The following is a 57,263-nucleotide window of genomic DNA, read 5'->3' as shown; positions in this document are numbered from 1 at the left end:
ATGTTGATGCAGGCCGCGTGGTCAAAGGCATCAACTTCGAGGGACTGCGCGACGCCGGGGACCCGGTGGAGCTTGCCCACCGGTATGACAAGGCCGGCGCCGACGAACTGACCTTCCTGGATGTCACGGCATCCTCGGGCAACCGGGACAACGTGTTCGACGTCGTCTCCCGCACCGCCGAGGAAGTGTTCATCCCGCTGACCGTCGGCGGGGGAGTGCGCGGCATCGCGGACGTGGACAAGCTGCTGCGCTCCGGCGCGGACAAGGCGTCCATCAACTCCGCCGCCGTGGCCCGCCCGGACGTCATCGACGAAATCACCCGCCACTTCGGCTCCCAGGTGCTGGTGCTCTCCGTGGACGCGAGGCGGACGCACGACGGCGCCACGCCGTCGGGCTTTGAAATCACCACCCACGGCGGGCGCCGGGGAACCGGGATCGACGCCGTCGCCTGGGCCCGCGAAGCAGCGGACCGCGGCGTGGGGGAGATCCTGCTGAACTCCATCGACGCAGACGGCACCCGCGAGGGTTTTGACATCGAGATGATCCAGGCCGTCCGGGCTGCCGTGAAGGTTCCGCTGATCGCCTCCGGCGGAGCCGGCAAGCCGGAGCACTTCCCGGCCGCCGTGATTGCCGGCGCTGACGCCGTCCTGGCCGCTTCGGTGTTCCACTTCGGCCCGGATGACGCCATCCAGCAGGTCAAGCAGGCCATCCGCGACGCCGGGTATCCGGTCCGCTAACCCAGACTTCCCGGGGCTGCCGCCAACTGGGCGGCGGCCTTCGGGAGGCTGCCAAGCCTTGTTCGGAAATCTTCTGCGCCGTCTATGGCTGATCCGGAAATAAAAGACGGCGCAGCGGACTTGTGCCCTAAGTGCCCTACGGCACTTTCCCCCAGAGTTTTGGAGAAGTATGACTACCGCACGTGCTTACGCTGCCACCTCGCCCACCGATGATCTGGTTCCCACAACCATTGAACGGCGCGATGTCGGCTCCCATGATGTCCGCATTGATATCGCTTACGCCGGTGTCTGCCACTCGGACATCCACACTGTCCGCGGAGAATGGGGCCAGATCAAGTACCCGCAGGTGGTGGGCCACGAGATTGTGGGCACCGTCGCCGAAATTGGCTCCGAGGTAACCCGCCACAAGGTAGGCGACCGCGTTGGTGTTGGCTGCATGGTCAACTCCTGCCGCGAGTGCGAGAACTGCAAGGCCGGAATGGAGAATTACTGCCTCAAGGGCAACACCGGAACCTACACCGCGGTGGACCGCGACGGGACCATCACCCAGGGCGGGTACTCCACGTCCATCGTCGTCGTTGAGGACTTTGTCCTGAGCGTGCCGGAGAGCATCCCCTACGAGGCTGCCGCCCCGCTGCTGTGCGCCGGCATCACCACCTACTCACCCCTGGCACACTGGAACGCCGGCCCGGGTAAGAAGGTTGCTGTGGTTGGCATGGGCGGACTCGGCCACATGGCCGTGAAGATTGCCGCGGCCATGGGTGCCGAGGTGACTGTGCTGTCGCAGTCGCTGAACAAGCAGGATGACGGCCTGCGGTTCGGCGCCGAGCACTACTACGCCACAAGCGACGCCGGCACCTTCGAAAAGCTGGCCAACACGTTCGACCTGATCATCAACACGGTCAGCGCACCGGTGGACATGCAGCAGTACCTGTCGCTGCTCCGTCTGGACGGCACCATCGTGAACGTAGGTGCCCCGCCCGAACCGCTGCCGATCTCCGTGTTTGCCCTCATGGGAAACCGCCGCTCCTTTGCTTCCTCGGGCATCGGCAGCATCGCTGAAACCCAGGAGATGCTCGACTTCTGCGCCGAGCACAACATTGCTCCGGAGATTGAACTGATCGACGCCGCAGAGATCAACACGGCTTACGAGCGCGTGCTGAAGTCTGACGTGCGTTACCGCTTCGTTATCGATGCGGCAACCATCTAAGGTTCAGCCCGAGTATCCTCAGGGCGCTCCGCCGTTTGGCGGGGCGCCCTTTTGCGTGCCCGCCGTTTGGCGGCGCGCGAAGCAAACCCGCATGGAGGCACCCGATCCGATCACCCACCCCCGAGGGTGGCATCAGCACTGCCAGCTAGATCCCGATGTCGGCGCTTTCCAGCAGTGCGACGGCGTCCGGCTGGCCCTCGAACATCACCAGGGCCTGCTTGGTGCGGCCATGGGCGTGCATCAGCAGTTCACTCGGTTCACCGATGATGGCCACCGAGACGGGAGCGCGCTTGGCGACGTGACGGGGCCCGTCCGGGCGGACCAGCACAATGCCGAGGTCCACGCCGCGGTACAGCAGGGCTGCACGCTTGATCAGTTCCGCCCACAGCGCATCCGAATAGCCTTCATCCAGGGCACGCGGAGCCCAGCGGTCTCCGGCGCGGCGCACGTCTTCGGTATGGATGAAGTACTCCACGAGGTTGGCGCTGTTGTCCACGGCCTTCAGATGCATGGGGGACAGGCGCGGGGGGCCGGCGCGGAAAGCACGGACCAGTTTCGCGTACCCCTCCGTGGTGGAGGACTTGGCCGCCGTTTCCTCCATGGCCCTGTCCGTCTTGGCGGCGAAGGGCTTCAGAAAGAACCCCAGGGCTGCGGCAGGCTTGTGCTCCCTTAAATACAGATGGGCGGCCAGGTCCTTGGTCTGCCAGCCTTCGCACAAAGTGGGCGCTTGAGGACCGGCCGCAAGCAACGTTTCGGCCAGGACTTCACGGGAAGGTTGTACGTATCGCATCACTGCTGAAACTAGCACGTTAAGCGCTTTTTGGCGCGGGCGACGGGCCCGGAGAGTGGGCTGCGGCCAAACACACTAGAATCGATGTGATGTCTCCTCAAAACTCTTCCTCCGAATTCCCGCCGGCACCCGGTCTGGACCCTGCAATCAGCGCCGCCCTGAAGCGCGATGACGCGGGTCTGGTGGCCGCCGTCGTTCAGCAGCATGACACCGGCGAGGTCCTGATGCTCGGCTGGATGGATGACGAAGCGCTGCACCGCACCCTGACCACGGGCCGGGTGACCTTCTGGTCCCGCTCACGGCAGGAATACTGGCGCAAGGGCGATACCTCCGGGCACGTCCAGTGGGTCAAATCAGTGGCCCTGGACTGCGACGGCGATGCCCTTCTGGTCCGGGTGGACCAGGTGGGGGCCGCGTGCCACACCGGAACGCACACCTGCTTTGACGGCCGGGAGCTTCCCGTTCTGGCCGCAACCGACGCCGCCAGCTGACCCGGAAAGAAACCAGACACATGCAGGATCTAGGAGTTATCCGTCCCGGCCTCGAGGAATTCCGGGCCCTTGCCGCTGAGCACCGCGTGGTTCCGGTGCACCTAAGCGTGCTGGCCGATGCCCACACGCCCATCGGCATCTACCGCAAGCTCACCGCCGGCGCCCCGGGAACCTTCCTGATGGAATCCGCCGCCGCGGGCGGCGTCTGGTCCCGTTACTCGTTTATCGGTGCCGCCTCCCGCGCCACGCTGACCACGCACGACGGCGGGACCCACTGGCTGGGCGAGCCGCCGGCCGGCGTGCCGCTGGACGGGAACCCGGTGGAAGCCGTGGCCCGCACCATCGAGCTGCTGCAGACCGAGCGGCTGGACGGCGTGCCGCCGTTCACCTCAGGCCTGGTGGGTTTTGTGGGCTGGGAAACCGTAAGGCACTGGGAGAAACTGCCGAACCCTCCCGCTGATGACCTGGACCTGCCGGAACTGGCCATGAACCTGGTCTCGGACATGGCCATCCATGACAACTCCAACGGCACCGTGATGCTGGTGGCCAACGCCATCAACATGGACGGCTCCGACGAGCGGGTGGACGAAGCCTGGCATGACGCCGTGGCCCGCGTGAACTCCATGCTGCAGCGGCTGGCTGAACCCACCCCGCAGCCGGTCTCCGTGCTGCACGGCGGCACCGTGGACACCTCCACGCTCACCGACGGCGTCAAGGAATCCTGGCCCAAACCCGATTACACCAAGGCGGTGCAGCGGGGCAAGGAAGCCATTGTGGACGGTGAAGTGTTCCAGGTGGTCATTTCCCGCCGCTTCGAGCTGGACTGCACCGCGGACCCGCTGGACGTCTACCGGGTGCTGCGCAACACCAACCCCAGCCCCTACATGTACCTGTTTAACTTCGAGGACTCCCGCGGCAACCCGTTTGCCGTCGTCGGTTCCTCGCCCGAGGCACTGGTGACCGTTACCGGCAGCGAAGTCATCACGCATCCCATCGCCGGATCCCGCCCACGCGGCAAAGGAACCGACGCGGACCGTGCCCTGGCCGATGAACTGCTGGCGGACGAAAAGGAACGCGCCGAACACCTCATGCTGGTGGATCTGGCCCGCAACGACCTCTCCAAGGTATGCGTCCCCGGCTCCGTGGACGTCACCCAGTTCATGGAGGTGGAACGGTTCAGCCACATCATGCACCTGGTCTCCACCGTCGTCGGCGAACTCTCACCGCAGCGCAGCGCCTATGACGTCCTGGCCGCGACATTCCCGGCCGGAACCCTCTCCGGAGCGCCCAAGCCCCGCGCACTGCGCCTGCTGGATGAGCTGGAACCACACCGCCGCGGCATCTACGGCGGCGTGGTGGGCTACCTTGACTTCGCCGGTGACATGGACATGGCCATTGCCATCCGCTCCGCGCTGCTGCGCGGCGGCAAGGCCTATGTCCAGGCCGGCGGCGGCATCGTTGCGGACTCCGATTTGGAAGCCGAAGCCCAGGAAACCGTGAACAAGGCAGCCGCACCTCTGCGCGCGGCCCTGATCGCCCGGAGCCTGGAAACCGTTGCCGCATCACCCGTTTTCTCCACCCCCCAATCCGCAGAGCAGGAAGTACCGCAGTGAGCACACCCACCAAACGGTGGCAGCGCAAGGGAACCGTCATCATGGCGGCGGTGCTCTTCGGCATCGCAGCCTTTGCCACCACCACGCGCACCTGGCTGAACGTCCAACTGCCCGCAACGGCCGTCCAGACCCCTGACCTGGCCGTTTCCGGATCCGACGCCGCCACGGCGGTGACCGCCTTCGCCGTCGTGGCCATTACCGCAGGGCTGGCGGCCTCCATCGCCGGTCCGGTGGCCCGCTGGATCGTCAGCGTGATCCTGATGGTCGCCGGTGTCGGTGTGGCCGCCGCCAGCTGGACCGTGATCAGCGACCCCGCGCAGGGAGCTGCCGGAGCCATCGGCCAGGCCATCGGTGTCAGCGGGGCCGCCGGCACCGAGGTCACCCTGACGGTCATGCCGTGGGCGGCGCTCGTGTCAGGAGTCCTCATTGCCCTTACCGGCGCCTGGCTGGCCGCAGCCAGCCGCAGCTGGACGTCGTCACGCCGGTACGCACCGGTAGCGGCCGCCGGTACGGCAACCGCCGCTTCCGGATCCGAAAGCACGACGCCGGGAACCGGTTCGCCCGCCGCAGACACCAACGGCGGGGGGCCGGAACCGGTTGATGACATCGACAGCTGGGACCGGCTCTCCCGCGGGGATGACCCCACGAATTACCGCTGAACCAAAACCCCGACGGACCGGCACCGGCCGGATCCGGCAAAGCACCGCAACACGTGAACGAGTTTCCGCCAGTCAATGGCAGAATGGAAACTGATTCGTACAGAGGAGATTTACCATGAGCTCAAACGCCACCCGCAGCAACGTTGACACCAAGCCCGAGAATGAAGCCCAGCGCCACGCCAGCATCCATGATGAAACCATTGGCCACGGCAACACCCCCGCGGCCTGGACCTGTGTCCTGATCATGATCGTCGGCGCCGGCATCTCCAGCGTGGGCTTCATCATCGCCAGCGTGCTGTGGTTCTGCATCGGCCTGGGCGTCATGGCCCTGGGCCTGGTGGTCGGCTTCATCATGAAGAAGGCCGGCTACGGTGTAGGCGGCTCGAAGCTCTCCAACAGCGGCCACTAAATAATGAGCGTCCTGGACGACATCATTGCCGGCGTCGCCGAGGACCTTGACGCCCGCCGGCAAGCTGTTCCGCTGGAACAGATGCGGGAGCGCGCCCGTGCGGCGGCTCCCGCACTGGACGCCTTTGCGGCGCTGGGCGGCGACTCGGACACCCGGGATGATCTCCGGGTCATCGCCGAGGTTAAAAGGAGCAGCCCCTCCAAGGGTGCCCTCGCTGACATCGCCGACCCCGCCTCGCTGGCAGCACACTATGAACGCGGCGGCGCCGCAGTCATCAGTGTGCTCACTGAACAGCGCCGTTTCGGCGGGTCCCTGGCCGATTTCGATGCCGTCCGTGCGGCGGTGCGGATTCCGCTGCTGCGCAAGGACTTCACCGTTGACGAGTACCAAATCTGGGAAGCCCGGGCACACGGCGCCGATCTGGTGCTGCTCATCGTGGCCGCCCTGGACGATGCACAGCTGAAGGATTTCCTGGCTCTCACCCACGAGCTGGGCATGAACGCCCTGGTGGAGACGCATACCCGGCAGGAAGTTGAACGCGCCGTTGCCGTTGGGGCCAGGATCATTGGTGTTAACGTACGCAATCTGAAAACCCTGGACGTTGACCGTTCTGTCTTCGCGCCGCTGGCCGGCAGCATCCCCGCCGGAGCGCTCGTGATCGCCGAATCCGGAGTCCGGGACGCCGCCGACGTGGAGCAGTACGCTGCGGACGGCGCCAACGCCGTCCTGGTGGGCGAGGCCCTGGTGCGGCACAACGATCCGGCGGCCACCATCGCCCACTTCACCCAGACCGGCCGCAAGGCCATCGCCGCCCGGCAGCTGCACGGCAAGGACTGACGGCAGGCCGACGGCGCAACATAATCCCTGTCCGGGCGGTCCGCCGTCCGGACCAAAGCAGGACAGGAACCAGCCCCATGACCGGGAATCCGGACCAGACCGGCTCAGCACACGCTGACGCCGCGTCACCAGTCACTTCCACTGACACCGCACCTGCGGACGAGGCGCAGCGCGCCGCGGCCGGATCCGTCACGGAAGAGGTGGCTGAAGCGTTCCTGAACGTTCATGGTTCGCTGCGCCACGCCTCCGGCCCGTACTTCGGAGAGTACGGCGGCCGCTGGATGCCGGAATCCCTGATTGCCGCGCTGGACGAGCTGGAAGACACCTTCGAGAAGGCCAAGGCTGACCCGGAGTTCCGCGCCCAGATTGCTGAACTGAACAAGAACTACTCCGGCCGGCCGTCACTGCTCACTGAAGCAAAGCGTTTCGCCGAGCACGCCGGCGGCGTCCGGTTGTTCCTGAAGCGCGAAGACCTGAACCATACCGGCTCGCACAAGATCAACAACGTCCTGGGCCAGGCACTGCTGGCCAAGCGAATGGGCAAGACCCGCATCATCGCTGAGACCGGCGCCGGCCAGCACGGCGTGGCCAGCGCCACCGCCGCGGCCCTGCTCGGCCTGGAGTGCGTGGTGTACATGGGCGCCGAGGACTGCCGCAGGCAGGCCCTGAACGTGGCGCGGATGGAGCTGCTTGGCGCCACCGTCATCCCGGTCAGCCACGGCTCGGCTACGCTCAAGGACGCCATCAACGAGGCGCTGCGCGACTGGGTTGCCAACGTGGACAACACCCACTACCTGCTCGGCACTGCTGCCGGAGCCCATCCGTTCCCTGCCATGGTGCGGTTCTTCCACGAAGTTATTGGCGAAGAAGCCCGCGCCCAGATCCTGGAACAGACCGGCCGGCTGCCTGACGCCGTCTGCGCCTGCATCGGCGGCGGCTCCAACGCCATCGGCATTTTCCACGGTTTCCTGGATGACCCGGAAGTGAAGATTTACGGGTTTGAAGCCGGCGGCGACGGCGTCGAAACCGGCCGCCACGCCGCCACCATCACCCTGGGCCGCCCCGGAGTGCTGCACGGTGCCCGGTCCTACCTGATGCAGGATGAAGACGGCCAGACTGTGGAATCCCACTCCATCTCCGCCGGCCTGGACTACCCCGGTGTAGGCCCGGAACACTCCTACCTCTCCGACATCGGCCGGGTCTCCTATGAGCCCATCACCGACAGCGAAGCGATGGACGCTTTCCAGCTGCTCTGCCGCACCGAAGGCATCATCCCCGCGATCGAATCCGCTCACGCACTGGCCGGAGCCATCAAGGTGGGTCAGCGCCTGGCGGCCGGCGGCGGCGACGTGTCCGAAAAGATCGTGCTCGTGAACCTCTCCGGCCGCGGAGACAAGGACGTGGCCACCGCCGCTGAATGGTTCAACCTGCTGGATGACACATCAGCCGAAGCAGAAATCGGCAAAGAAGGGGAACAGCTGTGAGCACCGCAGTCGACAACACCTCCGGCGCGGGAACGGCTGCCCTCAGCAAGTCCGCCGCTGCGATTGACCGGGCCGCCGCTGACGGCCGCTCAGCGCTGATTGGTTACCTGCCCGCAGGCTACCCCGGCGTGCAGGAAACCATCGACGCCGGCATTGCCCTGGCGCGCAACGGCGCGGACCTGATTGAAATCGGTATTCCGTACTCCGATCCGGTCATGGACGGCCACGTCATTCAGGCCGCCACCACAGAAGCGCTGGCCTCCGGTTTCCGCGTCAGCCAGGTGTTCGACGTCGTTGCCGGCATCACCGCTGCCACCGACGCCGCCGTGCTGGTCATGACGTACTGGAACCCCGTGGTCCGTTTGGGCGTGGAGGAGTTTTCCCGCCGGCTGGCCGAAGCCGGGGGAGCCGGGCTGATCACCCCGGACCTCATCCCGGATGAAGCGTCGGAATGGATGGCTGCATCGGATAAGTACGGACTGGACCGGGTGTTCCTGGTGGCGCCCTCGTCCACCCCCGAGCGTATGAAGAGCACCGTCGCTGCGAGCCGCGGCTTCGTTTACGCGGTGTCCATCATGGGCGTGACCGGTGCGCGCACCTCAGTGAGCACGGCCGCCAGGGACGTTGTCTCCGCAGCCCGCGCCGCCGGCGCAGAGCGTGTTTGTGTGGGCCTTGGCGTCTCCAACTCCGGTCATGTCCGTGAAATCGGCGCGTACGCGGACGGCGTGATCGTGGGCACCGCACTGGTTGCCGCACTGCGCGACGGCGGTGTCCCCGCCGTGGCGGACCTGGCCCGTGAACTCAGCACCGGAACCCGAAAGAACAGCTAATGCACCTGACGTCCGTGGTCGCCCCGGCCAGCATTCCCAGCCCGCCCGCGGACTTCAGCAGCTTCTCGCTGGGGCCGCTGACCATCCACACCTATGCCCTCTGTATCCTGGCCGGCATCATCCTGGCCCTGTGGATGACATCGGTGCGCTGGAAGCGCCGCGGGCTCCCCGAAGAAGCCGTGTGGGACATTGCCATCTGGGCAATCCCCTTCGGCATCATCGGCGGGCGCCTGTACCACGTCGTCTCCTCGCCGGCCGCCTATTTTGGCGCGAACGGCGACCTCTCCCTGATTCCGCAGATCTGGCGCGGCGGGCTGGGCATCTGGGGTGCGGTGGCCCTTGGTGCCGTGGGTGCCTGGATCGGCTGCCGCCGCGCCGGCATTAAACTGTCCACCTTTGCCGACGTCGGCGTCCCCGGCCTGCTGCTGGCCCAGGCCGTAGGCCGCTGGGGCAACTGGTTCAACCAGGAGCTCTTCGGCAGTCCCACTGACGTGCCGTGGGGCCTGGAAATCGACGCTAACAATCCAAACTTCCCGGACGGGACAGCGCCGGGAACCCTGTTCCATCCCACCTTCCTCTATGAGTCGCTCTGGTGCCTCGCCGGCGTGGTGCTGCTGCTTGCCCTGGACAAGAAGTTCCGGCTGCGCGGCGGCCGCCTGTTCTGGATCTACGCTGCGTACTACACCCTGGGCCGGCTGTGGATCGAGATCCTGCGGATCGACGACGCTGAAATGATTACGGTCTTCGGCGTCACACAACGCCTGAACGTATGGACCAGCATCGCGCTGCTGATCTTCTCCGTGGCGATGTTTGTTTTCCTGACAATCCGCGCCAAAAAAGGGCAGGAAGGCTCCCTGTACCTTTCCGGCCGGGAACCGGAACCCGCTGTCGCGGAAAGTGAGGCCGGTAACAAGACGGAAACAGAATCTTCAAATTCCGGATCCCGAGCATCAGCGCAACAGACGCGTGCTAATCTCGCAGAGACAAAAAACGAGGACACAGATTCTCGCAAGCCCGGGACACCGGGTACTGCCAACTAGCACCGGCCCGGGCCACCCTCGCGGCGGGTGCTCCTGCCACATCGCCGTGGCCGCCCGGACAGGGCCGCGGGAACCACACCGCAGGTCTGTCCGTGAACATCAAGACACCGCGGAACGTCTCACCGTCCGCCGTGGGGCCAGCGTCGTCCCCTCCCACCGCTCAATCAGGGGGAAGGACTTACCTCTCATGACTGAACCGTTTCCGCCCGGCGGCACAGGCACACCTGTAGTCTCGCCGTTCACCCGCTTCGCGAACTTTCCGGCTGACTCCGGTCTCTACCGCGCCGAGAATGAAAAGGACGCCTGCGGCCTGGCCGTAATAGCCACCCTGCGCGGCGAGCCCGGGCACGACATCGTCGATGCGGCCCTGACTGCCCTGCGCAACCTGGAACACCGCGGTGCCGTAGGGGCTGATGAAGGCACCGGCGACGGTGCCGGCCTGCTGACCCAGGTCCCCGATGAGTTCTTCCGCGCCGTGGCCGGTTTCACGCTTCCGGCGCCCGGAACCTACGCTGCCGGCACCGCCTTCCTTCCCTCCGAAGCCAGGGAACAGGAGACCGCCCGCGCCGGCGTCGAGGCCATGGCCGAGTCCGAGGGCCTGACGGTCCTCGGCTGGCGCGAGGTGCCCGTGGTGGCTGACCTCGTGGGCGCCATGTCCCGCGCCTGCATGCCGCACTTCGAACAGGTGTTCCTGGCACCGGCCGACGGCGACGCCTCCGACCTGGACGCCCGCGCCTTCCGCGTCCGCAAACGTTCGCAGAACAAGTTCGGCGTTTACTTCCCCTCGCTGTCCTCCAAGACCATGGTCTACAAGGGCATGCTGACCACCGCACAGCTTGAACCGTTCTATCCCGATCTGTCGGATCCGCGCTTCAAGACCAAACTGGGTATTGTCCACTCCAGGTTCTCCACCAACACCTTCCCGTCCTGGCCGCTGGCCCAGCCGTTCCGCACCATCGCGCACAACGGCGAGATCAACACGGTCAAGGGCAACCGCAACTGGATGCGCGCCCGCCAGTCCCAGCTGAAGAGCCCGCTGCTGGGGGAGACCCCGGAAGAGCTGTTCCCCATCTGCACTCCCGGTGCATCGGATTCGGCGTCTTTTGACGAGGTTGCCGAGCTGCTGATGCTGTCCGGCCGGCCCATCACGCACGCCATCATGATGATGATCCCCGAGGCCTGGGAAAACCATGCCACCATGGATCCGGCCCGCCGTGCCTTTTACCAGTACCACTCAATGCTCATGGAACCGTGGGACGGCCCGGCAGCGGTGTCCTTCACGGACGGCAACCAGGTGGGGGCGGTCCTGGACCGCAACGGCCTGCGCCCGGCACGCTACTGGGTGACCGAGGACGGACTGGTGGTGCTCGCCTCCGAGGTGGGCGTCGTGGACATCGATCCGGCCAAGGTGGTCCGCAAGGGCCGCGTCTCCCCGGGCAAGATGTTCCTGGTGGATACCGGCGCAGGCCGCCTGATCGAGGACGCCGAAATCAAGGCGGAAATGGCAGCGGCCAATCCGTGGGCGGAATGGGTCAGGGAAAACCAGGTTTCCCTGGAAGAGCTTCCCGAACGTGAACACGTGCTGCACACGAAGGCGTCCATCAACCGGCGCCAGCGCACCTTCGGCTACACGCAGGAGGAACTGCGCATCCTGCTCGGTCCGATGGCCCGCACCGGCGCCGAGCCCCTGGGCGCCATGGGTTCGGACACGCCCATTGCCGTGCTTTCCCAGCGCCCGCGGCTGCTCTTTGACTACTTTGTGCAGTCCTTCGCGCAGGTCACCAACCCGCCGCTGGACTCCATCCGCGAGGAACTGGTCACCTCCATGCGCGCCTCCATCGGACCGGTGGGGAACCTGCTGGCCCCCGGCCAGGTCCGCACCCACCAGGTGGCCCTGAACTTCCCCGTCATTAACAATGACCAGTTGGCGAAGATCGCCAAGCTGACCAACGCCGACGGCGAAAAGATCGCGCTCAAGGTCCGCGGACTGTACCGGCCGCAGGGCGGCGAGTCCGAACTGCGCGCCCGGATCCTGGAAATCTGCGAAAAAGTCTCCGGCGCCGTGAACCGCGGCGTCGAGTACATCGTGCTGTCGGACCGGGACTCCAGTGCCCAGTGGGCTCCCATCCCGTCCCTGCTGCTGCTCTCCGCCGTGCACAACCATCTGCTCAAGAGCGCCAACCGCACCAAGATCTCGCTGCTGGTCGAAGCGGGCGATGTCCGCGAAGTCCACCATGTGGCAGTGCTCATGGGCTACGGCGCCTCCGCGGTCAACCCGTACCTGGCCATGGAGAGCTGCGAGGAACTGGTCCGCAACGGCGACATCACGGGGGTCACCCGGGAAGAAGCCGTGGCCAACCTGATCAAGGGCCTGGGCAAGGGCGTCCTGAAGATCATGTCCAAAATGGGCATCTCCACCGTTGCTTCCTACTGCGGCGCCCAGACCTTCGAAGCCCTGGGTCTGGGACAGGAAATGGTGGACGAGTTCTTCCACGGCACGCAGACCCAGCTCGGCGGCGTCGGCCTGGACGTCATTGCCGCCGAGGCAGCCGCCCGGCACGCCAGCGCCTACCCCGACGACGAAATCGAGGATCCGCACCGTCCGCTGGAGAACGGCGGCGAATACCAGTGGCGCCGCGAGGGTCCGCCGCACCTGTTCAATCCGGAAACCGTCTTCCGGCTCCAGCACGCCACCCGGGAACGCCGTTATGACATCTTCAAGGCGTACACCCAGGGCGTGGATGACCAGTCGAAGAACCTGATGACGCTGCGCGGCCTGCTGGAATTCCGCACGGGGGAGCGGCCTGCCGTTCCGCTGGAGGAAGTTGAGTCCGTCGCCAGCATCGTCAAGCGCTTTTCCACCGGCGCCATGAGCTACGGCTCCATCTCACAGGAAGCCCATGAGACCCTGGCGATTGCCATGAACCGTCTGGGCGGCAAGTCGAACACCGGCGAGGGCGGCGAGGATCCGGAGCGGCTGCTCGATCCGGAGCGGCGCTCCGCCATCAAGCAGGTGGCCTCCGGCCGTTTCGGCGTCACCAGCCTGTACCTCACCAACGCCGAGGACATCCAGATCAAGATGGCCCAGGGCGCCAAACCCGGTGAAGGCGGCCAGCTGATGGCCCAGAAGGTGTACCCGTGGGTGGCCCGCACCCGGCACTCCACACCCGGTGTCGGCCTGATTTCGCCGCCCCCGCACCACGACATCTACTCCATCGAAGACCTCGCTCAGCTGATTTATGACCTCAAGCGTTCCAACCCGAGCGCACGGGTCCACGTCAAGCTTGTCTCCGAAGCCGGCATTGGCACGGTGGCGGCGGGTGTGACCAAGGCCAAGGCCGACGTCGTTCTCGTTTCCGGGCACGACGGCGGAACCGGAGCCTCGCCGCTGAACTCGCTCAAGCACGCCGGTGCGCCCTGGGAACTGGGCCTTGCCGAAACACAGCAGACCCTGATGCTCAACGGCCTGCGCGACCGCGTGGTGGTGCAGGTGGACGGCCAGCTCAAGACCGGGCGCGACGTAGTGATTGCCGCGCTGCTCGGCGGTGAGGAGTTCGGTTTCGCAACCGCACCGCTGGTGGTCTCCGGCTGCATCATGATGCGGGTCTGCCACCTGGACACCTGTCCGGTGGGTGTGGCCACCCAAAACCCCGAACTGCGGGCACGGTTCTCCGGCAAGCCCGAATTTGTGGTCAACTTCTTCGAGTTCCTGGCTGAGGAAGTGCGTGAAATCCTGGCCGAACTGGGCTTCCGTTCCCTTGAGGAAGCGATTGGGCACACCGAGCTGCTGGACACCAAGGCCGCGGTGGACCACTGGAAGGCCGACGGACTGGACCTGGAGCCGGTCCTGCGCGGCGCCGACGTCGTCGAGCCGGGAGCACCGATGCGCAACATGGTCAAGCAGAACCATGACCTGGACGCGCATTTCGACAACAAGCTGATCGAAATGAGTGCCGATGCCCTGACCAACCGTAATCCGGTGCGTATCACGCTGGACGTGGTCAACACCGACCGGTCTGTGGGCACCATGCTGGGGCACACCGTCACCAAGACCTTTGGCACCGATACGCTGGCCACCGACACCATCGACGTGACCCTCACCGGCCAGGCAGGGCAGTCGCTCGGTGCCTTCCTGCCGGCCGGCATCACGCTGCGCCTGCTCGGCGACTCGAACGACTACGTCGGCAAGGGGCTGTCCGGCGGACGGATTATCGTCCGGCCGGACCGCGTCAACGTTTTTGACGCGGCCGTCAACGTCATTGCCGGCAACGTCATCGGCTACGGTGCCACCAGCGGCGAAATGTTCCTGCGCGGGCAGGTGGGAGAACGCTTCCTGGTGCGCAACTCAGGCGCCACGGCCGTCGTGGAAGGCATTGGCGACCACGGCTGCGAATACATGACGGGGGGACAGGCGCTGATCCTGGGACCCACGGGACGGAACTTCGGTGCCGGCATGTCCGGCGGCACCGCCTACCTGCTGGACATCCGGCCGGAGCGGATCAACAAGGATTCGCTGGAAAAGGGCGAACTGCGCCTGGAGCCGCTGGACGCCGAGGACGCTGACATTGTCCGCGGTCTGCTGGTCCGGCATGTGGAAGAAACCGAATCGGCACTGGCAGCGGCCCTGCTGGAGGACTTCACCGGCACGGCGGCCCGAATGACCAAGGTGCTGCCGCGTGACTTCGCTGCCGTGCTCGACGCCCGCGCTTCCGCCGCCGAAGCGGGACTTGATCCCGACGGCGCCGAAGCCTGGACCAAAATCTTGGAGGTAACCGGTGGCTGACCCACGCGGATTCTTGAAAGTACGCGACCGCGAAACGCAGCCGCGACGGCCTGTTCCCGTTCGCATCATGGACTGGAAAGAGGTGTACGAAGCCCAGGAGAAGGGCGTTCTGAAGGCTCAGGCCGGACGCTGCATGGACTGCGGCATTCCGTTCTGCCATCAGGGCTGCCCGTTGGGGAACCTCATTCCGGAGTGGAATGACCTGATGTGGCGGGACAAGGGCCGGGAAGCCATTGAACGGCTGCACGCCACCAACAACTTCCCTGAGTTCACCGGCCGGCTGTGCCCGGCACCGTGCGAATCCTCCTGCGTGCTGGGCATCAACCAGCCGGCGGTGACGATCAAGCAGGTTGAGGTCTCGATCATTGACCAGGCCTTCGATGAGAACTGGGTGACCCCGCACGCACCCGAACGTCTCACGGACAAGACCATCGCCGTCGTTGGCTCGGGGCCCGCGGGACTGGCGGCCGCCCAGCAGCTTACCCGTGCCGGGCACACCGTTGCCGTGTACGAGCGTGATGACAAGATTGGCGGCCTGCTGCGCTACGGGATTCCCGACTTCAAGATGGAAAAACTGCAGATCGACCGCCGTCTGGACCAGATGCGGGCCGAGGGCACGCGGTTCCGCACCGGCGTTGAAGTGGGCCGCGACATCAGCTGGGAACAGCTGCGCCGGCGGTATGACGCCGTGGTGGTGGCTACCGGAGCCACCGTGCCGCGCGACCTGCCCATCCCCGGGCGTGAACTGAACGGCGTGCACTTCGCCATGGAGTACCTGGTGCAGGCCAACCGCGCCGTAGCCGGGGAACACGTGAAGAACCAGATTTCCGCCGAGGGAAAGCATGTGGTGATCCTGGGCGGCGGCGACACCGGCGCGGACTGCCTGGGCACAGCGCACCGCCAGCAGGCGGCGTCCGTCACCACGCTGGCGATCGGCAAGCAGCCGCCGACCGAGCGCGCCGCGCATCAGCCGTGGCCGATGTATCCCACGCTGTTTGAAACAGCCAGCGCCCACGAAGAGGGCGGGGAGCGCACTTACCTGGCTTCCACCGTGGAGTTCGTGGGCGAGGACGGGCGGCTCACCGGTGTGCGGATTGCCGAAACGGAATTCGTTGACGGACGGCGCGTCCCCAAGGCCGGCACCGAGCGGGTTATTCCCGCTGACCTCGTGTTCCTCTCGCTGGGCTTCACCGGCCCGGAGCCGGCCGGACTGGCCGAGCAGGTGAACGCCGAGTTCGACGAGCGCTCCAACGTGGTGCGCGACGGCTACTACATGACGAAGACGCCCGGCGTCTTTGCCGCCGGTGACGCCGGGCGGGGCCAGTCGCTGATTGTCTGGGCGATTGCCGAAGGCCGGGCCTGCGCAGCGGCGGTGGACCAGTGGCTGACCGGTTCCACCCGGCTGCCGGCTCCGGTGGCGCCAAGCGACCGGGCCATTTCTCCGCTCTAGACGCCGGCCCTCGGCTTCTTGGTGAACATCAGGCTGTCCGGTCCCTGCGGCCGGGCAGCCTGCTGTCCATTGTGCGGGTTCAGCCGGCCTGGGGGAGGACGGCCAGGGCACGGACGGTCAGGGGCAGCAGATCCTCGTCATCGAGCCGCACCCACGACTCCAGGGCGACCGTTGCAGCCGCCCACACGACGGCCACCTCCACGCGCGCTGCGAGCTCGTCGCCCTGGCCCAGCTGCCGCAGATACGTCGAGGTCATCTCGGCCAGGAGCGACTGGTTGTACGCCGCGGCGCTGGCTCGCAGGACACGGTCCTCCCGCATCAGCCGGCGCAGCGTCCGGTATTCGCTCCGCCTTGGCTCGTAGTCCGTCGCGGCCTGCAGCAGGGACTCATGAAGCGCCTGCCGGGGCGGGACGCTGCGGCTGCGGAACTCAAAATCGGCTTCCATGTTGTCCAGGGCGAGCCTGGTGTTGTGAAAAAGTGCGGCATCTTTGGTGTCGAAGTACCTGAAAAAGGAACTGCGGGAGACTCCGGCCGCCTCCACAATCTGGTCCACCGTGACAGCCGCGAAACCATGCTCTGCGAACAGCTCCCAGGCCGTTGCCACGAGTTGGGCCTGGACCCGGGCCTTCTTTCGTTCCCTCAGGCCGGCAGGCGGGTTGGGCTGACTGTCTGACGCGGTGTTGGCCACCGTTGCTCCTGACGATTCTCATGACTGATCTTTGAAACCGGGTTTCACATCCTCGGTGCAGAAGCGGCAAGGCCGCCTGCAGCCCGGCCTTCCAGCGTACAAGGAGCTTCCTGCCCGGGCGTAAATCTTTCCCCGGGCCAGGCGTCCTGAATTTTCTGAAATTAGTGCGTTTTTACGGTCAGGGGCAATAGATACCGAGTTTGACCGACGCCGGTTGAGACAAAGAACACGGGCCGCAGTGTTCGAAGGATATGAGGACTGCCGCCCGTCTCAATGCGTAATCGGCGCCGGGCGACTAGGCTTGAACTTATGAGACGTGCAAAAATTGTGGCCACCTTTGGCCCAGCAATCGCCAGCTACGAAAACACCCTCGCGGTTCTGAGCGCCGGTGTAGACGTGGCCCGCATGAACATGAGCCATGGAGATCACGAGGTACACAATTCTGTGTACGAAAATGTGCGCAGGGCATCCGAGGAACTGGGCAAGCCGGTAGGCATCTTCGCTGACCTGCAGGGCCCCAAGATCCGCCTTGGCCGCTTCGTTGACGGCCCGCACTACCTGAACAAGGGCGACGTCTTCACGATCACCATCGAAGACGTTCCCGGCACCAAGGAGATTGTCTCCACCACGCACAAGGGACTGCCGAATGACGTCAGCGTGGGGGATACCCTGCTGATCGACGACGGCAAGGTTTCAGTGCGTGCCACTGCCGTGGATGACGTCAAGGTGGTCACCGAGGTGACCGTTCCCGGCCCCGTGTCCAACAACAAGGGCCTGAACCTGCCGGGCGTGGCAGTGAGTGTGCCCGCCATGAGTGACAAGGATGAGGCAGACCTGCGCTGGGCCATCCGCCGCGGCGTGGACATGGTTGCCCTGTCCTTCGTCCGGAATGCCGTTGATGTGCGCCGCGTCCACGAAATCATGGACGAGGAAGGCCGCCGGGTTCCGGTCATTGCCAAGATCGAGAAGCCGCAGGCTGTGGCTGCCATCGAGGAAATCATTGACGCCTTCGACGCGATTATGGTTGCCCGCGGCGATCTCGGTGTGGAACTGCCGCTTGAAGACGTGCCCCTGGTGCAGAAGAACGCCATCGAGCTGGCCCGCCGCTGGGCGAAGCCGGTTATCGTGGCCACCCAGGTCCTGGAATCCATGATCGACAGCCCGCGCCCCACCCGCGCCGAGGCTTCGGACTGCGCCAACGCCGTTCTTGACGGTGCCGACGCAGTGATGCTCTCCGGTGAAACCTCCGTGGGCAAGTACCCGATCGAGACCGTGACCACCATGGCACGCATCATCGAGTCCACCGAAGAGCACGGCCTCAACCGTGTTCCCGCCCTGGGCTCCAAGCCGCGTACCCGCGGCGGCGCCATTACCCGTGCTGCGGTGGAAATTGCCGACCAGCTCGACGCGAAGTTTGTCTGCACCTTCACGCAGTCGGGCGATTCGGCCCGCCGGCTTTCCCGTCTGCGCCCGAAGAAGCCGGTGCTGGCCTTCACCCCCGTGGAAGAGACCTACCGCTATATGAGCCTCTTCTGGGGCATCCAGCCCATGCTGGTGGAGTTCGCCGAGAACACCGACCAGATGACCGCCCAGGTGGACCGCACGCTGTTCGAAAATGATCTGGTGGATATCGATGACCTCGTTGTTATCGCTGCCGGCTCGCCTCCCGGACAGGCAGGTTCCACCAACTCCATCAAGGTCCACAAGGCAGGGGACATTGCTGATGCAGGTCAGCGCCTTGAAGGCCAGATGAGGGTCAAGGAGAAGGTTGGTCCCTGGCCGATCAAGAACTCCAACAAGGGCAAGGCCAAGTCCATCTAGTTCGGACACCGCCTCCTTCTGCCAGGGCTGCCCGGCCGGATCATCCGGCCGGGCAGTCTTTTTTCGCTTCTATATCCATCTCCATCCTTCCATATCCAGTTTTCCAAATATCATGCCCCTCGAACAAAGCCCACGCCCCGGCCGTTTTACCGCCCACCGCCCGCCGGCTAAGGAAAAAGCCCCGACGGCCGGGGGCGGGGTGAACCGCAGGTATTTCGGCAGCCGGGGCCCGGTATCTCCTTCTGCCCATGGCACTGCCGGAGGGAGGGGGTGATGATCATAAGTACGGCCAGAGAGAGGAGCAGCCCTTGAGCTACTGGGATAATTTTTGGGACATCATTTGGTGGGTTTTCACCGTGACGGTCCTCTTCGCATATCTGTTCACCCTGTTTGCGGTGATCAGCGACTTGTTCCGTGACCGGGGACTAAGCGGCTGGGCTAAAGCTGCGTGGGTCATCTTTCTGGTCTTCTTTCCGTTCCTTACGGTTCTCGTTTATCTCATCGTCCGGGGGAGGGGAATGAATGAACGGGCCAGGCGGGAGTCACAGGAACTGCAGAACTCCACGGAGGAATACATCCGCCGGGTCGCCTCCAGCCCCACCGATGAAATCTCCAAGGCAAAGGACCTGCTGGATTCCGGTGCCATCACCCCGCAGGAATTCGAAGCGATCAAGGGCAGGGCACTTTCCGCGGTCTGAGCCGATGACAAGAAAGCCCCGCCCGACGTCGTCGGGCGGGGCATTCTTTTTCGGCGGGCCTGCCGGTAAAGCCTTAGTTGACCTGGTTGATAATGGTCTCGGCGACTTCACGCATGCTCAGCCGGCGGTCCATCGAGGTCTTCTGGATCCAGCGGAAGGCCTCGGGCTCGGTGAGGCCCATCTTGGTGGTCAGCAGCGACTTGGCGCGTTCCACCAGCTTGCGGGTGGCAAACTGCTCCTTGAGGTCGCTGACCTCTTCTTCAAGGGCCTTGATCTCTTCGTGGCGGGACAGCGCAATCTCGATCGCCGGAATGAGGTCGGCCGGGGTAAAGGGCTTGACCACGTAGGCCATGGCGCCTGCCTCGCGGGCACGCTCCACCAGCTCCTTCTGGCTGAAGGCTGTCAGCAGGACCACCGGGGCGATGCGGGCTTTGACGATCTGCTCAGCGGCCGTGATGCCGTCCATGACGGGCATTTTGACGTCCATCAGGACCAGGTCGGGCTTCAGCTCAGTGGCGAGGGCAACTGCCTTTTCGCCGTTGTCGGCTTCCCCAACGACGTCGTATCCCTCACCGGTAAGGATCTCCACGATGTCGAGGCGGATCAGCGTCTCATCTTCGGCGACAATGACGCGCCGCGCCGGCGTGTTGGACGGGGCGGGCTCGGTGGACTCAGACACAGGTGCTCCTCAGAATGCAGTTGACTGCCGTGTGCGAACTGACAGTTCACACAAATAGCCTATCCGCATGTAGAGTAGATTCGCGCCCAACACGGAATGTGAACTTTGTGATTCATACCGCAGGGCAGGCCCGAATGGCGGAATTGGCAGACGCGCTGCACTCAAAATGCAGTATCGAGAGGTGTGTGGGTTCGAGTCCCACTTCGGGCACCAAAGGGAATCGCCGGGACATCGTTCACGGATGAGTCGCAGCATAAGTAACACCCCGGTCTTCGGACCGGGGTTTTTTCGTTGCCGGACCGCACCGGATAACTTCGATGCGCCGAACCCGGCGGATAGACCCACGATTTTTCCGGCATCCGCATCTCTGTCCCGGGGCGCGCACCCCTAGCGTTGAACCAGCGTCATCTCGAAGCTGTAGGAATCGGCACGATACACGTGGCGTCCGGTTTCCACGGTGCGTCCGGCATCGTCCACGGCGGTGCGTTCCATGGTCACCAGGGCGTCACCGGCCGCCACCTCCAGCAGTTCCGCCTGCCGTTGGTCGGCCACAGCGGCCCCGATGCGCTGGGTGGCCAGCCGGAAGTTCACTCCGGCATCCCGCAGCAGCTGGTAGAGCCCCTGCCCCCGGAGGGCTCCCTCGGTGATTTCCGTGATGTCATCGCGCACCCAGTTCTCCATGAGTGCCAGCGGCTTGCCGCCAACGGTGCGCAGCCGGATGAAATGGTAGATGCGCGTCCCCGCAGGCAGCTCCAGCGTTTCGGCGACGCCCGTCGCGGTCTGGCTGTGCCGGAAATCGAGCACCTCAGTGGCGGGATTTTGTCCGGATTGCTGCAGATCATCGAACAGGCTCGTCAGTTCCAGGTGGCGGCGGACGCGGTTTGATACCACCTGGGTGCCGACACCGCGCTTGCGGACAAGCAGCCCTGCACGGACCAATTCATCCATTGCCTTGCGCATGGTGGGCCGGGACAGGTTCAGCTTGCCGGCAAGCTCAATCTCGTTGTCCAGCCGGGAACCGAATTCAAGGACGCCGCTGTGGATGGCTGCTTCAATTCCCTGGACCACCTGGTGGTACAGGGGTACGGGGGAGGACCTGTCGATCGTCGATCGGAATACTGAGCTCCGGACTCATTGCTGCACCTCCGCCGGTCTTCGGTCTTCACCGCATCATGTAAGGACAAAAACATTTGCTGTTGAGTGTAACAGTGGTCACTCCTTCCGTAGGAGCGGCTTCGATTTACGGCCAATGTCACTCACAATCAGCAGCCGGAAAACGCGGCTATGTCCTGACAAATGATTGACATGGTCATGCTTGTCGATATATTGGACTTCCAAGTGCCGAAGCGGGGCGGGGCCCCTCCGGCTGCCGGCTGCCGGCTATTGTGCCGGGCCGTGAAGACAAAGGAGACTTTAGTGTCACTCAATTTTTCCCTGCGCAAACTGGCAGCATCGGTGCTGCTGGTTCCTGCGCTGGCCCTGGCGGGATGTTCCAGTTCCGGCGGACGTACCCCCGAAGCGGACAGCGGCGACGGCGGAGGTGCCGTTGCCGGCACTGACCGCATCAAAATCGCTTTGATTACCCATGGCGGCCCGGGAGATACCTTCTGGGACATCGTGCGAAAGGGCGCTGAGGAAGCGTCGCAAAAGGACAACGTTGAACTGTTGTACAGCGCGGATCCTGAAGGCGGGCGGCAGGCCCAGCTGATTGAGCAGGCAGTGGAGCAGGGCGTGGACGGCATTGCCGTCACCCTCGCAAAGCCGGACGCCGTTGCCTCGGCGCTCCGGAAGGCGGAAGACGCCGGCATTCCGGTGGTAAGCCTGAACTCGGGAGAGGACCGCTCCGTCGAGCTCGGCGCGTTCACCCACTTCGGTTCCAACGAGCAGCTTGCCGGAGAAGCAGTGGGGCAGCAGCTGGCGGCGGACGGTTACACGCATCCGATCTGCGTCATTCACGAGCAGGGCAACGTTGGACATGAAAGCCGCTGTGCCGGCGTCAAGTCCAAGGTCCCCGGCACCGAAATCCTGTACGTCCAGGGGACGGACATGACCCAGGTCGAATCCACCGTGACAGCCAAACTGCAGGCAACAGCGGATGCCGACGTCGTCGTCGGCCTCGGCGCGCCGTACACACTGACCATTCTCAAGTCCGTGGAGTCATCCGGCAGCGACGCCAAGGTGGCCTCCTTCGACCTCAACCCCGACCTTGCCAAGCGCATTGCTGACGGGGAAATCATCTTCACCGTTGACCAGCAGCCCTGGCTGCAGGGCTACGGGGCGGTTGACGCTCTCTGGCAGAACAGCCGCGGAGGATTCGAGCTCGGCGGCGGCCAGCCGGTGCTCACCGGACCCACCATCATCGACTCCTCGAACGCCGAATCGGTTGCAGCCTTCGCCGCCGACGGCATCCGCTGATGCGCCGGTCCGGTCCCGCACCGGCTGCGTCCCGCGCTGATGATGAAAGTGAATTCGAATGACGGCTGAGACAGTCACCCCCACCGCACCGGCAGACGAAAGAGTTGCAGCCAAAAGCAGAATGGCCAAACTGCTGGGCCGGCCCGAAATCGGCGCACTGGTGGGCGCCGTTGCCCTGTTCGCCTTCTTCTCAGTGGTTGCGCCGGTATTCCTGCAGCCCGGATCCATCGCCACCGTCCTGTACGGCGCCTCCACCATCGGCATCATGGCGGTGGGGGTGTCACTGCTGATGATCGGTGGTGAGTTCGATCTGTCCACCGGTGTTGCCGTCATCAGCTCGGCCCTCATGGCCTCGCTCTTCAGCTGGTACTTCTCGATGAACGTGTGGGTGGGCGTGGCGCTGGCGCTGGTCTTGTCGCTCACCGTCGGGTTCATCAACGGATGGATCCTGGTCAAAACCAAACTGCCGTCCTTCATCGTCACCCTCGCCACGTTCCTCATGCTGACCGGCCTGAATCTTGGCCTGACCCGGGCGATCGGCGGAAGCGTATCCTCCCCGTCCATCTCGGACATGGACGGCTTCGATTCAGCCAAGGCAGTGTTCGCTTCCTCCCTCACCCTGGGCGGTGTGGAGGTCCGGATCACCGTCTTCATCTGGATTGCCCTGGTTGCCGTGGCTTCCTGGATCCTGCTGCGCACACGCGTGGGAAACTGGATTTTCGCGTCCGGCGGTGACGCCTACGCTGCCCGCGCCGTCGGCGTTCCCGTGGTGAAAACCAAGATTGGCCTCTTTATGGGCGTGGGTTTCTGCGCCTGGATCCTTGGCATGCACAACCTGTTCGCCTTCTCGACCGTGCAGTCCGGTGAAGGCATCGGCAACGAGTTCCTCTACATCATTGCGGCCGTGATTGGCGGATGCCTGCTGACGGGCGGATACGGCTCTGCCATTGGCGGTGCCATCGGGGCCTTCATCTTCGGCATGGCCAACAAGGGCATCGTGTACGCGGAATGGAATCCGGACTGGTTCAAGTTCTTCCTGGGCCTCATGCTGCTGCTGGCGACCATGGTGAACATGGTGGTCAAACGCCGGGCCGAACAAAGCTAGGAACGGAGAGAACGCATGGACAGCACGAAAAGCCAGGCCGGCGGCGGTGCGGACACAGCCCCGCCGCCGCACCTGCTGCGGCTCGACAAAGTGGGCAAGCATTACGGCAACGTGATCGCACTGCACGATGTCACCATGGACGTGGAGGCCGGCAGGGTCACCTGCGTGCTGGGCGACAACGGGGCGGGCAAATCCACCCTGATTAAGATCATCGCCGGGCTGCATCCGCATGATGAGGGAACCTTCACCGCGCTGGGGGAGGAACGCCGTTTCACGTCTCCCCGCTCCGCACTGGATTTGGGTATTGCCGCCGTCTACCAGGACCTGGCCGTGGTATCCCTGATGCCGGTCTGGCGCAATTTCTTCCTGGGATCGGAGCTGACCACGGGCTCCGGACCGTTCAGGCGGCTTGACGTTGCCCGGATGAAGGAGATCACCAAAAGGGAACTGCAGGAGATGGGCATCGACCTGCGCGATGTGGAGCAGCCCGTGGGCCAGCTCTCCGGCGGCGAGCGCCAGTGCGTTGCCATCGCCCGGGCCGTGTATTTCGGGGCGAAGGTGCTCATCCTGGACGAGCCGACGGCAGCCCTGGGCGTCAAGCAGTCGGGCGTGGTCCTGCGCTACATCCTGCAGGCCCGGGACCGCGGACTGGGCGTTGTCTTCATTACCCACAACCCGCACCACGCCTATCCGGTGGGAGACCGCTTCCTGCTGCTCAAGCGCGGCCGGTCGATCGGCTACTACAAGAAGTCGGACGTCACCCTGGACCAGCTGACCGCACAGATGGCCGGTGGTGCCGAGCTTGAAGAGCTGGCCCAGGAGCTGGAGGCGATGGGCAGCCACAGCGAGGTGGTGGCCGAGGTTGAAGCCGAAGTAGGCGCAACGCTGCGCGACTGAACCTGATCCGGTGCCATGGGAGGGGCCTTACGCATACCGGTCAAAGGAGGCCAGCAGCCGCTGTACGGATCCTCCAAGGTTCCACCGGGTGGACAGCTGTTCCAGCTCTGCCCGCTCATCACCGGTGATGGGCTGCAGCTGCGCCCCGGCCTCCTCCACGCCGGGCAGCTGCAGGTCACGGGCCACCCGGACGACGTCGGGGGCAACCTCCAGGTAGTCCGCCGCTGCAGCCAGTTTGGACCGCATCGGCGAGGAAAGGGAACTGCTCCGGTCCTTGGCGGCAGCCAGCAAAGCGTCTAGGGTCCCGTATTCTCCCAGCAGCGACGCCGCGGTCTTCTCGCCGATCCCCGCAACGCCCGGCAAACCGTCGGAGGAATCTCCGCGCAGGGTGGCGTAGTCCGCGTACTGCTGCGGGAGCACCCGGTACCTGGCCACGATTGACGCTTCGGTGAGTACCTCGAGGTTCTTCATACCCCGCGCCGTGTAGATGACACGCACGTCCCGCCCGTCATCGATCACCTGAAAAAGGTCCCGGTCCCCGGTGACCGCGTCCACGGGCAGATCGGCGCCGCCCGCGTAGGTGCCGATCACGTCGTCGGCCTCATATCCGGGAGCACCGACGACGGCGACGCCGGCGAGTTCCAGCGTGCGGCGGATCATCGGAATCTGAGCCTCAAGCGGATCCGGAACCGTTTCGACGTCGGGGGCATCCTCAACGGTCTCGGCAACCCGGTGCGCCTTATAGGTGGGCAGCAGGTCCACGCGCCACTGCGGACGCCAGTCATCATCCCAGCACGCAATCAGATGGGTCGCACCGTAGTCGGCTGTGAGCCGCGCGATCATATCCAGCAGGCCCCGGACCGCGTTGACCGGAGTTCCGTCACTGCGCCGGATCGAGTCCGGCACGCCGTAGAAGGCGCGGAAATATAAGGAAGCGGTGTCAAGCAGCATCAGACGCTGGTTCATAGCCCCGATCCTTGCACGGTTCATCCCCGGGAAGGTAGGACCGCCTAGGATGAGCCCATGATCCACAGCGCAGGCATTCTGCTGTACCGCCGTTGCCCGGGGGCCAGGGACGGACCCGGGCCGCTGGAAGTGTGGCTGGGCCACATGGGCGGACCGTTCTGGGCCCGCAGGGATGAACATGCCTGGTCCATACCGAAAGGCGGGATTCTCCCCGCAGAGGATCCGCTCGCCGCCGCACTGCGCGAATTCAACGAGGAGATAGGAACGCCGGCTCCGGCGGCGGACTACGTCCTCCTCGGCAGTTTCCGGCAGTCCGCCAAGAAGACCGTCACGGTGTATGCGGCCGAGGCGGACTTCGCGCCGGAACGCATCGCCGGCAACACGTTTGCGCTGGAGTGGCCGCCGGGGTCCGGCATTGTCCGGGACTATGCGGAGATCGACGACGCCGGCTGGTTCAGTGAGGCTGAGGCCCGCACCAAAATGGTCAAAGGGCAGGTGCAGCTCCTGGACGCACTGAAAGCGCACCTCGACGGGTTCGGCTGATCATCCTTCACACGGATCGCGTTTGATTTGGCGGGCTGACGCCGACTGCGGCTGTTGACCGTTCCGGCGCGGATACTGCGCGGATACGCTCGAAGAAAGCTGAGACTCAACCACCACTTCAGCCCCAGCATCAGTCTGCTCTTCCGGAGGTGCGTTCCATGCCAGCTCATCCAGCCACCGACCAGCCGCGAACTTCCCCTGTGTCCCCTCCCCGCGGGACGGGGTTCTATGCTTCCCCCCGCACCTGGCTGCTGCCGCTGCTGGTGCTCCTGCTTTTGGGCGGAGCAGGCACGGCTCTCTACATTGGCGGACTCGGCAGTCCGGGGGATCATCTGAAGCACTTTCCCATTGCTGTGGTGAATGAGGACCAGGGAACTGCAACGCCGGGCGGCGGCCGCGAGGACCTGGGACAGAACATCACGGACCAGATGAAGCAGGGATTCGGCAGCTCGGACCAGATTGAGCTGCGGGTCTTGTCCTGGGACGAGGCGCAAAGCCAGATGCGCCAGGGGATAATCCACGGGACGGTGATGATTCCGGAGTCATTCTCGGCGGATGCCACTGCGCTGGTTGCAGGTTCGCTCAGCGCCGATGAGGTAACCCGGCCCTCGATTACGGTCTACACCAATCCCCAGGCCGGCCCGCTGGCCAGCAGCCTGGCCACTGAGGCCATAGATCCTGCGCTGGAACAGGCCAACCGCGGACTGGGGGAGCAGCTCACTAAATCCGCGGAGGAAGCCCGGGCGCAGGCGCAGGCCGAACTGGAAGGCGAGCTGGGGCAGCTGGGCACTGCGCTGCCGGCCGAGTTGGAGGCCCAGGTGTCTCCGAAGGTCGCTGGAACCTCAGCTGACCTGCTGGCGGACCCAATTTCTGTGAAGACCAGCGTCTACTCCCCGCCGCCGGAAGGTGCTGCCCTGGGAATGGGAGCATTTTTCTACTCCGTCCTGCTGATGGTGGTGGGCGTCAGCGGTTCCGTGGCCCTGCATTTTCTTCTTGACGCCCGTCTGGGAGTGGCGCCGATCGAGCTGGGTCCCCGTTTCACCCTGGGACCCCCGCGGCGCCCGGCACGCTGGGCAACGTACCTCATCAAATGGGGCATCGTGGTCCTCGGGGCGCTCCCCACCGCGGGTCTGATGATGTGGGTGGCATCCGCCGTCGGAATGCCGATACCGCACGGCGGTCTGTTCTTCCTCACCACCTGGCTGTCGATCGTGACCGTGTCCGCGGTGACCTTCGCGCTCATCGGGGTGTTCGGCAGTGCAGGCATGATTCTGTCCCTCATCTATGTGGTATTCATGGGCCTGCCGTCGGCGAGCGGCGTGGTGCCGCTGGAAGCCCTGCCGGGGTTCTTCCGGTTCATAGCGCGCGGGGAACCGCTTTACCAGATGACCATGGCCAACCGTGCCGTCCTCTACTTCGATGCCCAGTCCAGCGCCGGGGTGCAGAGCGGAATCATCGGCATGCTCATCATCATCGTCATCGCCGTGGCGGTGGCACTGGTGTTTTCGGTGATCTACGACAGGCTGCTGGGCCGGCGGGGTGCGCTAACACCGGGGGCAGCGGCACGCTCCTGAGCTGACCTCTGCGGGACGGCGATAAAATGGTCCTGCAACGGTGCAACAAAGGAAGGAGCGGCCCATGAAGGCATGGCAGTTCACCGGAACCAACAAACCGCTGGAATTCAACGACGTCCCCGAACCCCACGCCGGACCCGGACAAGTGGTCGTGGAGGTCAAGGCCGCAGGTGTCTGCCACTCCGACGTTACAGCCCTCGATGACCCCGGCTGGATGCCGCTGTTCTTCCAGCTTCCGCGGACCATGGGGCACGAGAACGCCGGTGTTATTACCGAAGTCGGCGAAGGCATGGACCATTGGAAGGTTGGCGACCGTGTGGGCCTGGCCCCGGTCATGAGCGACGGCGACGCCCTGGGCTACGGCAAATGGGACGGAGGGTTTGGTCCCAAGCTTCTCGCCACCGACGACAACCTGGTCAAACTCCCGGACGAGGTCCCCTTTGATCTGGCTGCAATGGCCACCGACGCCGGCCTCACCGCCTACCACGCGATCATGACGGTGGGCGGAGCCAGGAAAGGCATGAAGGTTGGCGTCATAGGCCTGGGCGGCCTGGGCTACATCGGCGCGCGGGTGGCCGTGCTGTCCGGAGCAGAAGTCTACGGTGCTGAAATCAATCCCGCGACGAGGGACCTCGCAGACGAGATCGGGCTCGCAGGAGTTGCGGACAGCATCGAAGCCTTCAAGGACAAGAAGCTGGATCTGATCGTTGACTACGCCGGTTTCGGCACCACCACAGCTGCGGCGATCGAGACCCTGGCCGAGTTCGGCACCCTGGTACAGGTGGGGATGGGCAAGCTGGAAGCAACAATCAACACCTACCCCATCATCATCAACCAGCTGTCCATCAAGGGTTCCAAGTCCGGTACCAAGGAGGACCTCGAGGCCCTTTACGGCCTGATGAAATCCGGGCAGCTCAAGCCGCCCATGAATCTCATCTCCCAGGAGGACATCCCCGAGGCGATTGACAAGCTGCGTGCCGGCGGCGTCGTCGGACGCTTCATCGCGATGTACTAACCGAGGTCGGGGGCCGGGGCTCAGCTCCGGTCCCCGGTTTCCCGGGCAGGGCGGGCGCGCAGATGTGCGCGCTCGCCCTGCGGGCCAAACAGGGCCAGGAATTCCACGCTCTCAGCGGCGGCGTTATCCATCCAGTGCGGGACACGGGTGTTGAATTCGGCAGCTTCCCCTGAGCTCAGGACCAGATCCTGCTCACCCAGCACCAGCCTGAGCCTGCCGCTGAGTACGTACAGCCACTCGTAGCCCTCATGCGTTTTCAGCTGCGGCTGAGAGGGAACGGATTTGCCCGGCAGGATGTATTTGTAGGCCCCAATCCCGCCGGCCTGCTGCGTCAGCGGAATAATGGTGGCGCCGTGTCGGCGCAGAGGGCGCATATGCACGCGGGGATCCCCGGTGGCCGGAGCATCCACAAGTTCGTCAATGGTGACCGCGTAGATCCGGGCCAGGGGCATCAGCAGCTCAAGCGTGGCCCGCCGCCGGCCGGATTCCAGCCGGGAGAGCGTGCTGACCGAAATCCCTGTGCTCGCTGAAACACCGGCAAGTGTCAGCCGTCTTTCGGTCCGCAGCGAACGGAGCCTGGCGCCGACGCCGCCCAGAGCGTTTTCCAAAGAGTCATCCATCTGTTTCATTTTGCCATGGCGGCAATATTCTTTGCCGCATCCGAGCTGCCCGCCGGACACTGGAAGAACAAAGGCGCCGGCACCGCCGGTGCAGGAATGAAGGGCGGAATTCGGTGACGGATACAGCAGCAGACAGGCTCAGCACTCGCGGCGGCAAGTTCGACGTCGTTGTCATTGGCGGTGCAGCAGCAGGGCTGAGCGGTGCCCTGTCGCTTGTCCGCGCGCGTCGGACTGTGCTGGTGGTGGACGCCGGGGATCCGCGGAACGCTCCGGCGGCCCACGTGCACAATTACCTGGGCCGGGAAGGAGCAACACCGGGGGAGCTGTACGGGGTTGGCCGGGATGAGGTGCAGAGCTACGGCGGCACTGTGAGAACGGGGCGGGTACAAACGGTGGCCCGGGACGGCGGCGGCGGATTCATGGTGCAGCTGGAGGGCGGAGAGCAGGTGTATGCCCGCAGGGTGCTGGCCGCTTCGGGGGTCCGGGACATGCTGCCGGCTGTACCCGGCATCCCGGAACGCTGGGGACGCAGTGTCCTGCACTGCCCGTACTGCCACGGCTGGGAAGTCCGTGACCAGGCCATCGGCATCCTGGCGACGGATATGGGGATCGCGATGCACCAGGCGCTGCTGTGGCGGCAATGGAGCACGGACGTCACCCTGTTCCTGCACACTGCAGGAACGCCGGACGACACTCAGGCTGAGCAGCTGGCAGCGAGGGGAATCCGCACCGTTGCCGGTGAGGTTGCCGGTGTGGAGGGAGAGCGCGCCGCGGTTCGTTTGGCCAACGGCGATCTTCAGGACCGGGACGTGCTGGTGGTGTTCAGCCGTCTCGAAGCCAGGGCAGGCTACCTCGCCGGGCTGGGGATCGTCCCGGCTGATCAGTACATGGGTGACGTGGTCTATGGGACGGCAGTTTCAGCGGACCCCGCAGGCACCACCTCCGTGCCGGGCGTCTATGCAGCGGGCAACCTGACGGCGCCGTCAGCGCAGGTAATGGCCGCGGCAGCTGCGGGCCTGATGGCCGGCGCCGCCATCAACGGTGATCTGGTGGCCGAGGATACGGCGCGCAGTGTCGAGGCGCTCGCAGCTGCCGGGCGCGGGCGTTAGAGCAGATAGACCGAGGACGGCCGAGCCAGAAAGTCACCGGGGTGGGTGACGGACGCGGCCAGCATGCCCGCGCAGGAGTCGATAAGAAAATAGCCGACGCCGGTCCAGTTGGGTTCCTCCACCCCGTCCTGAAGGCGGGCCTCGTATTCTGCGCAGACGCCCAGGACCATGCTGCCCAGGATCGAGGAGCGTCCGTACAGGACGGCGGGAGGCACATGGCCGGCGGCATCATGGGTGCGGGCAACCAGCTCCTCCATGGCGGGCCTGGCCACTGCGGCCTCGGTGAGGACCTGATGCACCGAGGGGACCGAGCGGATCTGATGCACAAAGCGCGCCCGCCAGCTGGGGGCGGGCAATGACGCCAGATGGTCCACCCAGGGCAGGATCATGGCGGTGAGCAGGTCAGGCAGCGGAGCTCCGGCCGGCAGGCCGGCCAGGAGTTCCTGGCGCCGACGGTCGGTGTCCTCCAGATGGCGGGTGACGAGTGCCCGCAGCAGTTCGTCGCGGCCGCCAAAATGATACGCGACGGCGGAATGGTTGGCAGTGCCGGCATGCTCGGCGATCCGCCGGTTGGAGACGGCGTCTATGCCGAAGCGGGCAAAGAGCTCCTCGGCGGAGTCGAGCAGATGGCCGCGTGCCTTGTCGCCGTGCTGTCCCATGCAGGTTGCCCCTCTTTCGGCGTCAAATCCGGTTCAATTACCCAATTTACGCCACATGGCGTAATTTTGACGGGTTGGTCCCACTGACCGCGTACGCACCATCCGGTCCGCACGCCTCCCGCACCTTCCATCGAACCACAGCACAGGAGCATGTCCTTGAGTCACAATTCCCCCGCGTCCAGCGGTAATCCGCCGGACGCGGTGTCCCCGGCGCCGAGCGGAGTGCCGGTAACGGCAGCCGCGGACCCCGATGCCGCCGCCCTCAAGCGTGCCAGGGCCGAAAAAATCGGACGCTATGTCGCCATGTTCCTGATGCCGCTGCTGATGGTGTCCATGCTGGTGGGCGGCTATCTGGCGGCCATGCACTCGCCCGAGCCGAACAATATGCCCATTGCCCTCAGCGGTTCAGCGCAGCAGGCTGATTCCTTCGCCGGGGCACTGCGGGACGCCAATCCCGATGCAGTGAATGTCCGGGAGGTGGACTCTGCGGACGAGGCTCGCCGGCTGGTGCTGGAGCGTGAGGTTTCCGGTGCCGTGGTCCTGAACGGAGGATCCGCCACGGTGTATACGGCAGGCGCCGCCGGAGCCTCCCAGTCAAGTGCGGTCACGGCGCTGCTGGCCCCGCAGGTGCTCGGACAGGGGCTGTCCCTGGAGACCGAGGACCTTCAGCCCCTGCCGGAGAATGACATGGCGGGACTGGGTGCTATGTTCATGACCACCGCCCTGATGCTGGCCGGCTACATGCCGCTGAGCCTGGTGCTGTCCAATTCACCGGAACTGCTGCGCTTCCGGCGGTTCGTACCCCTGCTTGCCGGCTGGTCCGCACTGATCGCGGCACTGGTCTGGACGGTAGTCGGCCCCGTCATGGGGGTGGTCCAGGGCCACACTGCAGCAGTGCTGGGCATCTGCTGGCTGTCGGTCTTTGCGGTGGGCAGCGTTCAGTTGTTCCTGACCCGCATCCTGGGTCCGATGGCGGTTCTTGCCGGCATGCTCCTCCTCATGGTTCTGGGTGTCCCCGCTTCCAACATGAGCATGTCCGTGCACACCATGCCTGCCCTTTATCCCTTCCTGCACAGCTTCCTGCCGGCCGCGGCCACAGGTGAGTCGCTGCGCTCGGTGCTCTACTTTGACGGGGACGGTGCGGGAGCGCGCCTGCTGGTACTGGTCATCGGCGCCGCTGCATCCCTGGCGCTGACCCTGGCGCTGGATGCACTGAAACGCCGCCGGAAGCCGGATGCCGGGCCGCTGCCCGTCAACGTTGCCTCCCTGCACGGCGGCCCGCGGCCAAAGAGCCGCACCTGGCGCTATGTCACTCTGGCCTTCTTCCCGCTGGTTATGGTGTCCATGATGCTGACCATGATGCTCGGCGCCATGTATCAGCCGGCACCGCGGGATATGCCCGTTGCCGTCGCCGGTGCCACTGTGCAGCAGGCAGACCAGGCTGTTGCCGGGCTGGAGGCAAACATGTCCGGCCTCTTTGACCTCCGTGCCGTGGATTCGGCGGATGAGGCACGGGAACTGGTTCGGGACCGGGAAGTCACTGCGGCGTATGTGCTGCCGTCGGCAGAGAATCCAGGCGCAACGCTCTTGACCAACCAGGCTGCAGGCATGAGCGCTCAACAGGTGGTCAATCAGGTATTCGCCCAGGTTGCTGCAGGCCAGCAAATGGAACTGACGACTGAAGACGTTGCCCCGATGCCGGAGCAGGATTCCATGGGCATGGCCACCATGTACCTGGCCATGGGCTGGATCATGGCCGGCTTCATGATCATTGTGGTGGGCGCAACCGCCCAGCCCGCCAGCCGTCCGCTGCGCAGGCTGCTGCCCGTCGTCGCCGCCTGGGCCGTAGGGTACTCAGCTCTGCTGTGGGTGATTGCCGATGTCTTTGTCGGCGCGATTGACGGCCACTTTCTGCAACTGTGGGCAGTTGGTGCAGTTGCTATCTTCTGCATGGCTATGTTCACGGCGGTGTTTGAGCGCCTGATCGGCATGCTTGCCATCCTTCCTGTGATCGGCATCCTCATGTTCCTGGGTGTCCCGGCTTCCGGTGCGGCGATGTCCATCTACATGGAGCCGGAGATCTTCCGCTACCTGCACGAGGTGCTGCCGATGCCCGCCGCGGTGGAGTCCATCCGTTCCATCCTCTACTTCGGCGGGGACACGGTCGGGACCCATGTGCTGACACTGATTATTTGGGGAGCGGTCTCCCTGGCGGCTGTGATGGTCATTGACCGGCTCAAGCCGCCGCGGACTGAAGCCTGGCCCGTGGATACAGCTCCTGCTCCCGCTGCTCCGGCCGGGGAAATGCCTGCCCAGAGGGAGCTCGCCGCGGTGTAATCCGTTGGAGTTCCGATGCCCGGCCCCGGGGTGCCGGCAAACAGGGGCCGCTGCAGGTGCAGCGGCCCCTGTCCTCTGCCGCCGGCGTCGTCCTGCGTGTCACAAATAGCGGACCGGCGCGTGCAGTGCCACCATGTGGGAATGTCTGCGAACCCCGAAACCACAACCCCCCAACCAACCCGCACCGGTGAAGAACGCAGCGCCCGCGTGGCGGTCACGGTCTTCCCGCTGCTCATCCTCGCCGGGGGAGCGGTGGCCCTGTTCTTTCCCTCGCCGTTCACCGGGCTTTCGCCGTTCATCAACCCGGCGCTGATGCTGATCATGTTCGGCATGGGTCTGACGCTAACCCTGCCGGACTTTGCCCTGGTGGTCCGGCAGCCGCTGCCCGTGTTCCTTGGCGTGGTTGCGCAGTTTGTCATCATGCCGCTGCTGGGTGCCGGGATTGCCTGGGCGCTGCAGTTGAGTCCGGAACTGGCCGCCGGCGTCATCCTTGTTGGCTGCGCTCCGGGAGGCACCGCCTCCAATGTGGTCACGTACCTCGCGAAGGGCAACGTTGCCCTGTCGGTGGCGATGACCTCGGTGTCGACCCTGCTGGCACCTCTCTTCACCCCGCTGCTGGCGCTGTGGCTGGCTGGCCGGTACATGGCCGTGGATGCCGGATCCATGGCGTTATCCATTGTCCAGATTGTCCTCATCCCCGTGGTGCTGGGGCTGGTCCTCCGCTACGCGGTGCCACGCCTGGTTGACCGCGTCCTGCCGGTCCTGCCGTGGATTTCCGTACTGGCTATTACTTTTGTGGTCCTCGCCGTGGTGGCGGGAAGCGCCGCTGCCATCGTGACGGCCGGCTGGCTGATCCTCCTCGCGGTTATCATTCACAACGGGTTGGGCCTGGGGCTGGGCTACGGCACCGCGAAACTGTTCCGCCAGCCGGTCGCTTCCCGGCGGACCATGGCTGTAGAAGTGGGCATGCAGAACTCGGGTCTGGCCGCCGGTTTGGCCAAACAGTACTTCACCCCGGAGGCGGCGCTGCCGGCTGCAGTCTTCTCGGTATGGCATAACGTTTCCGGCGCGCTGATGGCGGCCTTCTGGCGAAGCAGGCATTCCGGCTGATTTTCGCAACGCTGCCGGATACTGGCCCATCCGGCGAAACCCATGGATGCGTCCTGCGGCTGGGGTACCGTTCCCGGTGCCCCAGCCGTTAGGGTGATGCCGTCCCGGCACTTCAAGGAAAGCAGACGCCCATGGTTTCCAAGACCATCGTGATCACCGGCGGGTCCGACGGCGTGGGTGCGGCTGCCGCCCGCCGGCTCAGCCGGGAAGGCCACCAAGTAGTGGTGGTGGGACGTTCCCCGGAGAAGACAGCGGCCGTCGCGGAAGACACCGGCGGCGAATTCCTGCTGGCCGATTTCGCTGACCTCAACCAGGTGCGGAACCTGGCTTCGGAGCTGCTGCAGCGGTACCCCCGCATCGATGTCCTGGCCAACAATGCCGGCGCCATCTTCGGGAAGGAACGCGAGGTTACCGGAGACGGACATGAGATGACGTTCCAGGTGAATTATCTGGCGCCGTTCCTTCTCACCCGGCTGCTGACCGACCGGCTGCTGGAATCACAGGGGACCGTCATCAACACCTCCAGCATCGCCAACCGGCTCTTCGCCCGGCTGGACCTGGAGGACCTCGAATCGGAGAAGTCCTACAACCCCCGTAAAGCCTACGGAAACAGCAAGCTGGAGCAGATCCTGTTCACCCAGGAATTCGACCGCAGATACCGCTCCCACGGTGCCACCTCGACGGCGTTCCATCCGGGCAATATTGCGTCCAGCTTCTCCGGCGTCCAAGGTTCGGCCATGCACGCGCTCTATCACACCCCGCTGAAGCACCTATTCCTGAGCAGCCCGGAAAAGGGTGCCAGGACGCTGTTGTTCCTGGCTGGGAGAACACCGGGGGAGGACTATCCCACGGGCGAGTACTTCGAGCGGTGCAAGGTTGCCCGTCCGAATCGCCAGGCCCGGGACGCGGTCCTTGCCCTGGGGTTGTGGAACCGGTCGGTGGCGATGCTGGAATCCTGAGCATGATACCCAAAACCATCGTGATCACCGGTGCCAGCGACGGCATCGGCGCTGCCGCTGCAGGGCAGCTGGCCCAGGAGGGGCATCGCGTGGTGGTGGTGGGACGGTCGCCGTCGAAGACAGCCGCAGTGGCGACACACACCGGCGGCGAGTACTTCGTGGCTGATTTCGCTGTGCTGGACACTGTGCGGAACCTGGCCCTCCAGTTGCTGGCACACTGCGGCGTCATCGATGTCCTGGCCAACAACGCCGGGGCAATGTTCGGCCGGGAGCGGCGCATCACCGGAGACGGACATGAGATGACCTTCCAGGTGAACTATCTGGCTCCCTTCCTGCTCACGCAGATGCTGACGTCCCGGTTGCTGGAGTCCGGCGGAACCGTGATCAACACCTCCAGTGCGGCAAACCTCTTGGGGCGCGTGGATCCGGATGATCTGGAGCTGGAAAGGCGGTACCGGCCCTTCCGGGCCTATGCGGCAGCCAAACTCGGGCTGATCCTGTTTACGCGCGAGTTTGACCGCCGCTACCGGCTCAGGGGAGCAACTTCCACAACCTTCCACCCCGGCCTCGTTGCCACCAATTTCCTGGGTGAGCACGGCATGGCGACCCGTGCAGGCTATTCACCCCTGCGGCATCTGGTGCTGACTCCGGAGAAAGGCGCCGCCCGAACACTGGTCTATCTTGCCGGTGCTGTTCCCGGGCAGGACTACGCGACGGGCGAGTATTACCGGCGGGGGAAGGTGGCCGGCACCAACAGGCATGCCCGGGACCCTGACCTGGCAGAGGCTTTGTGGTCCAGGTCCATAGCAACGCTGGAGTCCTGACTATCCGGTACCCATGTCCATTAGTCCACTAATGGACTACCGTGTGATCATGTTCACAGGCGAGGGTCCAATCTTCCAGCAGCTCGCTGCCAGGATTGCCGACGATATTGTGTCCGGGGCCTATCCGGAGGAAACAGCAGTGCCCTCCGCCACCGACTTCGCCGTGTTTCACCAGATGAACCCTGCCACCGCCAGTAAAGGCGTGAACATGCTCGTGAGTCTGGGCGTGCTTTACAAAAAACGGGGCATTGGCATGTTCGTCGCGACCGGGGCGCGGAAAATACTCCTCACCCGGCGGCGCGACGAGTTCCGCACACAATACGTGCAGCCGCTTCTTCGAGAAGCCGCGGTCCTGGAATTCACAGCCGCTGAGCTGCATTCGATGATCGACGAACAGGATCCGGCATGACTAACGCAATCGACATCCGCTCCCTGAGCCGTGTCTTCGGGCAGGTGAAGGCCTTGGAAGACATTACGCTCTCCGCGCCGGAAGGCTCCATTTGCGGGCTGCTCGGCCGGAACGGTGCCGGCAAGACAACGATTATGTCGATCCTCGCCGGCCAGGACCGTCCCAGCTCAGGCACGGTTGAGGTCTTCGGGCAGGATCCCTTTGAGAATAAGGCGCTCCTGTCGCAGATCAGTTTCATCCGTGACAACCAGCGGTACCCAGACGGTTATCGACTGCATCATGTGCTGCGGATCGCTCCGGATTTCGCGCCGAATTGGAGCTCCGATGTCGCCGCCGAACTCGTGGAAGGGTTCCGTATCCCGGACAGGACCCCGATCAAGAAATTCTCCCGGGGACAGCTTTCTTCCGTCGCCGTCGTTTTGGCCCTCGCATCCCGGGCGCCCCTCACGCTGCTCGACGAGCCATACCTCGGCCTTGATGCCACGGCGCGGGCGTTTTTTCACAACATGCTTCTTCGTGACTTTGCGGAACACCCCCGTACCGTCATGCTCTCCACCCACCTCATTGAGGAATCCGAGGCCCTCTTTGACCGGGTCCTGATTGTTGACCGGGGCCGGGTGTATGTCGACTGCGCCAGCGAAGAAACCTCCACCCTGGCGTTTACCGTCAGCGGCCCGGCGCAGGTTGTCGAGGAGCTCGTGGGCGGACGGACCCTGCTTGCCTCACACACGGTGGGCGGCCTCAGGTCAGTCACCGTCGGCGGAACAGCCGACGCCGGCCTCGGGTTCCGGGCGCACACCCTCGGGGCCGCCGTCTCGCCGGCAACGCTCCAACAACTCGTCGCCGGTTACGGCTCCGCTGCAACAGCACCGGAGCCCGTCCGCACCAACAAAGGGGCACACGCATGAACGCCGTCGTCTCGACCGTAAAATTCCACCTCAACCGGCGGACAGAAACGTTTGTCGTGCCGCTGTCCATCGCTGGATCCGTTGCCGTCATTTCCGTGCTTATCGCACTGGTCTTCTGGCGCTCCGGAAGTCAACCGGGTAGTGAAGCCTGGATCCAGGGCTCCCAAAGCAACCCCGGAATCGTCTATGCCCTGGCGGGTTTCTTTGGTTATCTCGGCGTTGCCAGGGTGGCAACTACATTTCCCTTCGCGCTGGCTCTCGGAGCTACGCGACGCGATTTCGTCGCCGGCACCCTGATCTGGAACGCAATCGCAGCCTCTTACGTCGCCCTGCTCCTGGCTGTGTTGAACGCCATTGAAATTGCCACGAATCATTGGTTCGCCGGCTTCTATATCTTCGACATCTACGTCCTCGGCGGCGGCGACCCGCTGCGTCTGCTGCCGATCGTCTTCTTCGGAGTGCTGACCACGCTCACCGTCGGGGGAGTCTTTGCCGCCGCATGGGTGCGCTTCGGTGCGATTGGTCCTCAACTGATCGCCGGCGTCCTTGTCCTCGCTCTTTTGCTGGCGGTCATCATCCTCGTTCCCCAAGCGGCAGCGATCACTGCGGCTTTCCGGCTATGGTGGCTCGGGGCCGCGGCCGTCGGTGCGGTGGTACTTTCCGCCACCGGGACCTGGTTGCTGCTGCGGCCGGCCACAGTGCGCTAGAAGTACGCCGCATCAGCAGGAAGCCAGCCGGCGGGCGGAATTCTCATCCAGGATCAGGTCCGTCACCAGGCCAGCCCGCAGGGCACCGAGGAGGCTGGCGGTTTTTGCTTCCCCCGCTACGACGCAGATGCGGCGCGGCACCTGGCGCAGCTGGCCCAGCTCCGGTCCGGTGCTGCGGGCATTGAGGCTGATGCCGTCCCAGGTGCCGTCTTCGCGGTAGAACATGGTGGCCACATCACCCACCACTCCCTCCGCCATCAGGTCATCCAGGTCTTCTTCATCAAGGTACGCACCGTTGTAGACGTGGCTCGGAACGCCGGCCTCCATGGAGCCGACTCCAAAAATGGCGGTGTTCATCCGGGCCTGCAGGTCCAGCACCCGCTTCACCGGACGTTCCCGCCACATGGCTTCCTTGGTCTCCGTGTGGTCGAAAAACGCCGGGACCGGGAACTGCACCACGCGTGCGCCGTAGGCATGGCCGAAGCGCTGCAGGATTTCACTGGCATACGTGATGCCCGAGGTGCGGAAGTTGCCGGCACCGTTCATCTGCACCACTGTGCTGTCGTGGGTGTCCTTCACTCCCAGATGCTGGCTGACGGCGGTCAGCGTGGAGCCCCAGGCGACGCCGACAATTGCGTCGGAATCGATCAGGGGATTGATGTGGTGCGCGGCCTGGACGGCAACGCGCTGCAGGATCTGGGCGGGAGAGACACCTTCCGCCACCGGAACCACCTTGGCGTGGACCCCGAAGCGGGAACTGATCTCCCGCTCCAGTGCCGGCGCCCGGTCGGCTGCGCTCTTGATCCTGATTTCCACCAGCCCGGTGCTGCGGGCATGCGAGAGCAGGCGGGAAACCGTTGAACGGGAGATCCGCAGTTCGCGGGCAATGGCCTCCATGGTGAGGTTCTGCAGGTAATACATCTGTGCCGCGCGCAATGCGTCCCGGTCGCGTCCCTCCGCCTGAAGGGCCGAGGGCTCCCCGGCACGTGCCGCCGAGCGGGAAGTGACACCAATGTTCACTTGTAGTCCATCAAAACCGCAGAGATCGTCATGTATCCATTATGTCAGGGTGCACGTTTGTGCATCGGCTCGATGCTGCGGCCTCCGGGCTTCGAGCATGGATGGATATGGCAAAGCCGCCACAGAAGCGTTTGGAGATAGTCGTGGACAATTCCGTGAACCCCAGCAAGGGAAAAACCGCCGTCCGTCCGGTGGTGCAGCAGTTGAAGGACCGGCCCCGGGCCTCAGTGCTGATCGTGGGCGGCGGCATTAATGGCGTAGGCACCTTCCGTGACCTGTCGCTGCAGGGCGTGGACGTAGCACTCGTTGAACGCGGGGACTACTGCCAGGGCGCTTCAGGCGCTTCCTCCCACATGATCCACGGCGGCATCCGCTACCTGGAAAACGGCGAGTTCCGCCTCGTTCACGAGTCCGTCGTCGAGCGCAATGCGCTGCTCCGCCTGGCACCGCACTACGTGAAGCCGCTGCAGACCACCATCCCGATCACCAGCACCTTCTCGGGCATCACCGCAGCTCCGATGCGCTTCCTGACGCACAAGCAGGGTAAGCACACCGAACGCGGTGCAGTGCTCATCAAGGCCGGCCTGCTGATGTACGACTTCTTCTCCCGCGGCGGCCGTGTTGCTCCGCGCCACAACTTTGTCGGCAAGAAGAAGTCCCTGCAGGAACTGCCCAAGCTGCGTTCCGATGTTAAGTACACCGCCACGTACTTCGATGCCTCGGTGCACAACCCCGAGCGCCTGACCCTGGATGTGCTGCGCGACGGCCTCGAGGCCAACAAAGAGTCCCGCGCCAGCAACTATGTTTCCGCCGTGGGCACCACCGACGCCGGCACCCTGCTGCGCGACGAACTGACCGGTGAAGAATTCCTGTTCGAGGCCGACGTCGTCATCAACGCCACCGGCGCCTGGGTGGACGAAACCAACGATTCCTTCGGCAAGCGCACCTCCTTCATGGGCGGCACCAAGGGCTCACACATTGTCCTGGACCACCCGGAGCTGCTCGAAGCCTGCAACGGGCGCGAGCTGTTCTTCGAACACACCGACGGCCGCATTGTCCTGATCTACCCGATGGGTGACCGTGTGCTCGTAGGCACCACGGATATCGACGCCGACATCACCGAGGACTCGATCTGCACGGACGAGGAAATCGAGTACTTCTTCGAGCTCGTCGCCCACGTGTTCCCGACCATCGACGTGCGCCGCGACCACATCGTCTACACCTTCTCCGGTGTCCGGCCGCTGCCCAGGCACGACGACACGCAGCCGGGTTTTGGGTCCCGCGACTACCGCATCGAAAAGCGCAGTGACAAGCGCGGCAGCAAGAACGTCACCACGCTGTCCCTCGTCGGCGGAAAGTGGACGACGTTCCGCGCGCTGTCCGAAAACCTCGCTTCCGAGGCCATGACCGCTCTGGGCATGCCGCGCAAGACGGCGACGTCGGAACTGGCGATCGGCGGCGGCAGGGACTTCCCGCGCACCGAGGCCGAGGAGCGCCTGTGGGTCAACCGCACCGCCAGCGAAGTTGCCGACCGTGACCGCGTCCGCGTACTGCTGACCCGCTACGGCACCCGCGCCACCGATGTGCTGGCCTTCCTGGCCCAGGGCGGAGACCAGCTGCTGGCGTCCACCCCCGAGCTCAGCACGCGCGAACTGACCTACATGGTGGAAAACGAGCAGGTTACCCGCCTGTCCGACATCCTCATCCGGCGCACGTCACTGGCCTTCCGCGGCCTCGTGACCGAGGAAATGCTGAACGAGCTCGCCGGCCTCCTCGCCCCTCAGCTGGGCTGGGATGACGAAGAAGCCCGCACCCAGGTGAAGGCCGCCCGCGAACTGCTGGTGAACATGCACGGCATGAAGATTCCGGCAGCCGTCTAGCAGCGGCGGAAATCTCAACAGCGGAGGGAGGGCACCAATGGTGTCCTCCCTCCGCTGTCTGTCTGCAGCCGGTTGTCTGCCGGCCGGTCCGGCTAGAGCATCGATGCCACGAACATCTGGGCCGGGCCGGTAAGGGTGGCCGTCACCGGATCCCCGGCGTACAGGATCTTGGATTCGGGCAACATCTCCGCCGTGGCCCCTTCCACCGTGACGGACGCAGTATCCATCGCGGCCAGCACTACGCTGAAGGGGCCCACACGGACGGACTTTGGATCCTCACCCACGACCACCCGCCGCAGGTCCAGATCGTCGCTCCAGAGCGGAATCCGCTGCTCGCCGTCACCGACGTCAAGTACGGGCAGGACGGCAGGCTGCGGCTGCCCGGCGCCGGTCAGCTGCTGCAGTTCGCAGAGGTCCACGTGCTCGGTGGTCAATCCGGCGTGCAGCGCGTTGTCCGAGGTGCCCATGACGAGCACCGCCTGGCCGGACAGATAGGCATGCAGGCAACCGGGAGGAATTACCGCTGCCTGCCCCGGATCCAGCTGCATCAGCTGCATGCAGACGGCCAGCAGGATCCCCCTGTCGTGGGGGAATTGCTGCTGCAGCCGCCGCACTGCGATGACCGCCTCGCCGGCCGGTCCGTCAAGGTGCCGGATCCGGCCGGCGGCTTCGGCTGTTTCCCGAAGGGCAGCTGTGGTTTCCTGCGGCGACATGCGCAGTACGGAATGGATGACCGTCTCATGCCGGAAGGAAAGATAGGAGCGCAGCCAGGGCAGCTCCAGCCCGTCAGCGATGGCCTGAAGATCGTCGATGGACCGTTCCCCGGCCAGCACGCGCAGGGGTGTAAGGGCTATGGCCACCTCACACTTCGGATTGCGGTCCTTGTAGTTTCGATTTCCGGCGTTCAGCGGCAGGCCCCTGGCCTGTTCCCTGACAAAACCTGTCAGCGCCTGATCCCATCGCGGGTGCATCATAACGGGCGTGGGAACATCCGCATCCAGGACCCGGAGGCGGAAGCCAAAGGGAGAGCCTGCCTCCTTTTCCCGGGAGGGGACAGCGATCTGCTGGTCTTTGGCAAACCGGTCGAGTGTTCTCCTGTAGGTCGCCGGATCCCACTCGATGAGCAGTCCGCGGGGAGGCGTCGGCGCATCGCGTCGAACGGAGGCTGCGGACCTTGAGAGAGCGGATTCGGCACGCACGTTTGTCACTTACATCACCGTGATGGAACTTAGACGGGCTCAATATGGAACCGGAGGTCAGGCAAAAAACAATCAGTTTTTTAAGTCTAGGAGCTTCTACCCGCAGGAGAGCAGCTTTACGGGGACCGGATGTTGTGACGTTGGCCAACCCGGCCGCGGCTGCCCAAAAACTAGGACACCTCGGTTTCGGTGCCGACGCACCAGACGGCGTCGATCATGTCCGAGGCGGCCTGTTCCGAAATGTCCAGAGCCAGTGACACTTCGGTCAACAGCGGCTGGCGGGCATGGCGAAGCATCTCGCGTTCGGCCTGGGACAGGCCCTGGGAATTGCTGCGCAGCATCAAATTGCGCACGACGGCGGCAATCACCATGGGATCGCCGGTTGCCAGTTTTTCGGTGTTGTCCTTATACCGCCGGGACCATTGCTGGTCCTCTTCATCCGCTGTTCCCCGGAGGACGGAGAACAGGTTGTCGAGTCCGGATTGATCCAGCACCGGCCGCAGCCCGACGTGCTCAACCTGATCCAGCGGGACCCAGACCATGAGATGGGAGGACTGCACTTCAAGGACCATGCAATCCCTTTGCAGACGCGGATGGGTTTCGAAAGCGCTCACCACGGCCGGGCCATGATGGGGATGGACGAGGACCTGACCTTTGAAAAACGGCAAGTGACACCTCCGGCAGAAGCTGAAGGCCCGGCTCAAATGCTCCCGAAGACCCAATGTGCGCCAACGGGAGACTCGGTTCAACGGTTCGCCGGGAGAGTGGCGGAGAACAGTTTGCGAAAAACGGATGCAGCTGAACCGTACGGACGGAACGCCGCAGCCGCGAGCCTGGCACTGTCTCCATTTTACTCCGGCGGGTGCCCTTCCTGCCGAGCCTCGGGCGGGGTACCTGATCCGAGAGGGGCAAAATACATGTGCCCGGCCCCCGGATGACGCAGCATGACGAGCCCCCGCGTCCCCGGCGGAATAGAACCGGTACGCATGCGTTTGTATGAACTGTTCACATAGTTCCGACGCAAAGGTTCCTTTCTCCATGAGTACAGACATCCGCAGCGAAAACCCTGTTTCCGACTACGTGCTGGACAGCACCAGTCTCGATACGCTCTTCACTGAAGCACGGACGGCAAATACGTTTACCGACGAGCCCGTTACGGACGGGCAGCTCCGAGCCATCTATGAACTGACGAAATTCGGACCCACCTCAATGAACATCCAGCCCATGCGCATCACCTGGGTGAAGTCGTCCGAAGCACGCGAGAAGCTGGTGCGCCACATGGCTGAGGGAAACCAGGCGAAAACCGCTGCGGCGCCCATGGTGGCTGTGCTGAGTTTCGATACCGAGTGGCACGAGCAGTTCCCGGTGTTCTTTCCGCATGCCGCCGAGCGGAAGGCAATGTTTGACGGCCGGGACGAGCTCCGCACCGCCATGGGCAACAACAACGGCCACATGCAGGCGGCCTACTTCATCATGGCCGTCCGCGCCGTCGGGCTGGCTGCCGGCCCTATGGGCGCCTTTGACGCCGCCGGCATCGACGCCGAGTTCCACGCCGGGCAGAACCGGCGGACATTCATGGTGGTCAACATCGGCGGGCCCGGGGAAAACGCCTGGTTCCCGCGCCTGCCGCGCCTGGACTATGACTTCGTAACGGCCACGGTCTAACGACGGCGGCGCTCACCAACGACGGCGGCGGCGGGGCTGCCGCCGTCGTCGTTGGTACCTGCGTTCCCGGGGGCACCCAGTCACCGGACAGCGGCAGGAGCCTCACCTGCCCGCCACACGAAGTCCGGCACCGCACCGTTGATTTCCCAGTCGCCTACGATCCGTGACTTGTAGATGACCGGGTTGTGCGAGGAAATGGTCCGGGCATTGCGCCAATGCCGGTCCAGCTGCAGCTCCTGACTGGTGGAAGATGCGCCCAGGGCGTTGAACAGAAGGGAAGCAGCCCGCTGGACCTGCTCGGTCACCACAATCTGCGCCTGGGACGAGGCGAACTCCACGGCCGTGACGGCGGCTTCTGCGCGTTCGCTCGATGGTTGGTGCCGAGCCTCATAGGCTTCCTGAACCAGATCAGCGACCCGGAGGGAAGCAGCTTCGGCAGAGAAGGCCAGCGCCGACACTTCCCCCACCACCTGCTGCACCTGGATGTCCGCGCTGGGCCGGGTGCCGTTTCCGTTGCTGAAGGTCCTGGTCCGTTGACGCACTTCGCAGACCACATCCGCGAGGGCCGCGCGGGCTATGCCGGCAAGGGTTGCCACATGGATGAGCTGGTACACGCCGGTGCTGTACGGGGGATGAGCAGCCTCCGTGATGACATCCGCAGCAGGGACGAACACATTGGTGAAGACCGACGTTCCGCTCGCGGTCAGCCGCTGGCCAAAACCGTCCCAGTCATCGGCCACCTCAACGCCCGGAGTATCGCGGTGGACCAGGGCGATGACGTCCACGCCCTCGGCGGTGCGGGCCCCCGTCTGGATCCAGTCCGCGTACAGGCTGCCCGTCGTGTAGTACTTGGTGCCGTTAACCCGGTACCCGGCACCGTCCGCCGTGATAGTGGTGCTGACCCCGCCTACGGGGACCGGTCCGCTTTCGGTCCAGGCATTGCCCACCACCGCGCCGTCCGCGATCCGGCGAAGCCATGTTATGTTTCCGGAGTAGAGCAGGTCTTCCACGAAGGCGATGTGGCAGCGCAGGGCCTGGGCCAGGTTTGATTCAGCCGCCGCCAGTTCAATGAGCAGCCGGAAAAAGTCCGGGGCGGACACCCCTCCGCCGCCAAGCCCAGCGGGAACCCGCAGGGACGTGAAGCCGGCTTCAGCCAGCAGGCGGATTTCCTCGTGCAGCAGGATGCGTCCGCTTTCCCGCCTGGCTGCGCCCCGCGCGATGTCGGCAAACAGCGGACGGAACCGGGCCGCCACATCGGCATAGCCGGGGGCGGCGGAAGCCGGAATCTCGATGGTCATGACAGGGGTCCTTTCGGGAGGGTACTAACGGAAATCATGCGTGCAGGTCGGTAGCGGGGCGGCGCGCAGGCATCCGGGGAACGGCAGCGAGCAGGGCTCTGGTGTAACTGGTTGCCGGAAAGGCGAAAAGCGAAGCGGCGCTGCCGGATTCCATGACGCGGCCGTCCTTCATTACCAGGACGTCGTCGCTGACATGGTGGATCACGCCGAGGTCGTGGCTGATGAACAGGTAGCTCAGCCCGAGCTGTTCCTGCAGGTCCGCGAGGAGATCCAGGACCTGCGCCTGGATGGACACATCCAGCGCGGACACCGGTTCATCGAGCAGCAGCACACGGGGCTCGAGCGCAAGGGCGCGGGCGATCGCCACGCGCTGGCGCTGCCCGCCGGAAAGGGTGAGCGGCTGCCGGTGAATCAGGTCCAGGGGCAGCCCCACCTGCCCTAGGAGTTCCGCAGAGCGGTCCCGGCGTTCACCGGGCGTACCGGGGCCCCCGGCTGCCAAGGCATCGGTAATGACCCGTTCCACACTGAAGCGCGGGTCGAAGGAGCTCAGCGGGTCCTGGTTCACCAACTGGATGTCCCGCCGGTGCGGACGCCGCATCTCTTCGGGCACCGGCACTCCCTGCAGGTTCCCCGCCCACGGCAGTCCGCCGAGCCGGACCGTCCCAGCATCCGGTTCCGTGAGTCCCAGCACGATGCGCGCCGTCGTGGACTTCCCCGATCCGGACTCGCCCACAATGCCCAGGGTTTTGCCGGCCGGCAGGGTAAAGGAGACATCATCGACCACTGTGCGGGAGGTGCCGTCCGGAGCCGTGTAGGCCTTGACGAGATGGCTGGCTTCGAGCGCCGGAGCATCCGGGGAAAACTCCGAGGGCCGTGCCGGGCGTGCGGATGCAGCCAGCGGGGGAAGGGCGGAGAGCCGGGTGCCCCTGCCGCGGCCGGAGGGGACGGCATCGATCAGCTGTTGGGTGTACTCGTGGCGCGGGTTGCCCAGCACTTCAGCCGTCCGCCCTGACTCGACAATCCGTCCGTGCTGCATGACGGCAATTTCATCGGCCAGCCGGCTGACAACGGCGAGGTCATGGGAGATGAAGATCAACCCGCGCCCCTGTTCCTTCAGCCCCTCCAGCAAATCAAGGATCTGGGCCTGCACGGTGGCATCCAGTGCGGTGGTTGATTCATCGGCAATCACCAGCTGCGGGTTGAGGACGGTGGCCTGCGCAATCAGCGCGCGCTGCCGCAGCCCGCCGGAGAGTTCGCCGGAGCGCTGCCCGGCCCGGACCACGGGATCGGTGATGCCGGCGGCACGCAGGGCGGCAAGGACCCGCTTCCGGCGTTCATCCCGTCCGTGCACGCCGTGGGCGCGCAGTGCCTCATCAACTTCCTGGCCCACCGTGCGGAGCGGGTCAAGGGACACCAGGGCATCCTGGAGCACGTAGCCGATCTGCCGGCCCCGCAGCCTGCGCCATTGACGTTCGGAAAGCCGGGCTGCGTTGTGCCCCAGGACTTCCAGGCGGTCCGCTGACACCAGGGCGTTGGGAGCGTTGAGGCCCGCGAGCGTGCGGGCCGTGACGGTTTTGCCGGAACCCGATTCACCCACCAGGGCCAGCGCCTTTCCGGGGGCGAGGGCCAGCGAAACACCGCGGACAACGTCAACGGTTCCCCGCGGGGTGGAAAAGGAGACTGTCAGGTTGTCCATCGCGAGCAGCGGCCGCTGCGGGGTATTCGGTGTCATGGTCAGACCTCTGCTTCGAGTCGGCGCTGGAGATGATGGCCCGCCACCGTGGTGGTCAGGGCTGCGAGAGTGATGAACAGTCCGGGGAACGCGGCAATCCACCAGGCGATCTGTAGGTAGTTGCGCCCGTCGGCGAGCATTGCGCCCCATTCGGCTGCCGGCGGCTGTGCCCCCAGTCCGAGGAAACTGAGGGAGGACGCCCAGACAATGGACTGGCCGATTCCGAGCGTGACGAGGACAAACAGCGGGCGCGCCACATTGGGGATGATGGTGTGCCGCAGGATGTGGGAGCGTGGCCGGCCCAGGGCGAGGGCTGTTTCCACATAGGGAGCGGCCACCACCTGCAGCGTTTGGGTGCGGAGCATCCGCGCGTAGCCGGGGGCGGATCCGATTCCCACGGCAACAGCGGCGCTGACGACGCCGGTGCCGGACACTGCGATCACGATCAGGGCCAGCAGCAGGCCTGGGAAAGCAAAGAGGATTTCCACGAAGCGGCAGATTGCCGAGTCGACCCGTTTGCCGGACACTCCGGCGGTAATGCCCAGTGCCCCGCCCAGGAGCAGTCCGATGGCTGTGGCAGCCAACCCCAGAAGTAATGACTGTCCGGTCCCGGCGATCACCCGGGAAAAGATGTCGCGGCCGTTTTGGTCGGTGCCGAACAGTTGGGCGGCGCCCGGCGCCTGGAAGGCGTTGGCCGGGTCAATCTCGTAGGGGTCCTGCCGCAGGAACAGGGATGGAGCGACGGCGGCGAGCACCAGGAAGAGCAAAAGTGCGCCGGCCACCCACACGCCGGCGGGGGTGCTGCGGACCAGCCGGATGCTGCGCGCACCGCTCCCGGCGGGCAGTGCTTTTGATGGTTTCTGTGCCGCCGGGGCGGGGCTGGCAAGGGTGCTCATGCTGCACTTCCTGTCGGGCTGGTGCGGGGATCCACCACGCGGTAAAGGAGATCCACGGCGAGGTTCACGATGATGTAGACGGCGGCAATGATGAAGACCACGGCCAGGGTTACCGGCATGTCGCGGTTGATGATGGCGTCCACAAGCGAACGCCCCAGTCCGGCGCGGGCAAAAATGATCTCGGCAACGACGGCGGAACTGACCAGTGAGCCCACGGCCCAAGCGGAAAGCGTGAGTCCGGGCAGGATGGCGTGCCGCAGGGCATGTGTTAGCCGCACAGCGGAGTCACTCAGTCCCCGGGCGCGGGCGCTGAGGATGAACGGCTGGGCCAGTGCCTCTTCAAAGGAGGACCGGGTGACCTGGGCGATGAACCCGGACAGGGGGAGGGCCAGTGAGAGCGCCGGCAGGACCAGCGACGCGAAGCCGTCGTCTCCGGCGACCGGGAACCAGCCCAGGATGACGGCGAAGACAACCGCCAGCATGATGCCCACCCAGAACGGGGGAAGCGAAGCGAAGAACACTTCCAGGGCCCGGCCGGCGCCGTCGAGCAGGCGGCCGCGTCCCACCGTGAGGAGGGTGAAGGCCAGCGCGATGGTCCAGGCGAAGGTCAGGGCAAGGCCGGAGAGCTGCAGGGTGGGAAGGATCTGCGGGCCGAGGACTTCGGTGACGGGAACCTTGAAAATGTAGGACACGCCAAAGTCCCCGGTGATCAGGTTGCCCAGATAGGTGAGGTACTGCAGGACAACGGGTTGGTCCAGGCCGTACTCGGCCTTAACGGCTGCTACCGTCTCGGCGGACGGGGAGGATCCGGCACCCCCGAGGATCGCCGTTACCGGATCGCCGGGGGTGAGGTGCAGGACAAAGAACGTAAGGGTGAGGGCCGCCCAGAGGACAAAGATGCTGCCGGCGGCCCGTCTGACCAGCAGTCGGCCGGTCATGCCGGGGGATACCGTTGTGCGCGGTGCCGTGTTGAGGGAATCAAGGGACTGGGTGCTCATTGGGGATCCACCGCCGTGACGTCGTAGAGGTAGGGGAGGGAAAGGCTCGGTTCAAGGGTGAGGTTTGCCCACCGGTCACTGCGCAGCGCCACGTGGCTGGCCTGGTTATAGAGCGGCAGCTGGAGGGCGTTGTCGCTGACGATCCGCTGGGCCCGGTGGTAAAGGTCCTTCCGGACGGCGGCATCGTCAGTGGCAAGCGCTGCGTTCAGGATTGAGTCCAGCCCGGGGTTCTGAAAGCCCGACCCGTTGGCAACAAAGCCGGCTGACTTTGTGTATTCAGAGGAGAAGACAATGCGCAGCACATCGGCAGTGTTGGTATTCCAGTAATCTGCGCGGAGATCGTAGTCAAAGGTGTTGCCGAGTCCGCTGACGGTTGCTGCATCGCCGTTCTCGATCAGCACCTCGAAGCCGGCCTGTTTTGCGGTCGCCTGGATTTGGGTGACCAGTGCCTGGTGCGCAGCGGGCCAGGCGCCGGGGGTGTACGGGAAGTGAACGGTCAGGCGCTCGCCGTCTCTCACCCGGTACCCTTCGGCGTCATGCTCGGTCCAGCCGGCATCGTCCAGCAGGCGTGCTGCTTCGGCGGGGTCCGGATCATACACGTGCTCAAAATCGGGGGAGTAGAAACCGGTGGTGGAGCTGAGCGGCCCGCCGGCCCGGGTCACGGTGCCGAAGTAGACGCTGTTGATGCCTGCGTCCACATAAGCACTGTGCAGGAACGCCTTACGGACGCTGAGATCGTCAAAGGGAGCGCGGGTGGTGTTGAGGATGAGGTTGGTAGGGTTTCCGGGCCGGTCACGCAGGGTCAGTTCCACGTTGCTGTCTGCTTCCGCTTCGGCGAAATGGACCGCCGGCATCAGGTCCAGGGCATCCACCTGGCCTGCCCGCAGCATGCCGTACCGGGTGGAGTCTTCGGGAACAATGCGCCATTCGACCTTCTCGATATGCGCCGGACCGTCATGCTGCGCGTAGGGCGGGGCCGAGTTGTAGTCTTCGTTGCGGACCAGGGTGACCTTGGACTGCGGAACGTAGTCAAGGATCTTAAAGGGGCCGGATCCCACCGGCGAGTGGCAGTTTTCCACCTGCGGCCGCTTCAGGGCCGCCGGGGACTGGATGCCGAGGAAGGGCTGTGCAAGTACTTCCAGGAAGGCGGCATAGGGGCGGTTCAGGGTCACGACGGCGGTGGTCGGATCCACCACGTGCGTGGACTCGTAGGGTTTGAGGTACCCGCCGGCGGTGCCGGACTGTGTGTCCGGATCAACCATGTGGTCCAGGTTTGCCTTAACCGCTTCGGCGGTGAGTTGTGTCCCGTCAGTGAACCAGACGTCGTCGCGCACCGTGAAGGTGTAAGTGAGGCCGTCACCGGACACGGACCACGCGGTGGCCAGCCAGGGACGGATGGCGCCCCCGCTGTCCTGCGACACGAGGGAATCCAGATAATTCGCGGCAATGGATGCCTGCGGCATGTCGCCGTTCACATGGGGATCCAAGCAGGAGATGTCCTTACCGGTGGCAAAAACAAAGGTGTCGCTGCCGCCGGCTGCGGCCTGCCAGCCGCAGCCTGCAAGGGCAGTGGCCAGGGTGGCTCCTGCCGCGAGGCCGGCGAGGATACGGGGTAGAGGGGGAAATGCTCTCAAAGGTCTTGTTGTGCTCACGTCAGGCTCCTGAATCATCGCCCGGCGGAGGGCGGCGCAGGTTCGCCGGAGGCAGCTTCGCCGTGCCGGGGCAGGGCGAAGCTGACCAACGAAAGCGCGCAGCTTCTCCATCGGTCCTGGCAGTAGCACCGTTCCCCGCTGCTGGGCGGGGAGGGTTGCTGCGGCGTCGTCGATCCAGGTCTCTCGGCCGCTCGGGATGGTTAAGGAAAAGCTAGCCCATGGATCCGCGTACTGCCCGGTGATGACCGTTTCTAACTGCAGGGGCGTCTCCGTGCGTCACGGGTCGTCATACACCTTCACGGCGACGTCACCTGAGCCCGGCGCAGCCGTCAGTGTGTGTGATGCGCCACGAAACTAGTTGACTAAGGGCAATTACTTATATAGTTGACGCTAATCAACTATTAGCAGGAGCCTGATGTCCCCCGAAGCACGTCCACCCAAAAAGAAGTCCGAGAAGCAGGCCAAGGCACCCAAGCGGGCCGCCTCCCCGGACGGGACCATGACTCATAAGCAGGTGCTGGAAGCCCTTTCCGGCCTGCTCCTTGGCATGTTTGTCTCCATTCTGGCGGGCACGGTGGTCTCTACCTCCCTGCCGCTGATCATCTCGGACCTTGACGGCAACCAGTCCGCCTACACCTGGGTGGTGACCGGTACGCTGCTGGCCACAACGGTGTCCACGCCGTTGTGGGGCAAGTTTGCCGACCTGTTCAACCGCAAGCTGCTGATCCAGCTCGCACTGGGCATCTTTGTGCTCGGCTCGGCTCTGGCCGGCTTCTCCCAGGACACCAACACGCTGATTGTCTTCCGCGTGCTGCAGGGTCTGGGCGCCGGTGGTCTTGCCGCGCTGAGCCAGATCATCATGGCTGACATCATCAGCCCGCGCGACCGCGGAAAGTACGCCGGACTCTTCGGCGCCGTGATGGCGGTGGGCACAGTGGGCGGACCGCTGCTGGGCGGGGTTGTCACGGATGCCTTCGGATGGCGCTGGAACTTCTTCATTGCCCTGCCGGTGGCGGTGGTTGCCATCATCCTGCTGCAGGTGACCCTGCACCTGCCCAAGCACGCCAAGCGCAAGGTCCACATTGACTATTTGGGTGCCGTCCTGATTGCCGGCGGCGTCTCGCTGCTGATGATCTGGGTGACGCTGGCGGGCAACCAGTTCGGCTGGGCCTCCCTGGCTTCCTGGCTGATGGTCGCCGGATCCGCCGTGCTGCTGATCGCTGCCGTCCTGGTGGAATTCAAGTCCCCGGAACCCATCATTCCGCTGTCCATGTTCAAGAACCGCACCTTCACGCTTGCCGTCGTGGCCAGCATTTCCGTGGGAGTGTCCATGTTCGGCACCTCCGTATTCCTGGCCCAGTACATGCAGCTGGCCCGCGGGGCAACGCCCACCGAGTCCGGCCTGCTGACCATCCCCATGATGGCTGGCCTGCTGATCTCCTCCACGCTGTTCGGAACGATCATCAGCCGCACCGGCAAGTGGAAGGCTGTGATGATTTCCGGGGCTGTGCTCACCGTCCTTGGTTCCGTCCTGCTGGGCACCCTGGCCTATGACACCAACCTGGTGCTGGTGGGCATCTACATGGCTGTTCTGGGTGCAGGCCTGGGCATGCTCATGCAGAACCTGGTGCTCGTGGTGCAGAACTCCATTGAGGTGAAGAACCTCGGTGTGGCTACCAGCGCGGTGACCTTCTTCCGCAGCCTCGGCGGCACCGTGGGTGTTTCCGTGCTGGGTTCGGTGCTGGGAACCATTGTTGCCTCCGAGATCAAGGACGGCATTAGCGCCTTGGCGCCGGCTGACCAGGCTGCGGCAGCCGCAGCCCTGGGCAGCGGATCCATCCCCAAGGTGTCCGAACTGCCTGATGCCATCGCCGTGCTGGTCGAGACTGCTTACGGCGTCGGCGTCGGATCGGTCTTCCTGTACAGCGTGCCGCTGGCCGTTGTCACGCTGCTGGCGGTCATCTTCATTCCCAACGCCAGCCTGGGACGCCAGAATGCCGTCCAGCTGAAGAAGGCGGCAGCTTCTGCAGCTCCGGGCAGGCAGGATACTTCGCCTGCCCCCTCGGCGGCCGAACTTGCTCTGGCGGATGTGGCGACCGGCTCCGTAGCGCTGGTGGATCCTGTCTCTCCGGTCAGGACTGCCAACCCGGAGCATCAGTCCCGGTGACTGAGCGGGAACCGGCGCGGTCCCAGGCGCTGCATGAGGTGGAGGAAAACCTGCGGCTGCTCGCAGACACCGTCCGCAGCCGGATGCGGGACGCCGCCAAAGGCATCAATCCGGCCCTGCCCCTGTTCGGCCTGAAAATGCTCCAGCTGCTCAAGCGGGAGGGTCCGCTCCATTCCGGGGCCGCGGCGGACCTGCTGATGGTGGACAAAAGCATCATCAGCCGGCAGTCACGGCAGCTCGAAGAGCTTGGGCTGATTGAGGTGCAGGCCGATCCCCGGGACGGCCGTGCCCGTGTGCTGGTGCTGACACCGGCGGCTGAGGAGCGGGTAGCCGCAGTCCAGACGGGCATCATGCTGGACAACCATGTCCTGGACTCCTGGTCTGCCGGCGAGCTGCACCAGTTTGCCGGGTATCTTTCGCGGCTGCGCAGCTCCGAAGATCCGGGAGATGCCGCCTAAAGGCACCCCGGACAGAGAACAAGCCGGACCCTGCGGGGTCCGGCTTGTTCTGTCTGGTGGTCCGGAAGTTCCGCAGCCGGATGCGGCGGGTCCTATTCCGCCGGGCGCTCCGAACCGCTTTGGGGCCCGTCCGGACCGCCGGCGTTCTGGGTTTTTTTGCGGCCCCGGGCGGACAGCAGGGAGAAAGCGGTGCTCAGGACAAAGAACTCACTCACCAGGCCCATGGGGCTGCTGGGCAGCGGAGCAAACTGATGGAACAGCACCAGTGCCGAAACCATAAGGATGATTGGATGTGCCCGCAGGATCCATTCTCTGGGCACCTCACGCGGCCAGGGAAAGAAGCCTTCGTCGGCAGCGGTGTCGGCGCGGGATGTCTTCATGAATCCATCTTGCCAGAAACAGGCCGGAGGCCTATCTTTCCTTCCATGGCCATCGCACGCACTCCCACCACTGTCATTGACTGCCCGGATCCCGCGGCACTCGCCACCTTCTACGGCGCCCTGCTGGACTGGCAGGTGAACCTGCACGAGGAGGAACCCGACGGACCCTGGACCGATATTACCGATGTCACCGGCCAGCGCTATTGCTTCCAGCAGGTGGAGAATTACACTGCGCCCGTCTGGCCGCAACAGGACATTCCCCAGCAGGCGCATATTGACGTGGACGTTGATGACCTGGACGAGGCTGAGACCGCGGTGCTGCAGCTCGGCGCCACAAAGCATTCGTACCAGCCGGGCACAAGCTTCCGGGTTTTCCTGGATCCGGCCGGGCACCCGTTTTGCCTCTGCCAGGCATAGCAGTAATTCCTCCGGGGCTGTGTTTAGGGGCTTCAATGATTGGCTGCTCCAATAGGGAGAGTCAAAACATGTAGTAAAAACCCTTGAATATGGCCATGGACCCTGTTTATTCATCCGCTGGAAAGGATAATAGGAGCCAGGTCGGGCGGCAGATAACCGGCGTTGCGCACAGATAGTGCAGCAATGCCGGATAGCTGAGGCAGGGGGAAGTTATGACCGCTGAATGGCTTGTCTTCATCACTAGTCTGGTCTCTTTGCTGGCATGGCCGGCAGCCGTCGTCGTGCTTCTGTTTCTCTATAAGAAGCCGGTTATCAGCCTTGTCCTGGCGCTGTCGGAGCGGATAGCGGAACTCAAAGAAGTGTCCTCTCCCCTGGGCGGGGTCAAGTTTTTCCGCGACCAGGTGGAAGAAACCATCGTGACGCTGACGGAAGGAGCAGCCGAAGCCTCTTCCGCCGAACGGCATATCCGCGCATCAGCTTCTGCGTCCGCCGGCAGTTCCTGCGAGGAAAAGCCAAAACTCGTGAGGGGGGACAACGGCACCCCGGAGAATCACGGTCCGGATATCCGAAGGGAATTCGCCCACCCGGCAGATTCTGCAGCGGGTGGATTGGCCGACCCGCGGCACGCGGCCTACGCCGAGATGGCCGCAAACTGGATTGACGCCATCGAGAGAATGAAACAGGCAGACTCAAGCGAGGCCACTTTGAAGGCTGGAACCTCAAAGTGGGCAACGTGGGTCAATAGACTGCAGGACATTGCAGACGCGGTCTCCCCGGCAGCTGCGGTCAAAGAAGCCTATTCCGAGGTGGAATATGCCGCCCAGGGATGGGTGAAACTGAAAGAGCCCAATGCTTCGCTAAAGGGGCATGACCTTATTCGGGCCCTGAGGAATTCCGGCACCCCCAGATACATCGCTGACAGCGTCGATCAGCTCCGGTTACTGAGGAACTTCCTGGCCCATAACGGCGAGTTCATCAGTCCATCAATGGATATCCGTGAATATGCCTCCATAGCCTGGACCCTCATTGAAGGATTCCAGTCCCTGCAGCAGGAGTAGCGGCACTCCGGGCAGCCAGCCGGGCAAACGCGCCTCCCGCTTCCCGCAGGTGTGCGGGAGTGCCCCGCTCGACGATCCCGCCGGCGTCGAGCACCACCACCTGGTCCGCGTTTTCCACCGTAGACAACCGGTGTGCGATGGTCAGCGTGGTCCGGCCGGCGGACAGCTGCTCCAGGGCGGCCTGGACCTGCGCCTCGGTGGTGTTGTCCAGGGCCGAGGTGGCTTCGTCCAGCACCAGCACCGGAGGATTGCGCAGGATGGTGCGGGCTATTGCCAGGCGCTGCTGCTCGCCGCCTGAAAAACGGTGCCCTCGTGCGCCTACCAGCGTGTCCAGACCCTCGGGCAGGGCGCCGATGGCGTCTGCGATCCGGGCCGACGCCAGGGCCCGCCAGAGCTGTTCATCCGAAGCTTCGGGAGCGGCCAACAGCAGGTTTTCGCGGACGGACGCGTGAATCAGGTAGGTCTCCTGTGACACCACGCCGACAATCCTGGCGAGATCCTCGGGCGCAATCTCCCGCAGGTCCACGCCGTCGATCGTGACGCGTCCGGCACCGGCGTCGTTGAGCCGCGGCAGCAGCGACGCCAGGGTGCTCTTGCCCGAACCGGTGGCTCCGACGACGGCGGTGGCGGTGCCCGGGGGCAGCGTCAGGTCAATGCCGCGCAATACGTCCGGGCCGCCGTCGTAGGCGAACCGCACACCTTCAAACCGGACTTCGCCGCGCACAGCGGCGGGGTCCAGCCGGACCGGATGCTCCGGTGGCTTGATGGCCGGCACCAGATCCAGATATTCGAAGATCCGGGAAAAGAACGCCAGCGCGGTTACCCACTGAACGCCGATGTTCAGCAGGCCCATTACCGGCCTGAAGATGGTGCCCTGCAGGGCGGTGAAGGCCACCAGGGTGCCGATGGTCATGCCGCCGCCCGTTGCGGGGAAACCTGCGGCGAGATAGATCACGGCCGGAATGGCTGCGAAGACAATCTGCATGGTGGCCATCCGCCAGCGTCCGGCGAGCTGGCTGCGCAGTTCCAGCCCCACCAGCTTTTCCGAGCGGGCGGTGAACCGGTCGGCGTCGCGGGGAATGGTGCCCAGCGTCTTGGCCAGGCGCACGCCGGAAACGGAGAGGCCTTCCTCCACCTGGGTGTGCAGGGCGGCGAGTTCGCGCTGGCGTTCGTCAGTGACCTCACGGCGGATTTTCGCGACGCGGCGCGACAGCCAGATGGCGGGCGGGAGCACCACCAGCGAGATCAGGCTCAGCCCGGGGGAGAGGGCAGCCATCGCCACCGCGGTGGCTACCGCCGTCGTGAGGTTGGAGGCAACTCCGGTGGCGGTGGTGGTGACCACTGACTGCATGCCGGAAATGTCGTGGGTGAGCCGGGACTGGACTTCGCCGCCCCGTGTCCGGGTGAAGAAGCCCAGCGACTGGGACTGCAGGTGCTTGAAAAGGTTCACGCGCAGGGTGTGCATGACGCGCTGCCCCATGGCCGTGGCCAGCCAGGTCTGCACCACGCCGATCGCGGAGGTCACGGCGGCAACACCCACCATGGCAGCGGTGAGGAAGGCCAGCAGGCGGAGATTGCCGTTGGGCAGCGCGTCGTCGATCACGGCGCGCACCAGGAACGGCTGGGCCAGGCCCACCACCGACGCCGCTGTGATGAGCAGGACGACGACGGCGATGGTTCCCTTGTGCGGCGCGAACAGCGCGGCGATGCGGGTGAGGGAAACGGGGTGCTTCCTGAGCTGCTTTTTGTCCGCCGGGTTGAGCTTCGCGGGTCCGCGGCCTCCGCGGCCGCCCCCTCCGCCGCTCGCGATGCCGGGGGTCGGGATTTCTGATATAGACAAGGGTCCTCCTGATGCTGCCCGGTGATGTACGCGGCAGCCAATACAGAGGTTACCTCACTATGTGGTTACCGCGAAATGGTTAGACTGGATTCATGATGAACACCTCCGCCGACCCGGCGGCCCTGGGAGATTTGATGCATGCGGTGTTCCGCGGGCTTCGGAAGCGCTGGATGCTGCAGCTCGCACCGTTCGATCTGACGCCGCACCAGTTCCGCGCACTGAATGCC

At 64.7% G+C, this 57,263-nt stretch carries 50 protein-coding genes, 1 tRNA gene, 1 pseudogene and 1 riboswitch (1 of these 53 running past the window's edge); of the genes and pseudogenes, 35 read left to right on the top strand and 17 right to left on the bottom strand.

Annotation, left to right across the window (positions count from 1 at the left end; genetic code table 11):
* Both hisF and QMA10_RS08600 read left to right on the top strand, forming a co-directional pair.
* Positions 1 to 737: the 3' portion of an imidazole glycerol phosphate synthase subunit HisF gene (gene hisF / locus QMA10_RS08605; protein ID WP_290167532.1), read on the top strand. Its footprint begins 34 nt before the window's first position; only the last 737 of its 771 coding nucleotides appear in the window; its start codon lies off the left edge, out of view; the stop codon is at positions 735 to 737.
* Between the two features lie 169 nt (positions 738 to 906).
* Positions 907 to 1,947: an NAD(P)-dependent alcohol dehydrogenase gene (locus QMA10_RS08600; RefSeq protein ID WP_290167530.1), complete on the top strand. Its 1,041-nt coding sequence runs from the start codon at positions 907 to 909 to the stop codon at positions 1,945 to 1,947.
* A 145-nt stretch (positions 1,948 to 2,092) separates the two neighbouring features.
* Here QMA10_RS08600 and QMA10_RS08595 read toward each other — a convergent pair whose 3' ends face one another.
* Entirely contained in the window at positions 2,093 to 2,737 is a 645-nt protein-coding gene (locus QMA10_RS08595) for a TIGR03085 family metal-binding protein (RefSeq protein WP_290167529.1), read from the bottom strand.
* A gap of 89 nt (positions 2,738 to 2,826) precedes the next feature.
* On the opposite strand from QMA10_RS08595, the gene hisI reads away from it, so the two are divergent.
* From hisI to QMA10_RS08545, 10 genes and pseudogenes are all read left to right on the top strand, one after another.
* Entirely contained in the window at positions 2,827 to 3,228 is a 402-nt protein-coding gene (gene hisI, locus QMA10_RS08590) for a phosphoribosyl-AMP cyclohydrolase (protein WP_290167527.1), read from the top strand.
* A gap of 20 nt (positions 3,229 to 3,248) precedes the next feature.
* Positions 3,249 to 4,841, top strand: coding sequence for an anthranilate synthase component I (locus QMA10_RS08585; RefSeq protein ID WP_290167525.1), 1,593 nt, complete (start codon positions 3,249 to 3,251; stop codon positions 4,839 to 4,841).
* On the top strand, positions 4,838 to 5,500 hold the full coding sequence (locus tag QMA10_RS08580) for a Trp biosynthesis-associated membrane protein (RefSeq protein WP_290167521.1): 663 nt from the start codon (positions 4,838 to 4,840) through the stop codon (positions 5,498 to 5,500). Before QMA10_RS08585 ends, QMA10_RS08580 begins: the two co-directional genes overlap by 4 nt.
* A gap of 115 nt (positions 5,501 to 5,615) precedes the next feature.
* Complete coding sequence (locus tag QMA10_RS08575) at positions 5,616 to 5,909, top strand: HGxxPAAW family protein (protein WP_290167520.1); 294 nt, start codon at positions 5,616 to 5,618, stop codon at positions 5,907 to 5,909.
* Positions 5,910 to 5,912: 3 nt separating this feature from the next.
* Positions 5,913 to 6,746, top strand: a complete 834-nt coding sequence (gene trpC, locus QMA10_RS08570) for an indole-3-glycerol phosphate synthase TrpC (RefSeq protein WP_290167519.1) — start codon at positions 5,913 to 5,915, stop codon at positions 6,744 to 6,746.
* A 77-nt stretch (positions 6,747 to 6,823) separates the two neighbouring features.
* On the top strand, positions 6,824 to 8,230 hold the full coding sequence (gene trpB / locus QMA10_RS08565) for a tryptophan synthase subunit beta (RefSeq protein ID WP_290167516.1): 1,407 nt from the start codon (positions 6,824 to 6,826) through the stop codon (positions 8,228 to 8,230).
* Positions 8,227 to 9,060: a tryptophan synthase subunit alpha gene (trpA, locus tag QMA10_RS08560; protein ID WP_290167514.1), complete on the top strand. Its 834-nt coding sequence runs from the start codon at positions 8,227 to 8,229 to the stop codon at positions 9,058 to 9,060. Before trpB ends, trpA begins: the two co-directional genes overlap by 4 nt.
* Positions 9,060 to 10,291 (top strand): annotated as a pseudogene (lgt, locus tag QMA10_RS08555) (prolipoprotein diacylglyceryl transferase). Before trpA ends, lgt begins: the two are co-directional and overlap by 1 nt.
* Positions 10,288 to 14,883, top strand: a complete 4,596-nt coding sequence (gene gltB, locus QMA10_RS08550) for a glutamate synthase large subunit (RefSeq protein ID WP_290167509.1) — start codon at positions 10,288 to 10,290, stop codon at positions 14,881 to 14,883. The pseudogene lgt and the gene gltB overlap by 4 nt, the downstream one beginning before the upstream one ends.
* Complete coding sequence (locus QMA10_RS08545) at positions 14,876 to 16,333, top strand: glutamate synthase subunit beta (RefSeq protein WP_290167507.1); 1,458 nt, start codon at positions 14,876 to 14,878, stop codon at positions 16,331 to 16,333. The genes gltB and QMA10_RS08545 overlap by 8 nt, the downstream gene beginning before the upstream one ends.
* Positions 16,334 to 16,412: 79 nt before the next feature.
* On the opposite strand, the gene QMA10_RS08540 is transcribed toward QMA10_RS08545, so the two are convergent.
* Positions 16,413 to 17,021: a TetR/AcrR family transcriptional regulator gene (locus QMA10_RS08540; protein ID WP_290167506.1), complete on the bottom strand. Its 609-nt coding sequence runs from the start codon at positions 17,019 to 17,021 to the stop codon at positions 16,413 to 16,415.
* A gap of 309 nt (positions 17,022 to 17,330) precedes the next feature.
* Between QMA10_RS08540 and pyk the strand changes: the two genes are divergently transcribed.
* Complete coding sequence (gene pyk / locus QMA10_RS08535) at positions 17,331 to 18,842, top strand: pyruvate kinase (RefSeq protein WP_290167505.1); 1,512 nt, start codon at positions 17,331 to 17,333, stop codon at positions 18,840 to 18,842.
* Positions 18,843 to 19,150: 308 nt separating this feature from the next.
* The gene (locus QMA10_RS08530) at positions 19,151 to 19,540 is read left to right on the top strand and encodes an SHOCT domain-containing protein (protein ID WP_290167503.1); all 390 of its coding nucleotides are present in this window, start codon (positions 19,151 to 19,153) and stop codon (positions 19,538 to 19,540) included.
* A gap of 73 nt (positions 19,541 to 19,613) precedes the next feature.
* Here QMA10_RS08530 and QMA10_RS08525 read toward each other — a convergent pair whose 3' ends face one another.
* Positions 19,614 to 20,219, bottom strand: coding sequence for a response regulator (locus QMA10_RS08525; RefSeq protein ID WP_104054501.1), 606 nt, complete (start codon positions 20,217 to 20,219; stop codon positions 19,614 to 19,616).
* 128 nt (positions 20,220 to 20,347) lie between these two features.
* Here QMA10_RS08525 and QMA10_RS08520 point away from each other — a divergent pair.
* Positions 20,348 to 20,432, top strand: a tRNA-Leu gene (locus tag QMA10_RS08520).
* A gap of 174 nt (positions 20,433 to 20,606) precedes the next feature.
* On the opposite strand, the gene QMA10_RS08515 is transcribed toward QMA10_RS08520, so the two are convergent.
* The gene (locus tag QMA10_RS08515; RefSeq protein WP_290167500.1) at positions 20,607 to 21,287 is read right to left on the bottom strand and encodes a GntR family transcriptional regulator; all 681 of its coding nucleotides are present in this window, start codon (positions 21,285 to 21,287) and stop codon (positions 20,607 to 20,609) included.
* 348 nt (positions 21,288 to 21,635) lie between these two features.
* On the opposite strand from QMA10_RS08515, the gene QMA10_RS08510 reads away from it, so the two are divergent.
* From QMA10_RS08510 to QMA10_RS08500, 3 genes are read left to right on the top strand one after another with little or no spacing between them, the layout of a single operon-like run.
* Positions 21,636 to 22,634: a substrate-binding domain-containing protein gene (locus QMA10_RS08510; protein ID WP_290167498.1), complete on the top strand. Its 999-nt coding sequence runs from the start codon at positions 21,636 to 21,638 to the stop codon at positions 22,632 to 22,634.
* A gap of 58 nt (positions 22,635 to 22,692) precedes the next feature.
* Complete coding sequence (locus QMA10_RS08505; protein WP_290167496.1) at positions 22,693 to 23,739, top strand: ABC transporter permease; 1,047 nt, start codon at positions 22,693 to 22,695, stop codon at positions 23,737 to 23,739.
* 15 nt (positions 23,740 to 23,754) lie between these two features.
* Complete coding sequence (locus QMA10_RS08500; protein ID WP_290167495.1) at positions 23,755 to 24,636, top strand: ATP-binding cassette domain-containing protein; 882 nt, start codon at positions 23,755 to 23,757, stop codon at positions 24,634 to 24,636.
* A gap of 27 nt (positions 24,637 to 24,663) precedes the next feature.
* Here QMA10_RS08500 and QMA10_RS08495 read toward each other — a convergent pair whose 3' ends face one another.
* Positions 24,664 to 25,602 (bottom strand): 5'-3' exonuclease, encoded by a 939-nt coding sequence (locus tag QMA10_RS08495; RefSeq protein WP_290167493.1) that lies wholly within the window; start codon positions 25,600 to 25,602, stop codon positions 24,664 to 24,666.
* A 57-nt stretch (positions 25,603 to 25,659) separates the two neighbouring features.
* Between QMA10_RS08495 and QMA10_RS08490 the strand changes: the two genes are divergently transcribed.
* From QMA10_RS08490 to QMA10_RS08480, 3 genes are all read left to right on the top strand, one after another.
* The gene (locus tag QMA10_RS08490; RefSeq protein ID WP_290167491.1) at positions 25,660 to 26,145 is read left to right on the top strand and encodes an NUDIX domain-containing protein; all 486 of its coding nucleotides are present in this window, start codon (positions 25,660 to 25,662) and stop codon (positions 26,143 to 26,145) included.
* Between the two features lie 158 nt (positions 26,146 to 26,303).
* Complete coding sequence (locus QMA10_RS08485; protein WP_290167490.1) at positions 26,304 to 27,719, top strand: ABC transporter permease; 1,416 nt, start codon at positions 26,304 to 26,306, stop codon at positions 27,717 to 27,719.
* A gap of 64 nt (positions 27,720 to 27,783) precedes the next feature.
* Positions 27,784 to 28,734, top strand: coding sequence for a zinc-binding dehydrogenase (locus QMA10_RS08480; RefSeq protein WP_290167488.1), 951 nt, complete (start codon positions 27,784 to 27,786; stop codon positions 28,732 to 28,734).
* A gap of 20 nt (positions 28,735 to 28,754) precedes the next feature.
* Here QMA10_RS08480 and QMA10_RS08475 read toward each other — a convergent pair whose 3' ends face one another.
* Positions 28,755 to 29,354, bottom strand: a complete 600-nt coding sequence (locus tag QMA10_RS08475) for an XRE family transcriptional regulator (RefSeq protein WP_290167485.1) — start codon at positions 29,352 to 29,354, stop codon at positions 28,755 to 28,757.
* Positions 29,355 to 29,467: 113 nt separating this feature from the next.
* On the opposite strand from QMA10_RS08475, the gene QMA10_RS08470 reads away from it, so the two are divergent.
* Complete coding sequence (locus tag QMA10_RS08470; protein ID WP_290167483.1) at positions 29,468 to 30,463, top strand: NAD(P)/FAD-dependent oxidoreductase; 996 nt, start codon at positions 29,468 to 29,470, stop codon at positions 30,461 to 30,463.
* On the opposite strand, the gene QMA10_RS08465 is transcribed toward QMA10_RS08470, so the two are convergent.
* Positions 30,460 to 31,122: a TetR/AcrR family transcriptional regulator gene (locus QMA10_RS08465; protein ID WP_290167481.1), complete on the bottom strand. Its 663-nt coding sequence runs from the start codon at positions 31,120 to 31,122 to the stop codon at positions 30,460 to 30,462. The genes QMA10_RS08470 and QMA10_RS08465 overlap by 4 nt on opposite strands.
* Positions 31,123 to 31,278: 156 nt before the next feature.
* Between QMA10_RS08465 and QMA10_RS08460 the strand changes: the two genes are divergently transcribed.
* The 7 genes from QMA10_RS08460 (at position 31,279) to QMA10_RS08430 (ending at position 38,376) form a co-directional block, all read left to right on the top strand.
* The gene (locus tag QMA10_RS08460) at positions 31,279 to 33,459 is read left to right on the top strand and encodes an ABC transporter permease (protein ID WP_290167479.1); all 2,181 of its coding nucleotides are present in this window, start codon (positions 31,279 to 31,281) and stop codon (positions 33,457 to 33,459) included.
* Positions 33,460 to 33,600: 141 nt separating this feature from the next.
* On the top strand, positions 33,601 to 34,569 hold the full coding sequence (locus QMA10_RS08455; RefSeq protein WP_290167478.1) for a bile acid:sodium symporter family protein: 969 nt from the start codon (positions 33,601 to 33,603) through the stop codon (positions 34,567 to 34,569).
* A gap of 131 nt (positions 34,570 to 34,700) precedes the next feature.
* Positions 34,701 to 35,528, top strand: coding sequence for an SDR family NAD(P)-dependent oxidoreductase (locus QMA10_RS08450; RefSeq protein WP_290167476.1), 828 nt, complete (start codon positions 34,701 to 34,703; stop codon positions 35,526 to 35,528).
* 2 nt (positions 35,529 to 35,530) lie between these two features.
* On the top strand, positions 35,531 to 36,352 hold the full coding sequence (locus tag QMA10_RS08445; RefSeq protein WP_290167474.1) for an SDR family NAD(P)-dependent oxidoreductase: 822 nt from the start codon (positions 35,531 to 35,533) through the stop codon (positions 36,350 to 36,352).
* Positions 36,353 to 36,401: 49 nt separating this feature from the next.
* The gene (locus QMA10_RS08440) at positions 36,402 to 36,761 is read left to right on the top strand and encodes a GntR family transcriptional regulator (protein ID WP_290167470.1); all 360 of its coding nucleotides are present in this window, start codon (positions 36,402 to 36,404) and stop codon (positions 36,759 to 36,761) included.
* Entirely contained in the window at positions 36,758 to 37,669 is a 912-nt protein-coding gene (locus QMA10_RS08435) for an ABC transporter ATP-binding protein (RefSeq protein WP_290167468.1), read from the top strand. The genes QMA10_RS08440 and QMA10_RS08435 overlap by 4 nt, the downstream gene beginning before the upstream one ends.
* Complete coding sequence (locus QMA10_RS08430; protein ID WP_290167466.1) at positions 37,666 to 38,376, top strand: hypothetical protein; 711 nt, start codon at positions 37,666 to 37,668, stop codon at positions 38,374 to 38,376. The genes QMA10_RS08435 and QMA10_RS08430 overlap by 4 nt, the downstream gene beginning before the upstream one ends.
* Positions 38,377 to 38,388: 12 nt before the next feature.
* Here the strand turns inward: QMA10_RS08430 and QMA10_RS08425 are convergent, their stop codons facing one another.
* Entirely contained in the window at positions 38,389 to 39,297 is a 909-nt protein-coding gene (locus QMA10_RS08425; protein ID WP_356834343.1) for a sugar-binding domain-containing protein, read from the bottom strand.
* Between the two features lie 206 nt (positions 39,298 to 39,503).
* Between QMA10_RS08425 and QMA10_RS08420 the strand changes: the two genes are divergently transcribed.
* Positions 39,504 to 41,276: a glycerol-3-phosphate dehydrogenase/oxidase gene (locus QMA10_RS08420; RefSeq protein ID WP_290167465.1), complete on the top strand. Its 1,773-nt coding sequence runs from the start codon at positions 39,504 to 39,506 to the stop codon at positions 41,274 to 41,276.
* 92 nt (positions 41,277 to 41,368) lie between these two features.
* On the opposite strand, the gene QMA10_RS08415 is transcribed toward QMA10_RS08420, so the two are convergent.
* Both QMA10_RS08415 and QMA10_RS08410 read right to left on the bottom strand, forming a co-directional pair.
* The gene (locus tag QMA10_RS08415) at positions 41,369 to 42,484 is read right to left on the bottom strand and encodes a type I phosphomannose isomerase catalytic subunit (protein WP_290167464.1); all 1,116 of its coding nucleotides are present in this window, start codon (positions 42,482 to 42,484) and stop codon (positions 41,369 to 41,371) included.
* A 161-nt stretch (positions 42,485 to 42,645) separates the two neighbouring features.
* Positions 42,646 to 43,515 carry a CarD family transcriptional regulator gene (locus tag QMA10_RS08410; protein ID WP_290167463.1) on the bottom strand — a complete coding sequence of 290 codons (870 nt, stop codon included), beginning with the start codon at positions 43,513 to 43,515 and terminating at the stop codon, positions 42,646 to 42,648.
* On the opposite strand from QMA10_RS08410, the gene QMA10_RS08405 reads away from it, so the two are divergent.
* Entirely contained in the window at positions 43,514 to 44,140 is a 627-nt protein-coding gene (locus QMA10_RS08405; RefSeq protein ID WP_290167462.1) for a malonic semialdehyde reductase, read from the top strand. The two genes, QMA10_RS08410 and QMA10_RS08405, sit on opposite strands and share 2 nt — an antisense overlap.
* Positions 44,141 to 44,220: 80 nt before the next feature.
* On the opposite strand, the gene QMA10_RS08400 is transcribed toward QMA10_RS08405, so the two are convergent.
* The 5 genes from QMA10_RS08400 to QMA10_RS08380 are packed head-to-tail and all read right to left on the bottom strand — an operon-like array spanning position 44,221 to position 50,716.
* Entirely contained in the window at positions 44,221 to 45,438 is a 1,218-nt protein-coding gene (locus QMA10_RS08400; RefSeq protein WP_290167461.1) for an acyl-CoA dehydrogenase family protein, read from the bottom strand.
* Between the two features lie 34 nt (positions 45,439 to 45,472).
* Positions 45,473 to 47,170: an ABC transporter ATP-binding protein gene (locus QMA10_RS08395; RefSeq protein ID WP_290167460.1), complete on the bottom strand. Its 1,698-nt coding sequence runs from the start codon at positions 47,168 to 47,170 to the stop codon at positions 45,473 to 45,475.
* 2 nt (positions 47,171 to 47,172) lie between these two features.
* Positions 47,173 to 48,066, bottom strand: a complete 894-nt coding sequence (locus tag QMA10_RS08390) for an ABC transporter permease (RefSeq protein WP_290167459.1) — start codon at positions 48,064 to 48,066, stop codon at positions 47,173 to 47,175.
* The gene (locus QMA10_RS08385) at positions 48,063 to 49,064 is read right to left on the bottom strand and encodes an ABC transporter permease (protein WP_290167458.1); all 1,002 of its coding nucleotides are present in this window, start codon (positions 49,062 to 49,064) and stop codon (positions 48,063 to 48,065) included. The genes QMA10_RS08390 and QMA10_RS08385 overlap by 4 nt, the downstream gene beginning before the upstream one ends.
* Positions 49,061 to 50,716, bottom strand: a complete 1,656-nt coding sequence (locus tag QMA10_RS08380) for an ABC transporter substrate-binding protein (RefSeq protein ID WP_290167457.1) — start codon at positions 50,714 to 50,716, stop codon at positions 49,061 to 49,063. Before QMA10_RS08380 ends, QMA10_RS08385 begins: the two co-directional genes overlap by 4 nt.
* Before the next feature lie 104 nt (positions 50,717 to 50,820).
* Positions 50,821 to 50,919: riboswitch (SAM riboswitch) on the bottom strand.
* Positions 50,920 to 51,215: 296 nt separating this feature from the next.
* Here QMA10_RS08380 and QMA10_RS08375 point away from each other — a divergent pair.
* Both QMA10_RS08375 and QMA10_RS08370 read left to right on the top strand, forming a co-directional pair.
* Positions 51,216 to 52,883: an MDR family MFS transporter gene (locus QMA10_RS08375; RefSeq protein ID WP_356834340.1), complete on the top strand. Its 1,668-nt coding sequence runs from the start codon at positions 51,216 to 51,218 to the stop codon at positions 52,881 to 52,883.
* Positions 52,880 to 53,341, top strand: a complete 462-nt coding sequence (locus tag QMA10_RS08370; RefSeq protein ID WP_290167455.1) for a MarR family transcriptional regulator — start codon at positions 52,880 to 52,882, stop codon at positions 53,339 to 53,341. The genes QMA10_RS08375 and QMA10_RS08370 overlap by 4 nt, the downstream gene beginning before the upstream one ends.
* A gap of 92 nt (positions 53,342 to 53,433) precedes the next feature.
* On the opposite strand, the gene QMA10_RS08365 is transcribed toward QMA10_RS08370, so the two are convergent.
* Positions 53,434 to 53,721, bottom strand: a complete 288-nt coding sequence (locus QMA10_RS08365; RefSeq protein WP_290167454.1) for a hypothetical protein — start codon at positions 53,719 to 53,721, stop codon at positions 53,434 to 53,436.
* Positions 53,722 to 53,766: 45 nt separating this feature from the next.
* Between QMA10_RS08365 and QMA10_RS08360 the strand changes: the two genes are divergently transcribed.
* Complete coding sequence (locus QMA10_RS08360) at positions 53,767 to 54,138, top strand: VOC family protein (RefSeq protein WP_290167453.1); 372 nt, start codon at positions 53,767 to 53,769, stop codon at positions 54,136 to 54,138.
* Positions 54,139 to 54,350: 212 nt separating this feature from the next.
* Positions 54,351 to 55,196 carry a hypothetical protein gene (locus QMA10_RS08355; protein WP_290167452.1) on the top strand — a complete coding sequence of 282 codons (846 nt, stop codon included), beginning with the start codon at positions 54,351 to 54,353 and terminating at the stop codon, positions 55,194 to 55,196.
* On the opposite strand, the gene QMA10_RS08350 is transcribed toward QMA10_RS08355, so the two are convergent.
* Positions 55,162 to 57,030: an ABC transporter ATP-binding protein gene (locus tag QMA10_RS08350; protein WP_290167588.1), complete on the bottom strand. Its 1,869-nt coding sequence runs from the start codon at positions 57,028 to 57,030 to the stop codon at positions 55,162 to 55,164. The genes QMA10_RS08355 and QMA10_RS08350 overlap by 35 nt on opposite strands.
* Positions 57,031 to 57,263 lie beyond the last annotated feature (233 nt).

It is taken from the genome of Arthrobacter sp. APC 3897 (assembly GCF_030407495.1).
GTDB lineage: Bacteria > Actinomycetota > Actinomycetes > Actinomycetales > Micrococcaceae > Arthrobacter_B.
This window is presented reverse-complemented; position numbering and strand designations above follow the sequence as displayed.

Excerpts from the sequence above, each read along its gene's own strand:
- QMA10_RS08600 (WP_290167530.1), top strand. The coding sequence starts at position 907 with ATGACTACCGCACGTGCTTACGCTGCCACCTCGCCCACCGATGATCTG.
- QMA10_RS08595 (WP_290167529.1), bottom strand. The coding sequence starts at position 2,737 with ATGCGATACGTACAACCTTCCCGTGAAGTCCTGGCCGAAACGTTGCTT.
- hisI (WP_290167527.1), top strand. The coding sequence starts at position 2,827 with ATGTCTCCTCAAAACTCTTCCTCCGAATTCCCGCCGGCACCCGGTCTG.
- QMA10_RS08585 (WP_290167525.1), top strand. The coding sequence starts at position 3,249 with ATGCAGGATCTAGGAGTTATCCGTCCCGGCCTCGAGGAATTCCGGGCC.
- QMA10_RS08575 (WP_290167520.1), top strand. The coding sequence starts at position 5,616 with ATGAGCTCAAACGCCACCCGCAGCAACGTTGACACCAAGCCCGAGAAT.
- trpC (WP_290167519.1), top strand. The coding sequence starts at position 5,913 with ATGAGCGTCCTGGACGACATCATTGCCGGCGTCGCCGAGGACCTTGAC.
- trpB (WP_290167516.1), top strand. The coding sequence starts at position 6,824 with ATGACCGGGAATCCGGACCAGACCGGCTCAGCACACGCTGACGCCGCG.
- gltB (WP_290167509.1), top strand. The coding sequence starts at position 10,288 with ATGACTGAACCGTTTCCGCCCGGCGGCACAGGCACACCTGTAGTCTCG.
- pyk (WP_290167505.1), top strand. The coding sequence starts at position 17,331 with ATGAGACGTGCAAAAATTGTGGCCACCTTTGGCCCAGCAATCGCCAGC.
- QMA10_RS08505 (WP_290167496.1), top strand. The coding sequence starts at position 22,693 with ATGACGGCTGAGACAGTCACCCCCACCGCACCGGCAGACGAAAGAGTT.
- QMA10_RS08500 (WP_290167495.1), top strand. The coding sequence starts at position 23,755 with ATGGACAGCACGAAAAGCCAGGCCGGCGGCGGTGCGGACACAGCCCCG.
- QMA10_RS08495 (WP_290167493.1), bottom strand. The coding sequence starts at position 25,602 with ATGAACCAGCGTCTGATGCTGCTTGACACCGCTTCCTTATATTTCCGC.
- QMA10_RS08490 (WP_290167491.1), top strand. The coding sequence starts at position 25,660 with ATGATCCACAGCGCAGGCATTCTGCTGTACCGCCGTTGCCCGGGGGCC.
- QMA10_RS08485 (WP_290167490.1), top strand. The coding sequence starts at position 26,304 with ATGCCAGCTCATCCAGCCACCGACCAGCCGCGAACTTCCCCTGTGTCC.
- QMA10_RS08480 (WP_290167488.1), top strand. The coding sequence starts at position 27,784 with ATGAAGGCATGGCAGTTCACCGGAACCAACAAACCGCTGGAATTCAAC.
- QMA10_RS08475 (WP_290167485.1), bottom strand. The coding sequence starts at position 29,354 with ATGGATGACTCTTTGGAAAACGCTCTGGGCGGCGTCGGCGCCAGGCTC.
- QMA10_RS08465 (WP_290167481.1), bottom strand. The coding sequence starts at position 31,122 with ATGGGACAGCACGGCGACAAGGCACGCGGCCATCTGCTCGACTCCGCC.
- QMA10_RS08455 (WP_290167478.1), top strand. The coding sequence starts at position 33,601 with ATGTCTGCGAACCCCGAAACCACAACCCCCCAACCAACCCGCACCGGT.
- QMA10_RS08450 (WP_290167476.1), top strand. The coding sequence starts at position 34,701 with ATGGTTTCCAAGACCATCGTGATCACCGGCGGGTCCGACGGCGTGGGT.
- QMA10_RS08445 (WP_290167474.1), top strand. The coding sequence starts at position 35,531 with ATGATACCCAAAACCATCGTGATCACCGGTGCCAGCGACGGCATCGGC.
- QMA10_RS08440 (WP_290167470.1), top strand. The coding sequence starts at position 36,402 with ATGTTCACAGGCGAGGGTCCAATCTTCCAGCAGCTCGCTGCCAGGATT.
- QMA10_RS08435 (WP_290167468.1), top strand. The coding sequence starts at position 36,758 with ATGACTAACGCAATCGACATCCGCTCCCTGAGCCGTGTCTTCGGGCAG.
- QMA10_RS08430 (WP_290167466.1), top strand. The coding sequence starts at position 37,666 with ATGAACGCCGTCGTCTCGACCGTAAAATTCCACCTCAACCGGCGGACA.
- QMA10_RS08425 (WP_356834343.1), bottom strand. The coding sequence starts at position 39,297 with ATGTATTACCTGCAGAACCTCACCATGGAGGCCATTGCCCGCGAACTG.
- QMA10_RS08420 (WP_290167465.1), top strand. The coding sequence starts at position 39,504 with ATGGCAAAGCCGCCACAGAAGCGTTTGGAGATAGTCGTGGACAATTCC.
- QMA10_RS08405 (WP_290167462.1), top strand. The coding sequence starts at position 43,514 with ATGAGTACAGACATCCGCAGCGAAAACCCTGTTTCCGACTACGTGCTG.
- QMA10_RS08410 (WP_290167463.1), bottom strand. The coding sequence starts at position 43,515 with ATGGAGAAAGGAACCTTTGCGTCGGAACTATGTGAACAGTTCATACAA.
- QMA10_RS08400 (WP_290167461.1), bottom strand. The coding sequence starts at position 45,438 with ATGACCATCGAGATTCCGGCTTCCGCCGCCCCCGGCTATGCCGATGTG.
- QMA10_RS08395 (WP_290167460.1), bottom strand. The coding sequence starts at position 47,170 with ATGACACCGAATACCCCGCAGCGGCCGCTGCTCGCGATGGACAACCTG.
- QMA10_RS08390 (WP_290167459.1), bottom strand. The coding sequence starts at position 48,066 with ATGAGCACCCTTGCCAGCCCCGCCCCGGCGGCACAGAAACCATCAAAA.
- QMA10_RS08385 (WP_290167458.1), bottom strand. The coding sequence starts at position 49,064 with ATGAGCACCCAGTCCCTTGATTCCCTCAACACGGCACCGCGCACAACG.
- QMA10_RS08375 (WP_356834340.1), top strand. The coding sequence starts at position 51,216 with ATGACTCATAAGCAGGTGCTGGAAGCCCTTTCCGGCCTGCTCCTTGGC.
- QMA10_RS08365 (WP_290167454.1), bottom strand. The coding sequence starts at position 53,721 with ATGAAGACATCCCGCGCCGACACCGCTGCCGACGAAGGCTTCTTTCCC.
- QMA10_RS08360 (WP_290167453.1), top strand. The coding sequence starts at position 53,767 with ATGGCCATCGCACGCACTCCCACCACTGTCATTGACTGCCCGGATCCC.
- QMA10_RS08355 (WP_290167452.1), top strand. The coding sequence starts at position 54,351 with ATGACCGCTGAATGGCTTGTCTTCATCACTAGTCTGGTCTCTTTGCTG.